The sequence below is a fragment of the Caulobacter endophyticus genome (assembly GCF_029543245.1).
In the GTDB taxonomy this organism is placed as follows: domain Bacteria; phylum Pseudomonadota; class Alphaproteobacteria; order Caulobacterales; family Caulobacteraceae; genus Caulobacter; species Caulobacter endophyticus_A.
Genome location: NZ_JARQWV010000009.1, coordinates 113,590 through 169,315 on the forward strand (window position 1 = coordinate 113,590; position 55,726 = coordinate 169,315).

The 55,726-nt window shown below is 68.4% G+C and carries 53 protein-coding genes (2 of these 53 running past the window's edge); 21 read left to right on the forward strand and 32 right to left on the reverse strand.

The annotated features are described in order from the left end of the window. From P7A99_RS10510 to P7A99_RS10520, 3 genes are all read right to left on the reverse strand, one after another. Positions 1–128, reverse strand: the start of a protein-coding gene (locus P7A99_RS10510) for a TonB-dependent receptor (protein WP_277793833.1). It extends 2,215 nt beyond the left edge of the window; only the first 128 of its 2,343 coding nucleotides appear in the window; its start codon is at positions 126–128; its stop codon lies off the left edge, out of view. Between the two features lie 151 nt (positions 129–279). Next, complete coding sequence (locus P7A99_RS10515; protein ID WP_277793834.1) at positions 280–2,292, reverse strand: tetratricopeptide repeat-containing sulfotransferase family protein; 2,013 nt, start codon at positions 2,290–2,292, stop codon at positions 280–282. A 250-nt stretch (positions 2,293–2,542) separates the two neighbouring features. Beyond that, the gene (locus P7A99_RS10520; RefSeq protein ID WP_277793835.1) at positions 2,543–2,872 is read right to left on the reverse strand and encodes a hypothetical protein; all 330 of its coding nucleotides are present in this window, start codon (positions 2,870–2,872) and stop codon (positions 2,543–2,545) included. A 78-nt stretch (positions 2,873–2,950) separates the two neighbouring features. Here P7A99_RS10520 and P7A99_RS10525 point away from each other — a divergent pair, with 78 nt between their 5' ends. Continuing rightward, positions 2,951–3,247 (forward strand): autorepressor SdpR family transcription factor, encoded by a 297-nt coding sequence (locus tag P7A99_RS10525; protein ID WP_277793836.1) that lies wholly within the window; start codon positions 2,951–2,953, stop codon positions 3,245–3,247. After that, positions 3,244–3,618 carry an ammonium transporter gene (locus P7A99_RS10530; protein ID WP_277793837.1) on the forward strand — a complete coding sequence of 125 codons (375 nt, stop codon included), beginning with the start codon at positions 3,244–3,246 and terminating at the stop codon, positions 3,616–3,618. Before P7A99_RS10525 ends, P7A99_RS10530 begins: the two co-directional genes overlap by 4 nt. Here P7A99_RS10530 and P7A99_RS10535 read toward each other — a convergent pair. The 15 genes from P7A99_RS10535 to P7A99_RS10610 all read right to left on the reverse strand — a co-directional run bounded on the left by P7A99_RS10535 (position 3,613) and on the right by P7A99_RS10610 (position 20,695). Next, entirely contained in the window at positions 3,613–4,899 is a 1,287-nt protein-coding gene (locus P7A99_RS10535; RefSeq protein ID WP_277793838.1) for an NAD(P)/FAD-dependent oxidoreductase, read from the reverse strand. The genes P7A99_RS10530 and P7A99_RS10535 overlap by 6 nt on opposite strands. A 159-nt stretch (positions 4,900–5,058) precedes the next feature. Next, the gene (locus P7A99_RS10540) at positions 5,059–6,459 is read right to left on the reverse strand and encodes a glutamine synthetase family protein (protein ID WP_277793839.1); all 1,401 of its coding nucleotides are present in this window, start codon (positions 6,457–6,459) and stop codon (positions 5,059–5,061) included. A gap of 32 nt (positions 6,460–6,491) precedes the next feature. Further along, positions 6,492–6,902, reverse strand: a complete 411-nt coding sequence (locus P7A99_RS10545; RefSeq protein WP_277793840.1) for a PIN domain-containing protein — start codon at positions 6,900–6,902, stop codon at positions 6,492–6,494. Beyond that, on the reverse strand, positions 6,903–7,139 hold the full coding sequence (locus P7A99_RS10550) for a DUF6364 family protein (protein ID WP_277793841.1): 237 nt from the start codon (positions 7,137–7,139) through the stop codon (positions 6,903–6,905). It lies immediately after the preceding gene. A 32-nt stretch (positions 7,140–7,171) separates the two neighbouring features. Next, the gene (locus P7A99_RS10555) at positions 7,172–8,575 is read right to left on the reverse strand and encodes an aspartate aminotransferase family protein (RefSeq protein ID WP_277793842.1); all 1,404 of its coding nucleotides are present in this window, start codon (positions 8,573–8,575) and stop codon (positions 7,172–7,174) included. A gap of 77 nt (positions 8,576–8,652) precedes the next feature. Next, entirely contained in the window at positions 8,653–9,459 is an 807-nt protein-coding gene (locus P7A99_RS10560; protein ID WP_277793843.1) for a gamma-glutamyl-gamma-aminobutyrate hydrolase family protein, read from the reverse strand. A gap of 157 nt (positions 9,460–9,616) precedes the next feature. Further along, positions 9,617–10,744, reverse strand: coding sequence for an ABC transporter ATP-binding protein (locus tag P7A99_RS10570; protein ID WP_277793844.1), 1,128 nt, complete (start codon positions 10,742–10,744; stop codon positions 9,617–9,619). Positions 10,745–10,940: 196 nt separating this feature from the next. Beyond that, positions 10,941–11,798 carry an ABC transporter permease gene (locus tag P7A99_RS10575; RefSeq protein ID WP_277793845.1) on the reverse strand — a complete coding sequence of 286 codons (858 nt, stop codon included), beginning with the start codon at positions 11,796–11,798 and terminating at the stop codon, positions 10,941–10,943. Beyond that, positions 11,795–12,688, reverse strand: a complete 894-nt coding sequence (locus P7A99_RS10580) for an ABC transporter permease (RefSeq protein WP_165259329.1) — start codon at positions 12,686–12,688, stop codon at positions 11,795–11,797. The genes P7A99_RS10575 and P7A99_RS10580 overlap by 4 nt, the downstream gene beginning before the upstream one ends. 160 nt (positions 12,689–12,848) lie before the next feature. Continuing rightward, positions 12,849–13,940 carry an ABC transporter substrate-binding protein gene (locus P7A99_RS10585; RefSeq protein ID WP_277793846.1) on the reverse strand — a complete coding sequence of 364 codons (1,092 nt, stop codon included), beginning with the start codon at positions 13,938–13,940 and terminating at the stop codon, positions 12,849–12,851. A 94-nt stretch (positions 13,941–14,034) separates the two neighbouring features. Then, entirely contained in the window at positions 14,035–15,414 is a 1,380-nt protein-coding gene (locus P7A99_RS10590; RefSeq protein ID WP_277793847.1) for a glutamine synthetase family protein, read from the reverse strand. Positions 15,415–15,592: 178 nt separating this feature from the next. Next, positions 15,593–16,951, reverse strand: coding sequence for an aspartate aminotransferase family protein (locus P7A99_RS10595; protein WP_277793848.1), 1,359 nt, complete (start codon positions 16,949–16,951; stop codon positions 15,593–15,595). 67 nt (positions 16,952–17,018) lie between these two features. Next, positions 17,019–18,464, reverse strand: coding sequence for an NAD-dependent succinate-semialdehyde dehydrogenase (locus tag P7A99_RS10600; RefSeq protein ID WP_277793849.1), 1,446 nt, complete (start codon positions 18,462–18,464; stop codon positions 17,019–17,021). Between the two features lie 6 nt (positions 18,465–18,470). Next, on the reverse strand, positions 18,471–19,961 hold the full coding sequence (locus P7A99_RS10605; protein ID WP_277793850.1) for an aldehyde dehydrogenase: 1,491 nt from the start codon (positions 19,959–19,961) through the stop codon (positions 18,471–18,473). Beyond that, on the reverse strand, positions 19,958–20,695 hold the full coding sequence (locus tag P7A99_RS10610; protein ID WP_277793851.1) for a GntR family transcriptional regulator: 738 nt from the start codon (positions 20,693–20,695) through the stop codon (positions 19,958–19,960). Before P7A99_RS10610 ends, P7A99_RS10605 begins: the two co-directional genes overlap by 4 nt. A gap of 204 nt (positions 20,696–20,899) precedes the next feature. Here P7A99_RS10610 and P7A99_RS10615 point away from each other — a divergent pair, with 204 nt between their 5' ends. Continuing rightward, the gene (locus P7A99_RS10615) at positions 20,900–22,219 is read left to right on the forward strand and encodes an aspartate aminotransferase family protein (RefSeq protein WP_277793852.1); all 1,320 of its coding nucleotides are present in this window, start codon (positions 20,900–20,902) and stop codon (positions 22,217–22,219) included. 171 nt (positions 22,220–22,390) lie between these two features. Here the strand turns inward: P7A99_RS10615 and P7A99_RS10620 are convergent, their stop codons facing one another. Further along, positions 22,391–23,494: a methyl-accepting chemotaxis protein gene (locus P7A99_RS10620; RefSeq protein WP_277793853.1), complete on the reverse strand. Its 1,104-nt coding sequence runs from the start codon at positions 23,492–23,494 to the stop codon at positions 22,391–22,393. Positions 23,495–23,811: 317 nt separating this feature from the next. Between P7A99_RS10620 and P7A99_RS10625 the strand changes: the two genes are divergently transcribed. Beyond that, positions 23,812–25,182, forward strand: coding sequence for a pectate lyase (locus tag P7A99_RS10625; protein ID WP_347276689.1), 1,371 nt, complete (start codon positions 23,812–23,814; stop codon positions 25,180–25,182). A 92-nt stretch (positions 25,183–25,274) separates the two neighbouring features. On the opposite strand, the gene P7A99_RS10630 is transcribed toward P7A99_RS10625, so the two are convergent. Next, a complete protein-coding gene (locus P7A99_RS10630; RefSeq protein WP_277793854.1) occupies positions 25,275–28,202 on the reverse strand; it encodes a TonB-dependent receptor in 2,928 nt (975 codons plus the stop codon). A 617-nt stretch (positions 28,203–28,819) separates the two neighbouring features. Here P7A99_RS10630 and P7A99_RS10635 point away from each other — a divergent pair. Genes P7A99_RS10635 through P7A99_RS10645 form a run of 3 tightly spaced genes read left to right on the forward strand, consistent with a single transcriptional unit; the run spans position 28,820 to position 30,474 of the window. Beyond that, positions 28,820–29,563 carry a 2OG-Fe(II) oxygenase family protein gene (locus P7A99_RS10635; protein WP_277793855.1) on the forward strand — a complete coding sequence of 248 codons (744 nt, stop codon included), beginning with the start codon at positions 28,820–28,822 and terminating at the stop codon, positions 29,561–29,563. Then, positions 29,560–30,102, forward strand: a complete 543-nt coding sequence (locus tag P7A99_RS10640; RefSeq protein ID WP_277793856.1) for a hypothetical protein — start codon at positions 29,560–29,562, stop codon at positions 30,100–30,102. Before P7A99_RS10635 ends, P7A99_RS10640 begins: the two co-directional genes overlap by 4 nt. An 18-nt stretch (positions 30,103–30,120) precedes the next feature. Then, positions 30,121–30,474, forward strand: a complete 354-nt coding sequence (locus tag P7A99_RS10645; RefSeq protein ID WP_277793857.1) for a potassium channel family protein — start codon at positions 30,121–30,123, stop codon at positions 30,472–30,474. Here the strand turns inward: P7A99_RS10645 and P7A99_RS10650 are convergent. The 6 genes from P7A99_RS10650 to P7A99_RS10675 all read right to left on the reverse strand — a co-directional run bounded on the left by P7A99_RS10650 (position 30,471) and on the right by P7A99_RS10675 (position 38,298). Then, entirely contained in the window at positions 30,471–31,055 is a 585-nt protein-coding gene (locus P7A99_RS10650) for an SRPBCC family protein (RefSeq protein WP_277793858.1), read from the reverse strand. The two genes, P7A99_RS10645 and P7A99_RS10650, sit on opposite strands and share 4 nt — an antisense overlap. A 62-nt stretch (positions 31,056–31,117) precedes the next feature. Further along, positions 31,118–31,723: a peptidylprolyl isomerase gene (locus tag P7A99_RS10655; protein ID WP_277793859.1), complete on the reverse strand. Its 606-nt coding sequence runs from the start codon at positions 31,721–31,723 to the stop codon at positions 31,118–31,120. Between the two features lie 187 nt (positions 31,724–31,910). After that, positions 31,911–35,519: a hydantoinase B/oxoprolinase family protein gene (locus tag P7A99_RS10660; protein WP_277793860.1), complete on the reverse strand. Its 3,609-nt coding sequence runs from the start codon at positions 35,517–35,519 to the stop codon at positions 31,911–31,913. Positions 35,520–35,577: 58 nt separating this feature from the next. Next, positions 35,578–36,153, reverse strand: coding sequence for a TMEM165/GDT1 family protein (locus tag P7A99_RS10665; protein ID WP_277793861.1), 576 nt, complete (start codon positions 36,151–36,153; stop codon positions 35,578–35,580). A gap of 306 nt (positions 36,154–36,459) precedes the next feature. Beyond that, positions 36,460–37,197, reverse strand: coding sequence for a DUF2793 domain-containing protein (locus P7A99_RS10670; RefSeq protein ID WP_277793862.1), 738 nt, complete (start codon positions 37,195–37,197; stop codon positions 36,460–36,462). A gap of 93 nt (positions 37,198–37,290) precedes the next feature. After that, complete coding sequence (locus P7A99_RS10675) at positions 37,291–38,298, reverse strand: NAD(P)H-dependent flavin oxidoreductase (protein WP_101712541.1); 1,008 nt, start codon at positions 38,296–38,298, stop codon at positions 37,291–37,293. Positions 38,299–38,479: 181 nt separating this feature from the next. On the opposite strand from P7A99_RS10675, the gene P7A99_RS10680 reads away from it, so the two are divergent. From P7A99_RS10680 to P7A99_RS10700, 5 genes are all read left to right on the forward strand, one after another. Beyond that, a complete protein-coding gene (locus P7A99_RS10680; RefSeq protein ID WP_277793905.1) occupies positions 38,480–39,922 on the forward strand; it encodes a methylmalonyl-CoA mutase family protein in 1,443 nt (480 codons plus the stop codon). A 3-nt stretch (positions 39,923–39,925) separates the two neighbouring features. Further along, on the forward strand, positions 39,926–42,082 hold the full coding sequence (scpA, locus tag P7A99_RS10685) for a methylmalonyl-CoA mutase (protein ID WP_277793863.1): 2,157 nt from the start codon (positions 39,926–39,928) through the stop codon (positions 42,080–42,082). Then, on the forward strand, positions 42,079–42,582 hold the full coding sequence (locus tag P7A99_RS10690; RefSeq protein WP_277793864.1) for an NADAR family protein: 504 nt from the start codon (positions 42,079–42,081) through the stop codon (positions 42,580–42,582). The genes scpA and P7A99_RS10690 overlap by 4 nt, the downstream gene beginning before the upstream one ends. 91 nt (positions 42,583–42,673) lie before the next feature. Next, positions 42,674–43,135 carry a hypothetical protein gene (locus P7A99_RS10695; protein WP_277793865.1) on the forward strand — a complete coding sequence of 154 codons (462 nt, stop codon included), beginning with the start codon at positions 42,674–42,676 and terminating at the stop codon, positions 43,133–43,135. Positions 43,136–43,180: 45 nt separating this feature from the next. Continuing rightward, positions 43,181–43,759 (forward strand): Uma2 family endonuclease, encoded by a 579-nt coding sequence (locus tag P7A99_RS10700; protein WP_277793866.1) that lies wholly within the window; start codon positions 43,181–43,183, stop codon positions 43,757–43,759. On the opposite strand, the gene P7A99_RS10705 is transcribed toward P7A99_RS10700, so the two are convergent. Together P7A99_RS10705 and P7A99_RS10710 are read right to left on the reverse strand one after the other, a co-directional pair. Continuing rightward, positions 43,756–44,211, reverse strand: a complete 456-nt coding sequence (locus tag P7A99_RS10705) for a DUF4112 domain-containing protein (RefSeq protein ID WP_277793867.1) — start codon at positions 44,209–44,211, stop codon at positions 43,756–43,758. The two genes, P7A99_RS10700 and P7A99_RS10705, sit on opposite strands and share 4 nt — an antisense overlap. Before the next feature lie 32 nt (positions 44,212–44,243). Continuing rightward, positions 44,244–44,708: a DUF4112 domain-containing protein gene (locus P7A99_RS10710; protein WP_277793868.1), complete on the reverse strand. Its 465-nt coding sequence runs from the start codon at positions 44,706–44,708 to the stop codon at positions 44,244–44,246. A 174-nt stretch (positions 44,709–44,882) separates the two neighbouring features. Between P7A99_RS10710 and P7A99_RS10715 the strand changes: the two genes are divergently transcribed. The 3 genes from P7A99_RS10715 to P7A99_RS10725 are packed head-to-tail and all read left to right on the forward strand — an operon-like array spanning position 44,883 to position 46,889. Beyond that, positions 44,883–45,200, forward strand: coding sequence for a heavy metal-binding domain-containing protein (locus P7A99_RS10715; protein ID WP_101719187.1), 318 nt, complete (start codon positions 44,883–44,885; stop codon positions 45,198–45,200). Between the two features lie 9 nt (positions 45,201–45,209). After that, the gene (meaB, locus tag P7A99_RS10720; RefSeq protein WP_277793869.1) at positions 45,210–46,193 is read left to right on the forward strand and encodes a methylmalonyl Co-A mutase-associated GTPase MeaB; all 984 of its coding nucleotides are present in this window, start codon (positions 45,210–45,212) and stop codon (positions 46,191–46,193) included. Between the two features lie 45 nt (positions 46,194–46,238). After that, the gene (locus tag P7A99_RS10725; protein ID WP_277793870.1) at positions 46,239–46,889 is read left to right on the forward strand and encodes a glutathione S-transferase family protein; all 651 of its coding nucleotides are present in this window, start codon (positions 46,239–46,241) and stop codon (positions 46,887–46,889) included. 192 nt (positions 46,890–47,081) lie between these two features. Here P7A99_RS10725 and P7A99_RS10730 read toward each other — a convergent pair whose 3' ends face one another. Then, on the reverse strand, positions 47,082–47,699 hold the full coding sequence (locus P7A99_RS10730; RefSeq protein WP_277793871.1) for a glutathione S-transferase family protein: 618 nt from the start codon (positions 47,697–47,699) through the stop codon (positions 47,082–47,084). A gap of 94 nt (positions 47,700–47,793) precedes the next feature. On the opposite strand from P7A99_RS10730, the gene P7A99_RS10735 reads away from it, so the two are divergent. Continuing rightward, positions 47,794–49,128, forward strand: a complete 1,335-nt coding sequence (locus P7A99_RS10735; RefSeq protein WP_277793872.1) for a spinster family MFS transporter — start codon at positions 47,794–47,796, stop codon at positions 49,126–49,128. 136 nt (positions 49,129–49,264) lie between these two features. On the opposite strand, the gene P7A99_RS10740 is transcribed toward P7A99_RS10735, so the two are convergent. Next, positions 49,265–49,432: a hypothetical protein gene (locus P7A99_RS10740; protein ID WP_277793873.1), complete on the reverse strand. Its 168-nt coding sequence runs from the start codon at positions 49,430–49,432 to the stop codon at positions 49,265–49,267. A 217-nt stretch (positions 49,433–49,649) separates the two neighbouring features. On the opposite strand from P7A99_RS10740, the gene P7A99_RS10745 reads away from it, so the two are divergent. The 4 genes from P7A99_RS10745 to P7A99_RS10760 all read left to right on the forward strand — a co-directional run bounded on the left by P7A99_RS10745 (position 49,650) and on the right by P7A99_RS10760 (position 53,950). Next, a complete protein-coding gene (locus tag P7A99_RS10745; RefSeq protein WP_277793874.1) occupies positions 49,650–51,143 on the forward strand; it encodes a spinster family MFS transporter in 1,494 nt (497 codons plus the stop codon). A gap of 235 nt (positions 51,144–51,378) precedes the next feature. Then, entirely contained in the window at positions 51,379–52,689 is a 1,311-nt protein-coding gene (gene purB, locus P7A99_RS10750; RefSeq protein ID WP_165256548.1) for an adenylosuccinate lyase, read from the forward strand. 5 nt (positions 52,690–52,694) lie between these two features. Continuing rightward, entirely contained in the window at positions 52,695–53,447 is a 753-nt protein-coding gene (locus tag P7A99_RS10755) for a 2OG-Fe(II) oxygenase (protein ID WP_277793875.1), read from the forward strand. Then, entirely contained in the window at positions 53,444–53,950 is a 507-nt protein-coding gene (locus P7A99_RS10760) for a DNA-deoxyinosine glycosylase (RefSeq protein ID WP_277793876.1), read from the forward strand. The genes P7A99_RS10755 and P7A99_RS10760 overlap by 4 nt, the downstream gene beginning before the upstream one ends. Positions 53,951–53,989: 39 nt before the next feature. Here P7A99_RS10760 and P7A99_RS10765 read toward each other — a convergent pair whose 3' ends face one another. Then, a complete protein-coding gene (locus P7A99_RS10765; RefSeq protein WP_277793877.1) occupies positions 53,990–54,415 on the reverse strand; it encodes a DUF1842 domain-containing protein in 426 nt (141 codons plus the stop codon). A 222-nt stretch (positions 54,416–54,637) separates the two neighbouring features. Further along, complete coding sequence (locus P7A99_RS10770; RefSeq protein ID WP_277793878.1) at positions 54,638–54,955, reverse strand: DUF1476 domain-containing protein; 318 nt, start codon at positions 54,953–54,955, stop codon at positions 54,638–54,640. A 387-nt stretch (positions 54,956–55,342) separates the two neighbouring features. On the opposite strand from P7A99_RS10770, the gene purC reads away from it, so the two are divergent. After that, positions 55,343–55,726, forward strand: partial view of a phosphoribosylaminoimidazolesuccinocarboxamide synthase gene (gene purC / locus P7A99_RS10775; protein ID WP_116488052.1) — the 5' portion only. The gene runs 372 nt beyond the window's last position; only the first 384 of its 756 coding nucleotides appear in the window; it begins with the start codon at positions 55,343–55,345; its stop codon lies off the right edge, out of view.

Here is a 55,726-nt window from a genome sequence, read left to right on the forward strand (position 1 = left end):
AGATTCTCCGAGCGCTTCTGGGCGGTGACCACCACCTCTTCCAGCGCGACCCCGCTTTCCTGCGCCAGCGCGGCCCCACAAAGCGCGCTGCTCGACATCAGGGCCGTGACCAGCAGGCCCGACCGCATTGTTTTTGAACGCCTAATCGACACGTGTTCACTCCTTGGCCCCAGAGAGAACGACGTTCTTTCAATGTCGTGAGTCCGACAATCCGGCAAAGCTCGCCGGCCGCGCAATTCACCGGACTGTTGCAAAAACGGCAGCGCCGTCTTCCGGTGGTCAAATAACAGGCGCGGCGGGATAGGCCGTCAGAACCGGGCCCAGCGCCGCCTTCAGCGGGCCAAGCCACGGCTCATAGTTGCGCCACTGGTCGACCCCGTCGCGGAAAATCGGCTGGCGCACCTGCTCGGAGCTGGCGGTGCGCACGGCGCGGTCGTTCTGGTGGAAATCCAGGCATGTCGCCTCGAACGGCAGGCCGCAATGATCCAGCAACCGGCGGATCTCGCCTTCCGGGTCCTCGACCATCGCCTCGTAGATCACCCGGTGCACGCGCCCCGGCAGCACCGCGTCGAAGTGCGCCATCAGGTCCACATAGTCGGCGTAGTAGCGGCCGATGTCCTCCAGCCCGTAGCTGAAGGTCTGGCCGCGCGCGAAGTGCTGCTTGAAGCCCGAAAAGCAGCAGCCCAGCGGATGACGACGCGCGTCGATGATCTTGGCGTTGGGCAGCATCAGATGGATCAGCCCGGCGTGGGCGAAGTTGTTGGGCATCTTGTCGACGAAGAACGGCCGGTCGGTCTTGCGCTGCACCCGCGTGCGCTCGAGGTACTCCTCGCCCAGCGCCCGCAGGGCGTCGGCGTCCAGCGTCGCCAGCGCTTCGGGATACAGCCCCTCGCCTCGCCGGCCGCCCAGCCGCTTGGCGATGGCGATGACGTCGGGCAGTTCCATCGTGCCCTCGACCTGCGAGTGGCTGGCCAGGATCTGCTCGATCAGGGTCGAGCCCGAGCGCGGCAGGCCGACGACGAAGATCGGATCAGGCGCGGCCGCGCCCCAGCCTTGCCGCTCGGCGAAGAAGCCCTTTGTAAACAGCGTCTTGCTGCGGGCCACGTGCGCCGTGGCCTCGTCGGCGTCGTAGCGGATCTGGACGCGGCGCAGCTCTGCGCCCCTGGCGTAGTGCCCGAAGCTCGCCTCGTAGCGCCCGGCGTCCTCCAGCGCCTTGCCCAGGGCGTAGTGCAGGTGGAAGCGGTCCTCGTCGCCCAGGTCGGCGCTCGCCAGTTGACCCTCCATGACCGCCAGGTCGGCGTCGGAGAACCGCAGGGTCTTGAGGTTGGCGAGACTCCACCAGGCCTCGCCCAGCATCGGCGCCTGCTCGACGGCCTTGCGGTAGGCGGCCTCGCACTCGGCCCGGCGGCCCAGGGTCTTCAGCGCATGGCCATAGCTCATCCAGCCCTTGGGCTGGTGCGGATGGCGCGCCAGCACCTCGCGATAGATCGCCGTCGCCGCCTCGTACTCGCCGATCCTCACCAGGGCCGCGGCGCGCAGGTTGGCATAGGCCGGATGGCGCGGGTCGGCGGCCTGCAGCAGGTCGAGTTCGCGCAGCGCCTCCAGGGTCTTGTTCTGGCGATAGAGCAAGGTCGCCAGATTGTGCCGCGCGGCCGTAAAGCCGGGCGCGAAGGCCAGGGTCTGGGTCAGGATGCGCTCGGCGTCTTCGTAGCGGCCCAGGCGCGCGGCCACCTCGGCCAGCATCCGCAGCGCCGCCGGCTCGTCGGGCCGGGCTTTGAGATAGGCCCGCAGGCCGTGCTCGGCCTCCGGCAGCCTGCCCTCGACCAGGGCCGAGGCCGCCGCGACCAGCGCCGGATCGCGCACCGAGGCCCGCACCTGCCGATCGCCGGCCGCCTGAGCGCCGACCAGATCGCCCAGCACTGTCAGCCCCACCGACAGCGCCCGCCAGGCCTCTCCGAGATCCGGATCCAGCGCGGTGGCGCGCCGCAGCGCCGCAACGGCCTCCTGGGTGCGCCCAGTGTCCAGCAGCACCAGGCCGTGTTCCAGCTGCACGTCCGGCGCGTTGGGCAGGGCTCGCGACAGCGGGTCGATCACCGGCAGGGCGGCGGCCGTATCGCCCGACAGCCGCAGGGCCGCGGCCAGGATCAGGGTCGCGCCGGGATGACGGGGAACGGCTTCCAGAATCGCCCGCGCCTGCTCGCGCGCCAGCTCGGGGTCACGCGACAACAGGCGCATCGCATGGCCCAGCGCATCGGCGAGACTGCCCGTCGGCTCCGAAACCTGCCCCTGCATGCAACCCCGCGACGCTCTCTACGGCGAGCATCGGAGAACGCCGGTGGGCGGGTGTCAATCGGGCTGGCGCTCGCTCTTAGCAAGGACACGTGGTGTGCCGATAAAAGCCGCCTCCCTCGCCCTTGTGGCGAGGGCCCATGCCGGACACGGCTCAGACAGCGCCGAACATGAAAGGTTTGAGCAGCGGAACGATGGATCCTGGGCACAAGGCCCAGGAAGGCAGATAGGGATTACGCCTCCCGCAGTTCCCTCAGCCCCCGGTCTCGTCCACGGCGATGATCACCGGCTTGCCCCGCGACCAGGGGTCCCACCCGGCTTCGAGCGCCGAGGCGATGGCGGTCGCCACCAGCTTCTTGGGCACTTGCTCGGTCTTCAGCTGCGGCGCGCCGTAGCGGGGCTGCTCGCCAGGCGGGAACTCGATGACGACCTCGCGCTTGCCCTCGACATGGTGCACGGCGATGGCCATGCCGTGCCGCTCGGTCGGGTCCTTGGACCAGTGGGGCGTGCGTTGCAGCCGCCAGACATAGGTCTCGCCGTCGACTTCGATCTCGAATTCCGGGTTCAGCTTGGTTCGCGCCATGACGGGGTGTTAGCGCGCCACGCCCGTCGAAGCCAGTCGCTGCTTGACTCATTTCGACGATTAGCTAATCGTCTTATCATGAGCCAGGTATTCAAGGCCCTTTCCGATCCCACCCGCCGGCGGGTTCTGCAGCTCCTGCGCAAGGGGCCGCTCAGCGCCGGCGAGCTGAGCGATCAGTTCGACGTCTCCAAGCCGACCATGTCGGCCCATTTCGCGGTGCTCCGCGAAGCCGACCTCGTCCACGCCGAGAAGGCCGGCAAGTCGGTCGTCTACCACCTGAAGCTCTCGGTGCTCGAAGAGGCGCTGCTGGGCTTCGTCCACTCGTTCGGCGTCGGCGAGCAAGCATCGGCGCCGAAGCAGGAGGTTACGGAATGAAGAAGGAAGTGATCGCAGACCTCGCCTGGGGCGTCGGCATCGTCGTCCTGGCCCTGGCCGCCAGCCTCGCGCGCAAGCTGGGCTATATCGACACCGACACCGTCAACCGCCTGGTCATGGGGGCCATCGGCCTGATGGTCGCCTGGTTCGGCAACCGCATGCCCAAGCGGTTCGTCCCCAGCGACTGGGGCCGTCGCGTCAACCGGTTCGGCGGCTGGTCGATGGCGCTGAGCGGGCTGGTCTATGCCGGCCTGTGGGCCTTCGCCCCCTTCGAGGTGGCGGTCGTGGGCGGCTGCGGCGCGATCCTGGCCGGCATCGCCCTGACCATCGGCTACTGCCTGTCGCTGCGGGCGAAGTCCAAGGCCCTATAGCCGGTCGCGCAGCGCGTACCAGGAAAGGCCCGCCACCGTCAGCGGCCAGCGCAGCAGCCGGCCGCCTGGGAACGGCGGGGTCGGCAGGCGCGACAGCAGCTCCACCCCGCCCGTCTCGCCCAGGGCCGCATCGGCCAGGAGCTTGCCGAACCACGGCGCCAGCATCACCCCCTGCCCAGAATAGCCGGCCGCCGCCCACACGCCCGGCGCCAGTTCCCGCACGAATGGCGAGCGGTGCACGGTGATCCCCAGGGTTCCGCCCCAGGCGTGGGTCACCTTCACCTCGGCCAGGTCGGGATAGATCTTCAGCATGTGGCGGCGCACGAAGCCCGGCAGGTCCGGCGGAAAGCCCGGCCGGTAGTTCTCGCCGCCACCGAACAGCAGCCGGCCGTCCGGGCTCTTGCGGAAGTAGTTCACGACGAAGCGGCTGTCGGCCACGGCGGCGTTCGAGCGGATGATGGTCTCGGCGCGCTCTCCCAAAGGCTCGGTCGCCAGCACGAAGTTGTTGATCGGCATCACCCGCGCCCGGGCCTCGCCCCCGGCCAGCTCGTCCAGATAGCCGTCGCCGGTCAGGATCAGCTGGTCGCACAGCACCCGGCCCGCCGCGGTCTCGACCACGATCCTTCCGCCCTCGCGCCGCCAGGCCCGGGCGCGGCTGCGCTCGTGGATCACCACTCCCCTGGCCAGCGCCGCCTTCGCCAGGCCCAGGGCCAGGTTCAGCGGATGCAGGTGGCCACCGCCGTTGTCACGCGTCCCGCCGTGATAGACCGCCGTGCCCAGCTCTTCAGCCAGGGCGTCCTCGTCGATCAGCTCCAGCTCGTGATAGCCGTAGCGGGCGGCCATGAACTCGATGTGGTCGAGATCCTCGCCCTCGCCGCCCGTCTTGTGGCGGGCGTGGATCATGCCCGGCGTGAAGTCGCAGGCGATGGCGTGCTCGGCGATGGTCGCGGTCAGGTGCGAGCGGGCGTCCAGCGCCATCTTCCACAGCGCCAGGGCGTCGTCGCGACCGACCGTCTTCTCCAGCCAGGCCTGGTCGTTGCGCTGGCCCATATGCACCTGGCCGCCGTTGCGCCCCGAGGCGCCGGACCCGACCTGCGCGGCCTCCAGCACGACCACCGACACCCCGCGCGAAGCCAGTTCCAGCGCCGCGCCAAGGCCGGTGTAGCCCGCGCCGACGACGCAGACGTCGGCGAAGGCGTCGCCGTCGAGGGCGGGCAGCGGCGGCAGGGCGTGAGCCGTGGCGGCGTACCAGGAGGTGGAAGGATGGCCGGTGTTGTTCATCGCCGACCTCCCCCTCTCCCATAGGGAGAGGGAGGGGCCCATGGCGAAGCCATGGGAGGGTGAGGGGTTTCACGGCCGGCGGCATAACCCCTCATCCTCCCACGCCTGACGGCGCGGGCCCCTCCTTCTCCCTCTGGGAGAAGGTGACCGACAGCCGCCCTAAACATTCAGCAGCAGGAACTCCCGCTCCCACGGGCTGATGGTGCGCATGAAGGTCTCGTACTCGGCCTGCTTCACCCGGGCGTAGGCCGTGCAGAAGGTGGCGCCGAGGATGTCGGTCAGGGCCTTGGCCTCCTCGAACAGGGTCACCGACTCCAGCAGGCTGCGCGGCAGCTCGATGCCCCGGGCCCCGGCGTCGATCTCCACCGGCGCCGTGGGAGCCAGGTTCTGGGTCATGCCCAGATAGCCGCAGGCCAGCACCGCGGCGATGGCCAGGTACGGATTGGCGTCCGACGAGGGGATGCGGTTCTCCACCCGGCGGTTGGCCGGATCGGACGGCGGCACGCGCAGGCCGCAGGTGCGGTTGTCATATCCCCACTGGGTGTTGACCGGCGCGCCGCTGTCGCGGGCGATGCGGCGGTAGCTGTTCACGTAGGGGGCCAGTATGGCCATGATCGCCGGCAGATAGCGCTGCTGCCCGGCGATGAAGGCGTAGAAGGACGGCGTCGCCTCGCCAGTCTTGGGATCCGAGAACAGGTTGTCGCCGTCCTCGGTCAGGATCGACTGGTGCACGTGCATGGCGCTGCCCGGCTCGCCCGCCATCGGCTTGGCCATGAAGGTGGCGTAGATGTCGTGCTCCATCGCCGCCTCGCGGATGGTGCGCTTCATCATGAACACCTGGTCGGCCAGCTCCAGCGGGGTGCCGTGGCGCAGGTTGATCTCCATCTGCGCCACCCCGCTCTCGTGGATCAGGGTGTCGATCTCCAGGCCCTGGCGCTCGGAGTATTCGTACATGTCCTCGAACAGGGCGTCGAACTCGTTGACCGCGCTGATCGAATAGCCCTGGCGGCCGCTCTCGGGCCGGCCCGACCGGCCGACCGGCGGCTTCAGCGGATAGTCCCAGTCGATGTTCTTCTCGACCAGATAGAACTCGATCTCCGGCGCCACGATCGGGCTCCAGCCCTTCTCGCGATACAGAGACAGCACCCGGCGCAGCACCTGGCGGGGGCTTTCCTCCACCGGCCGGCCGTCGGGGTGGAAGGCGTCGTGGATCACCTGGGCGGTCGGGTCCTGCGCCCAGGGCACCGTGGCCAGCGTGGCCAGGTCAGGGGTCAGGAAGATGTCGGTGTCCGACTGCACCGCGTTCACCGCCCCCTCGAACTCGGGGAAGTCGCCGGTGATGGTCTGATAGAACACCGCCAGCGGCAGGTTCATCGACGGGGTCCCTAGGAACTTGCGCACCGGCATGATCTTGCCGCGGGCCACGCCGGCAAGGTCGGGCACGACGCACTCGATCTCCTCGATGTTCTGGCTGCGGAACCAGGCCTGGGCCTCGTCCAGCGTCTTGACCCCCCGGGTGACCTTCGGACCGTCGTGGTTCTTCTTGTGCTTGGGCTTCATGAGGGCGCTCCTCGCGCTTGCTGAAGTTTGGGCTATTGGAAAGGATTGACGATACGGACGCCCTCTACGATCTGGCCGTGCGAGAGGTCCTCGGTGAACAGTTCGGTGCAGCCGGCTGCCCGCGCGGCGGCGATCACGGCGCTGTCCCAGTAAGAAAAGCCGTAGCGCGCCTTGATCTCCAGTGCCGACAGCAACACGGCCAGGGTGTTGTCCTGCACCTTGAAGCGGGTCCAGGTCCGGACGAACTCGGCCGCATCTTCAGGCTCCAACCTTCCGGGTCGCGACGAGCGCGTGGCCTGAACGTAGAACTCCTGCAGCACCTGCACCGACAGCACGCCGTCGGTCCGGTCCAGCAAAGTTCTCGCGGCCGCGCGCTTGACCGCCTCTTCCGGCGCCTCGCTGATCGAATAGATCAGGACGTTGGTGTCGAGGAAGACGGCCACCTACTCCCCACGCCGATAGAGTTCGTCGCGCGGCACATTGTCGGCGGCCCGAAAGCCCCTGATCTTCTCACGCAACTCGAGCTCGCGCCGCTTCAGCCGCTCGAACTCGCTTTCGCCTTGGGCGACCTCGACCAGATACTTGCGCACCATGGCTGAGACGGACGTCTCCTGCTCGGCGGCCCGGATGCGGGCGCGCCGATAGGTTTCGTCGTCGATCGAGACTGTGATATTCTTCATGATCTCACAGTATCACAGTTTCACAGCCACTTTCAGTCCTCCACCTTCGGCTTCAGCGCCCGCAGCACCGGCTCGGCCTCGTCGAGCGATTTGCGGATGATCCCCACCAGTTCGTCGATCTCGGCCTTGGTGATGATCAGCGGCGGGCAGCAGACGATGCTGTCGCGGATGGCCCGCACCATCAGGCCGTTCTTGATGCACAGGTCGCGCACGATCGGCCCGGCCTCGCCCTCCTTGTCGAGGAAGCGATGGTTGGTCCCCTTCTCGCGGACGATCTCGACCGCGCCGATCAGGCCCAGCGAGCGGGTCTCGCCCACCAGTGGATGATCGTTCAGCGACGCCAGCGCCTGGGCCAGGTAGGGGCCCGTCTCGTCGCGGGTGCGCTCGACCAGGCCCTCGCGCTCCATGATCTCGATGTTCTTGAGCGCTACGGCCGCCGCGGTCGGGTGGCCCGAATAGGTAAAGCCGTGGATGAAGTCGCCGCCCTTCTCGCGCAGCTCGGCGACGATGTGGTCGGCCACGCCCACGGCGCTGATCGGCAGGTAGCCGGACGACAGGCCCTTGGCCATGGCGATCAGGTCGGGCTTGATCCCGTAGTGCTGGTGGCCGAACCACGTCCCCAGCCGCCCGAAGCCGCAGATCACCTCGTCGCAGACCAGCAGGATCCCGTACTTGCGGCACAGGGCCTCGACCGCGGGCCAATAGCCGTCCGGCGGAATGATCACCCCGCCCGCCCCCTGCACCGGCTCGCCGATGAAGGCCGCGACGTTCTCGGGGCCGACCTCAAGGATCTTGTCCTCGATCGCCTTGACCGCCCGGTCGCGGAAGGCGGCCGGATCCTCGCCAAAGCCGTCGCCGAACAGGTAGGGCTGCATCACGTGCTCGACGCCGGCGATCGGCAGGTCGCCTTGGCGGTGCATGTGCTTCATCCCGCCCAGCGACACCCCGGCCACGGTCGAGCCGTGATAGGCGTTCCAGCGGCTGATGAAGACGGTGCGGCTCGGCTCCCCCTTCAGCTTCCAATAGTGGCGCACCAGGCGGAAGACCGTGTCGTTCGCCTCCGACCCCGACGAATTGTAGAAGACGTGGCTCAGATACCCGCCCATCTTCTGCGCGATCTTGGCCGCCAGCTGGATCGGCGGCGGCGAGGCCGTCTTGAAGAAGGTGTTGTAGTACGGCAGCTCCAGCATCTGGTCGTAGGCCGCCTGGGCAAGCTCGGTGCGGCCATAGCCGACATTGACGCACCACAGCCCGGCCATGCCGTCGAGGATCCGGTGACCCTCGCCGTCGTGGATGTAGACGCCCTCGGCCCGCGTGATGATCCGGCTGCCGCCCTGCTCGGCGATGACCTTGTGGTCGGCCTGGGCCGGCAGGTGGTGAGCCAGGTCCAGGCGCTTGAGTTCGGCGATGTCGTGGTTGCGGAGGGGGGCGGTCATGTGTGGGTTTCCCGTGCGTTTCTTTTCTCCCTTCCCCCTATGATGGGGGAAGGGTCGGGGATGGGGGTGACAGCGGTTCAGGGCCCGGCGCGCGCCGAACCGCCGTAACCACCCCCACCCCTGGCCCCTCCCCCATCGAGGGGGAGGGGAAACTCTTTGCGTAAGGCCTGGCCAAACAGCTGGAAGAACACCTGGCTCTGCGGATTGGTCTCCGGCTTCCACTCGGGGTGCCACTGCACCGCCAGCACCGGCGCGCCATTGACGCTTGCCGACACCGCCTCGACGACGCCGTCCTGTGCGCGGGCTTCGACGGCCAGGCCTGCGCCCAGCCGGTCGACGCCCTGGTAGTGCACCGAATTGACCACCGCCTGCTCAACGCCAAAGGCCGTCGCCAGCACCCCGCCGGGCGTCAGGTCGATCGGGTGGCGATGGTCGAACATGGCGTTGAAGTCGACCTCGTCGGGCGCGTGGTGGGCGATCAGCTCGGCGCTGGTCGCCATGTCGCGCCGCAGGGTGCCGCCGAAGGCGACATTGATCTCCTGAAAGCCCCGGCACACCCCGAACACCGGCCGGCCCAGGTCGAGCATGGCCTTGATCAGGTCGCGGGTCATGGCGTCGCGATCGTGGTCGAACGGCCCCGGCGCATCCTCCACCGCCTCGTCATAGAAGGCCGGATCCAGGTTCGACGGGCTGCCGGTCAGCATCAGGCCGTCCAGCCGGCTCGCGACCTCCGAGGCCTTCATCAGCCCCGGCATCGACGGCACGAGCAGGGCCGCGGCGTCGGCGTAACGCATCGCGCCAGCGACATAGCGGTTCATCACCGCCTGGGCCGGCTCGATCCCGACGGTGCGGGTGCAGCAGATGACGCCGGCGACGGGACGCATCAGCAATCTCCCCCCTTCGCACTCCCCCGCTCGTCATCCCGGCCGCAGCGAAGCGGAGAGCCGGGACCCAGGACCACCTGCAGTGCGGCGGCCCCTGGGTCCCGGATAGCGCTGCGCGCTTCCGGGATGACGAAGCTTGGAACGGAAGGAAGCGTGGTCACGACAGCAGCACCGCCGGCGAGCAGGCGTGCCAGGCGATCCACACCGCCTCGCCCAGCCGGAAGTCCTCCTGGTCCCAGCGCGTCAGGTTGGGGCGCTGCACCTTCACCCGGCGGCCCCCCTCGATTTCCACCTCATAGGTCGACACCCCGCCCAGATAGGCCTCGTGCTTGATCACGCCCGCCACCGCGTTGGTGCCCTTGGGCGCGTCGCCCATGTTCGGCGGCTCGCCGTCGTCGGGGCGCTTGTGCAGCTCGATCTTCTCGGGCCGGATCGCCGCCCATACCGTGCCGCCGCGCGGGCCGGTCACCCCGTGGTCGAGGAAGATGTCGGTCGGCAGGCCCGGCGAGCGGATCACCGCATGGCTCGGCTCGTCCACCGCCAGCACGCCCTCGAACAGGTTCACGCTGCCGATGAAGTCGGCCACGAAGCGGCTGTTGGGAAACTCGTAGAGGTCGTTGGGCGCGGCCACCTGCTGCAACAGGCCCTTGCTCATCACCGCGCAGCGCGTGGCCAGCGCCAGGGCCTCGTCCTGGTCGTGAGTGACCATGATGAAGGTGATGCCCACCTTCTCCTGCAAGGTGCACAGCTCGGTGCGCATCTGCTCGCGCAGCTTGGCGTCCAGGGCCGACAGCGGCTCGTCCAGCAGCAGCACGCGCGGCCGCTTGACCAGCGCCCGGGCCAGGGCCACGCGCTGGCGCTGACCGCCCGACAGTTGGTCGGGCTTGCGCTGGCCAAGGCCGCCTAGCTGCACCAGCTCCAGCGCCTCCTCGACCCGCCGGTCGCGCTCGGCCTTGCTCACCCGGTCGACCTTCAGGCCATAGGCGACGTTGTCGGCCACGGTCATGTGCGGGAACACCGCGTAGGACTGGAACACCATGTTCACCGGCCGCTTGTTGGGCGGCACGTTCGAGATGTCCTGGCCGTCGATCAGGATCCGCCCTTCCGTCGGCGTCTCGAACCCGGCCAGCATCCGCAGCAGGGTGGTCTTGCCGCAGCCCGACGGCCCCAGCAGAGCGAAGAACTCGCCCTCCCGGATGCTCAGCGACACGTTGTCGACCGCCGCCAGCTTGCCGAAGCGCTTGGTGACGTTCTCGAAGGTGATGATGGGTTTGGGTTCGGTCACTTCGTCATTCCCCCCGAAAACGTCAGCGGCCTGTGCTCCTCGGCCCACGAGGAACCTCCCCCCATGGGGGAGGCGATCGCGCAGCGATCGGTGGGGGGCGTGGCTGCTGGACTTCCGCCCCCGCGGAAGCTGAGAACGTCCCCCCACCGGCCTTCGGCCGCCTCCCCCACGGGGGGAGGTTCCAGTGCGGCGAGGCTCATGCCTTGTCCCCCCCATGCGCCCCGGCCGTCGCCGCAGGATCGCCCTGCAGCTTCAGCGCCACGGCGGTCAGGATCACGGTCAGCACGATCAGGATGGTCGAGGCCGCATTGACCTCGGGCGTCACCGAGAAGCGCACCATCGAATAGACCTTCACCGGGAAGGTCACGGTGTCCGGTCCCGCCGTGAAGAAGGTGATGACGAAGTCGTCCAGGCTGAGCGTGAAGGCGAGCAAAGCCCCGGCCACCAGCGACGGGGTCATGTGCGGCAGGATCACGTCCTTGATGGTGCGGAACTCTCCTGCCCCCAGGTCGCGGGCGGCCTCCTCGAGTTCGCGGTTGAAGCTGGCCATGCGGGCCCGCACCACCACCGCCACGAACGGGAACGAGAAGGTCACGTGGGCGATGATGATCGCCCCCAGGTTCAGCGGCCACACCAGCCCTTGCGGCCAGGGCAGCACCTTGGCGAAGAACACCAGCATGCCCACGCCCATGCAGATCTCTGGCACCACGATCGGCAGGGCCAGCGCCCCGTCCACCACCGTCTTGCCCGGAAACCGGAAGCGCCACAGGGCCAGCGCCACCAGGGCGCCCAGCACCACGCTCAGCAGGGTCGAGACCGCCGCGATGGTCAGGCTGTTGGCGAAGGCCTCGATCAAGCCGTCGTTGTTGAAGGCCTTCTCGTAGTATTTGAGGGTGAAGCCCTTCCAGACGATGTTGCGCCGGCTGTCGTTGAAGCTGAAGGCCATCAGGGCGATCAGCGGCGCATAGAGGAACACCCCCACCGCCAGCAGCCACAGCCGGATCGGCCAGCGGCGCAGGTATTCGAGCGGACCGGGCGGCGAACGCTTGGTCATCCCACGCCTTCCTTCTTCTTGCCCCGCGACAGCAGCGCCTGCACGGCGATGGCGATGAAGGTCAGGTACATCAGCAGGAACGACAGGGCCGCGCCGAACGGCCAGTCGTTGGCGCGCTTGAACTGGCGCTCGATGACGTTGGCGATCATCTGGCTGTCGGGCCCGCCCAGCAGGTCGGGCGTCAGATAGGCGCCCAGCGCCGGGATGAAGGTGATCAGGATCCCCGAGGCGATGCCCGGCAGGGCCAGCGGCACGACGATGCGGAACAGGGTGCGCAGGTGCCCCGCGCCGAGGTCGAGACTGGCCTCGAGCAGCGACTTGTCCAGCCGGTCCAGCGCCGAATAGAGCGGCAGCACCATGAACGGCAGGTGCACGTAGACGAGGCCCAGGATCACCGCGAAATTGTTGTGCAGCAGCTCCAGCGGCTGGTAGGCGCCCAGGGGCGCGACCTTGGCGCCCAGGTTCCAGAACCACTCGAAGGTCTGGTTGACGTAGCCCTCGGTCCGCAGCACCGCGATCAGCGCATAGGTGCGGATCAGCAGGTTGGTCCAGAACGGCAGCATGACCAGCAGCAGCAGCCAGGTCTTGGCCTTCTGGGAAGCGAAGGTGATGGCCAGCGCCACCGGGAAGCCGATCACCAGGCACAGCGCCGTCGTCAGCGCCGCCACCCAGGCCGACTTGACGAAGATCTTCAGGTACAGCGGCTCCAGCGCCCGGGCGTAGTTGGCGATCGTGCCGGTGAACGAGATCTCGGTCAGCCCGACATTGTGGCCGAAGCTGTAGGCCCAGACGATCGCCATCGGCGCGACGAAGAACACCACCAGCCAGACCAGCGGCGGTCCCAGCGCGGCGGCGAACACCGCCTTGGCCTTCTTCCAGCTCTGTTCCATTTTCACGGAGCTCCCCCCTTCCCCCTTGATGGGGGAAGGGTCGGGGTTGGGGGTGACAGCGCGTCAGGACGAACACGGACGGGGATGACGGCAACCGCCGCAACCACCCCCATCCCCAGCCCTTCCCCCATCAAGGGGGAAGGGAGACCACTGCGGCGTCTTAAGCCGCCCGCACGCGGGTGATGATCTCCTCGTAGAGGCTGGCCTTTTCCGCCCCCTCGAAGGCCCCGTACTCGCACTTGGCCATGATGGCGGCGGGCGGGAAGATCACCGGATTGTTCTTGTAGTCGTCCGGCATCAGCGCCTTGGCCGCCGCGTTGGGCGTCGGATAGAGGATGGTCTTGCTGATCTCGGCGCCGGCCTGGGCGTCCAGCAGGTAGTTGATGAACTTGTGGGCGTTGTTCGGACGCGGCGCGCCCTTCGGGATGCACAGGCAGTCCGAGTTGATCAAGGACCCTTCCTTGGGCACGACGAAGTCGATGTCGTCGTCGTCCTTCATCGCCTGGGCGATGTCGCCGTTGTACTCCAGCACCAGGTCGACCTCGCCCGACAGCAACAGGTCCTGGCCGTTGTCGTCGTGGAAGGCCTTCACGAACGGCTTCTGCTTGATCAGCATCTGCTCGATCTTCGGCAGCATGTCGGCCGGGATGTCGTTGACCGAGTGACCCAGGTACTTGGCCGACAGGCGCACCAGGTCGGCGCTTTCCGACAGCAGGGCGATCTTGCCGGCGTACTGGTTGCTGTCGAACAGGTACTTCCAGCTGTCGGGAACGCCCTTCACCTTGCTCTTGCGATAGCCGATGCCCAGCAGCAGCCAGGTGTAGGGCAGCGAGAACTTCCGTCCCGGATCGAACTCCGGGTTCAGGAAACTCGGGTCGATGTTCTTGATGTTGGGGACCTTGGCGTGGTCCAGCGCCTCCAGCATGCCGGCCTGGGCCATGCGGGTGACGAACTCGTTGGAGGGCACGATGACGTCGAAGCCGGGATTGCCCGCCTTCAGCTTGGCGAACAGTTCGTCGTTGGTCGCGAACAGGCTCATGTTCACGTCGACGCCGCTGGCCTTCTTGAAGTCGCCCAGCGTGGTCTCGCCGATATAGGTGTCCCAGTTATAGAAGTTCAGCTTGGCCTCTTCGCCGCCCTCCGACGGCGCGGGCTTCTCGCCGCAGGCGGTGAACGACAGACCGATGGCCGCCGCGCCGAACGCGGTCAGCAGCGAGCGGCGCGAGGCCCCCCGGAAGTGGTTGGTGCTCATGGCCTCGAAACTCCCTCTTTCGTTCGCATGAGGCGGACGAGGCCCCTTCCCCGCCGCCGGTTCAACCTAAAGCCTTACTCCCAGCACTCCGCCGTCAGGCGTTGCGCAGATACCAGTCATAGTCGAGCTGCCCGACCACCTCGAAGAACCGCGCCTGCTCGGTGCGCTTCACCGACACAAACATCTCCACGAACCGCTCGCCCAGATAGTCGGCCAGCACCTCGGACTTCTCGAAGAGGTCGACGGCGGAAAACCAGTTGGACGGCAGGCGCACGTTCTCCTTTGCCGCGGCGGCATAGCCGTCGCCGACCACCGCCGGGCCCGGATCGATCCTGTTGGTGATGCCGTGGTGCGCCGCCGCCAGCAGCGTCGCCATAACGAGGTACGGATTACCGTCGGCCCCGGCGACGCGGTGCTCCACGTGCCGGGTCGGCGCAGGCCCCGCCGGCACGCGCAAGCTGACCGTGCGGTTGTTGACGCCCCAGGTCGGGGCGACGGGCGCATAGGAATTGGCCTTGAAGCGGCGATAGCTATTGGCGTTGGGCGCCAGGATCGCCATGCCCTCGCCCAGCAGCGCCTTCATGCCGCCGATGGCGTGCTTGAGCAGGTCCGAGCCTTCCGGATCCTCGGCGGCGCACAGGTTGTTTCCGTCCGCGTCGTTGAAGCTGACATGCACGTGGAAGCCGTTGCCCGCCTTGTCGGCCCAGGGCTTGGCCATGAAGGTCGCCTCGCAGCCGTGCCGCAAGGCCACCCCCTTGGCGGCGCGCTTGTACAGCACCGCGTCGTCGGCCGCCCTCAGCGCATCGGGCTTGTGCTTGAGGGTCAGCTCCACCTGGGCCGGGGCGAATTCCGAGATCGCGCCTTCCAGCGGCACGCCGATGACGTCGGCGGTGTCCCAAAGCTCGCGCAGGAACGGGGCGTTGGCCTCCAGTTCCGGCAGGCCGTAGACCTGGATGCCGGTCGGCCGCTGGCCGGTCAGCACCGACTTGGCGGGCAGAAGCTCACCGTTCGACCCGCGCTCGATATCGACAAGGTAGTATTCCAGCTCGCAGGCCGCGACCGGCGTCAGGCCGTCGGCGGCGTAGCGGTCCAGCACCCGCTGCAGCACGTGGCGCGGGTCCAGGTCGTTGGGCGTTCCGTCCAGCTCGTACAGCGACAGCATCACCTGGGCGACGTCCGGGCCCAGCCACGGGGCCAGGGTCAGCGTCCCGGGCACGGGCCGCGCGCGACGGTCGGCGTCGCCGTCTTCCCAGACCAGGCCCGTCTCCTCGCAGTCGGCCCCGACGGTGTCGACCACCAGGATCGAGCCCGGCAGGAACCGGCCGTAGTCATAGATCGCCTGCAACTCATGCACCCGCAGCCGCTTGCCGCGCGGCACCCCGGTCATCGAGGTGAAGAACACCTCGACGAACTTCACCTGCGGATGGGCGGCCAGGAAGTCGCGGCATTCGTCTGGAGAGGCGACACTCACCATGACCCCTCTCCCATGGGGAGAGGGAGGGGCCCATGCGCAGCATGGGAGGGTGAGGGGGTAAGGCGCCCGACGGCGTGCCGGCACTCCGGTTGAGGGCGTAACCCCTCACCCTCCCAGCGCTTCGCGCCGGGTCCCTCCCTCTCCCTCTGGGAGAGGGTCCCGATAAGCGACCTCACCATCATTCCAGCCCTCCCATGGCCACGGCGAACGCATCGACCGCCGCGACCAGCCGATCCACCGCCGCGTCCTCGGTGACGGGCGAGACCAGCATCATGTTGTGGAAGGGCGCGATCAGCCCCCCTCGGTTGATCAGCCACAGATGCAGCGCTTCCACGGCCTCATGGTCCAGAACTTTCCGCATCGAGGCGGCGTCGCGCGGCGGCGGGTCGGCGAAGACGAGCTCCACCCGCGCGCCCACATGCACGACCGACCACTTCAGGCCGCGCTCGGCGATCACGCCCTTCAGCCCGGCCACCAACCGCTGCGCGCCGGCCAGCATCCTGGCATAGGCCGCGTCGGTCATGACCTCCGACAGCATGGCCCGCATGGCCGCCATGGCCAGCGCGTTGCCCGACAGCGTGGTGCCGATCCCCGACTGGCCCGGACCGATGCGGCCTTGCGCCTCGTCCATCCGCGCCGACAGTTCCGCCGTCACGCCCCAGACGGCGGCCGGCACGCCGCCGGCCACGGCCTTGCCCAGCACGAAGACGTCGGGCTCCAGGCCATGGGCCCGGGTGTAGCCCCCGGGACCGGTGGAAATCGTGTGGGTCTCGTCGATGATCAGCAGGGCGCCCGCCTCGCGCGTCAGCTTGCGCAGGGCGTCGTGGAAACCTGGATCGGGCAGGATCATCCCGCAGTTGGTCATCACCGGCTCGGCCAGCACGGCGGCGACGTCGCCGGGCGCCAGGGCGGCTTCCAGGGCGGCGAGATCGTTGAACGGCACGACGCGGGTGGTGGCCGTCAGGTCCTGAACCTGGCCCAGCAGGCCGGGCTTCATGGCAGGCTGGCCGTCCTTCAGCACGACGAAGGCGTCCTCGACCATGCCGTGGTAGCAGCCGTCGAACACCAGCACGACCGGCCGCTGCGTCACCGCCCGAGCCCAGCGGATGGCCGCGCGGTTGGCGTCGCTGGCCGTGGTCGCCGCCTGCCACAGCGGCAGGCCGAAGCGCTCGGCCAGCAGTTTGCCGACGATCACCGCCGAGGCGGTCGGCAGCATGAACCCCGCCCCGCGCCTGGCCTGATCGGCGACGGCGGCGGCCATCGACGCGTCGCCGTGGCCGAACATCGACGGCGTGTCGCCCAGGCAGAAGTCGTCATAGAGCCTGCCGTCGACGTCGGTGATCTGCGCCCCCACGCCCTGGGCGGCGAAGATGGGGCTGGGGCAGGCCCAGTCGCCCATCCAGTGCATCGGAACCCCGCCCCGCCAAACGCCCGAGGCCGCCCTGGCCATGGCCACGCTGCGCGGATGCTCGGCCAGGAACCGCGCGCGCTCGGCGGCGATCAGGTCGGAAAGGGTGCGGGTCAGCTCGGCGATCATGCCGACACCCTTCTTTTCCCTTCCCCCTTGATGGGGGAAGGGAGCGCGTATGTGCGGCGCGACGGCGTCATGCCACCCCGCCAAAGCACAGGTACTTCGTCTCGAAATACTCATCGAGACCCTCGGACGATCCCTCGCGGCCCAGGCCCGACTCCTTGACCCCGCCGAACGGCGCCACTTCCGTGGAGATCAGGCCTTCGTTGATGCCGACCATGCCGGCCTCGATGGCCTCGGCCACGCGCCAGCAGCGGCCGACGTCGCGGCTGTAGAAATAGGCCGCCAGGCCGAAGGGCGTAGCGTTGGCCAGGGCGACCGCCTCGTCCTCGGTCTCGAACTTCACGATCGGCGCGACGGGGCCGAAGATCTCCTCGTTGAACAGGCGCATGTCCGCCGTGGCGCCGGTCAGCACGGTGGGCTGGTAGAACAGGCCGCCCAGCTCGTGGCGATCTCCGCCGACCTCGACCCGGGCGCCGGCCGCGACGGCCTCCTTGACCAGGGCCTCGACCTTGACGATGGCCTTGTCGTTGATCAGGGGGCCGATCACCACGCCCTCGCCCGTGCCCGGCCCCACCTTCATCGCCGCCACCTTTTCGGAAAGGCGCTTGGCGAAGGCGTCGTGGATGCCCGCCTGCACGATCAGGCGGTTGGCGCAGACGCAGGTCTGGCCGGTGTTGCGGTACTTGCTGGCGATCGCGCCGTCGACGGCGGCCTCCAGATCGGCGTCGTCGAAGACGATGAACGGCGCATTGCCGCCCAGCTCGAGAGAGAGCTTCTTCATCGTGCCGGCGCACTGGCCGTAGAGCACCTTGCCCACCGGGGTCGAGCCGGTGAACGACAGCTTGCGCACCCGGCCGTCCTCGCACAGGGCCTTGCCGATGGCGCTGGCGTCGGTCCCCGTCACGACGTTGAGCACGCCCGCCGGCACGCCCGCCTCGATAGCCAGACGCGCGATAGCCAGGGCGCACAGCGGCGTCTCGGCCGCCGGCTTGACCACCACGGTGCAGCCGGCCGCCAGGGCCGGGCCGACCTTGCGGGTGATCATGGCGATCGGGAAGTTCCACGGCGCGATGGCCGCGCACACCCCGATCGGCTGCTTGATCGAGGCCAGGCGCTTCTTGGGGTCGGGCGTCGGGATGGTGTGGCCGTAGCCGCGCTTGGCCTCCTCGGCGAACCAGTCGATGAAGCTGGCCCCATAGGCGACCTCGCCCTTCGACTCCGCCAGCGGCTTGCCCTGTTCGGCCGTCATCAGCCGGGCCAGGTCGTCGGCGTGGGCGAGCATCAGGTCGCTCCACCGGCGCAGGATCGCCCCGCGCTCCTTGGCCGTCTTGCCCGCCCAGGCCGGGAACGCCCGGTGCGCCGCCTCGATGGCCACCCGCGTCTCGCCCGCCCCCAGGTTGGCGACCTTGGCGACCACCGACCCGTCGGCCGGATTGGTCACGTCGAAGGTCGCCTCGCCCTCGATCCACAGACCGTCGATAAAGGCTTCGGTTTCGACAAGGTTCAGGGCGGTCATGGGGGCTTACCTCAGCGTTACGGACACCGACTTCAGGTCGGCGTACTTGTGCAACGCATGTAGGCTGCGGTCGCGGCCAAAACCCGACTGCTTGAAGCCTCCGAACGGCATGGTGATGTCGCAGGCGTCCCAGCCGTTGACCCAGACCAGGCCCGCCTTGAGCTTCCGCGCCCCCTTCAGGCCGCGATTGATGTCGCTGGTCCACAGGCCCGCGGCCAGGCCATAGACGGTGTCGTTGGCCAGGGCGAAGGCCTCGTCCTCGCCGGTGAAGGTCATCACGCCCAGGACGGGACCGAACACCTCTTCCCTGGCCAGTTTGTGGCTCGGCTTCACGCCGTCGAAGATGGTCGGCTCCACATAGAAGCCGCCAGTCTCGACGCGCACCTGAGCGCCGCCCAGAACGGGCGCGCCGCCCTCCTCGCGCGCCTTGTCGATGTAGGACAGCGCGGTCTGCATCTGCCGCTCGCTGACCATGGCCCCGAAGCCGGTATCGGGGTCCAGCGGATCGCCGACCTGGATGGTCCTGGCGACCGCGACCACCTTCTCCAGGAACGCGTCCTTGATCGAGGCCTCGACCAGCAGGCGCGAGGCCGCCGTGCAGACCTCGCCCTGGTTATAGAACACGCCCCAGGCGGCGGCCTGGGCGGCCGCATCCAGGTCGGGACAGTCGGCGAAGACGATCTGGGGCGACTTGCCGCCCAGCTCCAGCGACACGCGCTTTAGATTGCTCTGCGCCGCATATTCCATCAGCCGGCGGCCGGTGGGGCCCGAGCCGGTGAAGGCGATCATGTCGACGTCCATCGACCGCGCCAGGGCCTGGCCGGCGACCGCGCCAAAGCCGGGCACCACATTCAGCACGCCCGGCGGCACCCCGGCTTCGAGGGCCAGCTCGCCCAGCTTCAGCGCCGTCAGCGGCGACTGCTCGGCGGGCTTGAGGACGACGGAATTGCCCATGGCCAGGGCCGGCGCGACCTTCCACATCGCCATGTGCAGCGGGAAGTTCCACGGCACGATGGCGCCGATCACGCCCAGCGGCTCGTGGGTGGCGAAGCTCAGCCGATCGGCCGGCGAGGCGCCGACCTCGCCGTAGACCTTGTCCAGGGCCTCGGCGTACCAGCGGGTGGTGTTGATCGCGAGGGGCACGTCGACAGCCCGGGCGTCGCGGATCGGCTTGCCGACGTCCAGGCTCTCCAGCAGGGCCAGGTCCTCGGCGTCGCGCTCCATCAGCTCGGCCAGCCGGAACAGCACCTTCTTCTTCTGGCGCGGATGCAGGTCGCGCCAGCGGCCGTCCTCGAAGGCGGCGCGGGCGGCGGCCACGGCGCGCTCGACATCGGCGACGTCGCAGGCGGCCACCGCATTGAGCACCGCCCCGTCGCGCGGCCCGACATTGTCGAAGGTTCCGCCCGAGGCGGCGTCGACCAGCGCGCCGTCGATCACCGCCCGGCCGGGAAGGGCCAGGCGGCTAAGGTGCTCGGAGATGGCTGCGGGAACGCTCACACCTTGCCTCCTGAAACTGTGATCACAGTTTGCCCCGTCGGAGCGGCTGTCAAGCCGGCGCCGGCCTCGACGGCCGCGCGCATCTTGTCCATGCCTTCGGACAGGTCAGCGGCGATGGCCCGGCGGACGCCTTCGGCGTCGCGGGCCTTCAGGGCGTCCATGGCCTCGGCGTGGCGGTCGGCCGGCAGGCTGCCGGTGCCCACCCGTCCGAACACCACCCGCATGAACGGCCCGATCTGCAGCCACAGCCCGCCGGCCATGGCCAGCAGCACCTCGGCCCCGGCCCGCTCGTAGATGGCGAAATGGAAGGCGTGGTTGGCCACCATGTAGCGGTCGACATCGCCGACCCGCAGGGCCTCTTCCAGGTCCAGGTCGATCGCTTTCAGCCTGCGCACCAAGGCTTCGTCGGCCCGGGGCGCGGCGCGGGCGGCCAGCTCCGGCTCGATCCACTGACGCGCCAGCTCCAGTTGCTCCAGCCGCTCGGCGCTCAGCGAGGGCACGCTCAAGCGTTTGTTGGCCGGGTTGATGGCCAGGGCCCGCTCGGCCACGAGGCGGCGCACGGCGTCGCGCACCGGCATGGGGCTGACCCCCAGCTCGGCGGCCAGGCTGCGCAAGGATACGCCGACGCCCGGCGCGATCTTGCCGGTGATCAGGGCCTGACGGATGGCGTCATAGACCCGGTCATGCACCGCCGTGGAATCGGCCAGGGGACGGCGTGCGCGAACTTCCTTCACCGCTCCCCCTCCTTTCCGTTCGATCCCCGCGAAGGCGGGGATCCAAGCCGACGCTCGATCCATGCGCGGCGCCACCCAGGTCCTGCACCCAAGGCCGCTTGGGTCCCCGCCTTCGCGGGGATCGTACGGTTTAGGGTTGCGCGACCGCGCAAAATTGCGATCACAATGCACGAACCATCGCGCAACGCCAGACCCGAGCCCGCCATGCCCGACTTCGGCGCCAACGACCTCGACGCCTACTGGATGCCGTTCACGCCCAACCGGCGGTTCAAGGCCAATCCGCGTCTGCTCGCCAGCGCCAAGGGCATGCACTACGCCACGCCCGACGGGCGCCAGATCCTCGACGCCACCTCGGGCCTTTGGTGCGTCAACGCCGGCCACGGGCGCGAGACGATCACCGAGGCCATCCGCAGCCAGGCCGGCGAGATGGACTATGCGCCCAGCTTCAACCTTAGCCACCCGCTGGCCTTTTCCTTCGCCTCGCGCCTGGCCCAGGTGACGCCGAAGGGCCTGGACCGGATCTTCTTCACCAACTCGGGCTCGGAGTCGGTCGACACCGCCCTGAAGATCGCCCTGGCCTATCACCGCGCCCGCGGCAAGGGGACCAAGACCCGGCTGATCGGCCGCGAGCGCGGCTATCACGGCGTCGGCTTCGGCGGCATCTCGGTGGGCGGCATACCCAAGAACCGCATGTACTTCGGGTCCCTGCTGACAGGCGTCGACCACCTGCCCCACACCTACGGCATTCCAGAGAACCTGTTCAGCCAGGGCCTGCCCAGGCACGGCGTGCACCTGGCCGACGACCTGGAACGCATCGTCGCCCTGCATGACGCCTCCAACATCGCCGCCGTCATCGTCGAGCCCGTCGCCGGCTCCACGGGCGTGCTGGTCCCGCCCGAAGGCTACCTGCAGAAGCTGCGGGCGATCTGCGACAGGCACGACATCCTCTTGATCTTCGACGAGGTGATCACCGGTTTCGGCCGCGTCGGCGCCCCCTTCGCCGCCGACCGCTTCGGCGTCACGCCCGACCTTCTGTGCATGGCCAAGGGCCTGACCAACGCCGCCGTACCGGCCGGCGCGGTGGCCGCCAGCACCGCCATCTACGAGACCATGCTCGACGGCGCCGACGCGCCCATCGAGCTTTTCCACGGCTACACCTATTCAGGCCACCCGCTGGCCTGCGCGGCCGGCCTGGCGACGCTGGAGATATACAGGAGCGAGGGCCTGTTCGAGCGGGCCCTGGCCAACGAGCCCTACTGGCGCGCGGCGGTACATTCCCTGCGCGACGCCCGCCACGTCATCGACATCCGCGACTTCGGCCTGATCGCCGGGATCGAGCTTTCCCCCCGCCCCGGCGCCCCCACCGCCCGCGCCATGGAAGCCTTCGAAGCCGCCATCGACCAGGGCCTGCTGATCCGCGTTACCGGCGACATCATCGCCCTGTCGCCGCCGCTGATCATCGAGCAAGGCCAGATCGACCAGATCGTCGAGACGATCAGGAAGGTGCTGGCCGCGGTGGAATAGGATCCCTCTCCCCTTGCGGGAGAGGGTGGCCTGCGAAGCAGGTCGGGTGAGGGGTCTCTCAAAACTCGAAGCTGCGCGCAGCGGGCAGGCCGAGCGAGGCGCTCGGATGTCTGAGAAACCCCTCATCCGTCGGCTTCGCCGCCACCTTCTCCCGCAAGGGGAGAAGGAAACCTAGGCCTTCAGCCGCAGCACATTGTCCACCACCCGCTCGGCCACCGGCAGCGGCGCATCCACCGCCTGGCGCTGCACCAGGCAGCCGTACCAGCCCAGGCCCTTGTAGGTCTCGTAGCCGGGGGTCAGGGCGTAGCCGATCGTGCGATCGCCCTGGGCGTAGCTGCCCATGGTCCCATGCGAGGTGTCGAGCTTGAAGCTGTCGGTCAGCACGCCCTGCCCGTCCGAGGCCGCCAGGATCCGATGGTTCTGGTCCAGCAGCAGCACGCGCGAGCGGGCCTTTTCCTCGTCGGTCATGCGCACGCCGTCGACGATGGCCTGGGCCTGCGGGCGCCAGTCGAAATGAACGCCCAGCACGCCGATGACCTTGCCCTTGGCCTGGCCGCCCTCGCGGATGGCCGTGGCGTAGGTGGCCACCGGCGCCTCGTCGAGCAGGCGCTGGCGGGCGATGTCGGCCACCGCGAAATCATCGCCGCTCTTGGTGCGCAGGGCTTCCTGGAACCACGTCGCATTGGCCACCGAGGCGCCCTGCACGCCGCGATACTTGTCGGGGCGGCCGCTGGCGATCACCCGCCCGGCCGCATCGCAGATCCACAGGTCCAGATAGACGGTGTAGGCGTCGAGGATCACCTTCAAACGCTGGCTGGCGTAGTCAGCCGCCTCGCGCGAGGGGGCCATGGCGCAGTCGACAACAGCGCTGTCGGTCGCCCACCAGCGCACGTCGCAGGTGCGCTCATAGAGGTTGCGGTCGATGATCTCGATGGCGTTCAAAGCCAGGTCGGCCAGGCGCTGGCCGCGCAGGTGCGACAGGATCGCCCCGCCGATCGCGGTCAACTCGTCGAGGTCGGCGCGCACCTGGCTTTCCAGGGCCCCGGCCACCTCGTCGATCTGGGTCGAGATCTTCTTGAACTCCTCGGCCACGATGGCGAAGCCCTTGCCGGCCTCGCCCGCGCGGGCGGCGACGATCAGGGCGTTGATCGCCAGCATCTTGGCCGCGCGGTTCACGGTCGAGATCTCGCCGATCTTCTGCCCCGCCACCACGCTGAGGCGTTCGGACAGATCGAGAATGCGCTCCGGACGGAGACTGGCTTCTTCGGCGGACATGGCGTGCTTCCCCCCCGGGACGCGAATCGACGGCAATCCGGTAAGGTTGACACCAGCGTCAGGTTCGGCCGCCCACTTTCGGAAGAAAACTTCGCCTGGCGACGTACGATCGGAACAGGCAGCCCGCACTCGCCCGGATATCGAGCACGAATTGCTCAAGCGCAGGGCAAAGCCACCGCAACCGTAAGGTTATCGTCACACCGGGCGACGCGCAGACGCGAAATGACACCGGTGGACATTCCCCGGCGGCGCGGGCAGGGTCGCGCCATCCGGACGATGCGCGCACGACGCTCGCCGGTCTCGGGGAGAACCGCGCCATGATCCGCTTTCATCGCCTGCTGTCCGGCGCCGCCGCCGTCGCCTTGCTGGGCCTCGCCGGACAGGCCGCCGCCCAAACACCCGCCCAGACCCTGGCCTTTCCCGGCGCCGAGGGCGCGGGCCGGTTCTCGCAAGGCGGCCGCGGCGGCGCGGTGATCAAGGTCACCAACCTGGACGACGCGGGCCCAGGCTCCCTGCGCGCCGCCGTCGAGGCCAAGGGGCCTCGCACCGTCGTCTTCGAGGTCGCCGGCACGATCCAGCTGAAGTCGGACCTGAAGATCAGCGAGCCGCGCATCACCATCGCCGGCCAGACTGCGCCCGGCGGCGGGATCACCCTGCGCGACCATACCCTCGTCGTCTCGGCCGACGACGTGGTCATCCGCTTCATCCGCTCGCGCCTGGGCGACGAGAGCAAGACCGAAAGCGACGCGATCTGGATCAACAACGGCCGGAGGATCATTCTCGACCACGTCTCGGCCAGTTGGTCGGTGGACGAGACCCTGTCGGCCTCGGCCCGCTACGGCGAGGAGGGCCAGGGCTTCTTCGACCTCACGGTGCAGTGGTCGATCATCGCCGAGTCCATGGCCCACTCGCTGCACGCCAAGGGCGATCACGGCTACGGCAGCCTGATCCGCGGCGGCAAGGGCTCGAGGATCAGCTTCCACCACAACCTGTGGGCCAACCACATGGCCCGCATGCCCCGCCCCGGCAACTATGACGGCGCCGACAAGGACCCGGTCGGGGCCTTCTTCGACTTCCGCTCCAACGTCTTCTACAACTGGGGCAAGGGCCACGCGGGCTACGACGCCGACAAGGCGGCGATGGTGGCGTACAACTTCGTCGACAACGCCTACATCATGGGTCCGCAGAGCACCAAGCCGGTGGCCTTCCAGGAGAGCAACAGCCTGGCCAGGGCCTATTTCGGCGGTAACAGCATGCTGACCAACGTGCCCGCCGATCCCTGGAGCCTGGTGATCTTCACGATCCCCGAACCCGCCGGCTATCGCCTGGCGACGCCCGTCGAGGTCGGCCCGGTCAAGCCCGAGCCGGCCGCCCTGGCCTACGAGCGCGTGCTGGCGCAGGCCGGAGCCTCGGTGTTCCGCGACAGCGTCGACGCCCGCATCGTCGCCGGCGTGCGCGACCGCACCGGCAAGGTGATCAACAGCCAGAACGACGTCGGCGGCTGGCCCGTCCTGCCGGCGGGCAAAGTCGCGAAGGACAGCGACGGCGACGGCATTCCCGACGCCTGGGAAAAGGCCCACGGCCTTGATCCGAAGTCCCCCGCCGATGGCGCGGCCCTGGCCGAGGACGGCTCGGGCTACACCAATCTGGAGCTCTATCTGGCCTCGGCCGCCGCCCGACGCGGCTGAGCCCGAAACGAAGAAAGCCGGCGACCGCAAGGCCGCCGGCTTTCGTAAGGACCAAGGTCCGGCGCGCCCCTTTCGGAGCGCGCCGTCCAGGATCAGTAGCGCAGGCGCGCGTTCAGGAAGAACACGCGGCCCAGCACGTCGTAGACGGCCGGATAGCCGCTGTTCGACGGCGAGGCGTTGCCGCCCAGGATCGGATAGGCTTCCTGGGTCAGGTTCTTGACGCCGCCGGTGAAGGCCAGGTTGTCGTTGACGTCCCAGTCGGCCGACAGGTCGAAGTAGTTCTTCGCGCCGATCTTCTCGACGGTGAACACCGCCGAAGAGTCGTCCTGCACGTCGTCCAGGTAGTTCCAGACCAGGTTCACGCCGAACTGCTTGAAGCGCCAGTTGGCCGAGCTGCTGATCTTGTGGCGCGGCAGCGGGTTAACGTTGGGGTTACAACGCGTACCGAACTTGTCGGCGCACTTGATCGGCTGCGAGATGTCGTCCGGGATGATCGTGTATTCCCAGGTGTTGGTATACAGCGAACGAACCGACAGCGAGCCCCAATCCGGCAGGCCGATGTCTTCCAATTGCGTGCGGTAGGTCACGCCGAAATCGAAGCCTTCGACGTTACGCTCAGCGACGTTCTGGTTGATCGACGAGACGTAGTCGATGCTGCCGTTGCCGAGGCGGTTGATGGCCTGGCAGTAGGGCGAGTTCGGGTTGCCGTTGACGATCGGGCCGTAGCAGACCCCCATCAGGTTGGCCGTGCCGCCGCCGAAGGTGTCGATGGCGTCCTTCAGCTCGATGTTGAAGTAGTCCAGCGTCAGCGACAGGCCCGAGACGAACGACGGCGTGTAGACGACGCCGACCGTGGTGGTCTTGGCCTTTTCCGGCTTCAGGTTCGGGTTGCCGCCCGACAGGGTCTGGGTCTGCTGGTTGGCGTTGAGGTTGCCGACCAGAGCCGCCGGAATGCCCGAGTTGATGCAGGCCTGACGGATCGCGGCGGTGACCACGGCGCGGTTCGAGCAGGGGTCGGTCGAGGCCGGGAAGCCGTTCGACTGCGGCGCGTAGAGTTCACCGATCGACGGGGCGCGGATGGCGCTGTTGTACGACACGCGAACCATCAGGTCGTCGATGGGCTTCCAGGTGCCGGCGACCTTGTAGGTCTTAACCGGGTCGGGCTGGGTGGTGTAGTCCGAGATACGGCCGGCCAGTTCCAGATCCAGCGACTTGACCAGCGGCAGGTCCTTCAGGATCGGCACCGCGACTTCGGCGTAGGCTTCGTAGACGTCGAAGCGACCCGTGACGGGCGGGCTGGCGTTGAAGCCGGTCAGGTTGCCGGTGGCAAGGTCCTGGCTCGGGTTGAAGGCGAAGTCTTCAGCGCGGTATTCGGCGCCGATGGCGAAGCCGATCGGACCAGCGGGCAGCGAGAAGGCGTTGCTGGTGTCACCGTTGAACACCAGGCCGGCATACAGTTGCTCGTAGTCTTGCGCCGAGTTGATGCGCGTCTTGATGAAATTCGCGGCGGCCTGCGAGATGTTGCCTTGGCCGTACAGGTTGATCGGCACGCAGCCGCCCGACGGGTCAAGACAGCCGGTGCCGCTGGCGTTCAGCAGCAGGGCCTGCTGGATGCGGGCCAGGCTGGTGTCGCCCAGCAGCGAGTTGCTGCCGTGGGTGTTGCCGTACTGGAAGTAGCTGTCGAAGCCGCCGTTGATGGCCTCGATTTCGCCCTTCAGACCCAGCTGCAGCTGGAAGCCGGTGAAGTCGTAGCGCGAGATACGCGGACCGACTTCCGACAGGCGGCGGTTGAAAACGCCGGTGACGGTGTCGTAGAGGCCGTCGCCGTCGCTGTCCACGTCGGTGAAGGTGCCGGCGGTCCACGAAGCGCTCGACGGGATCGTGTAGGCGGTGCGCGAACCCAGGCTGTTCAGCGCCGTCTTGGCGGCGGCCGTCAGGAACGGGTTGTTGTCCAGCGTGAAGCGGAAGGTGCGGTTGCCGATCGGGGTCGGCGCCAGCTGGGTGACGACCTTGCTGCTGACGAAGTTGCCCTTGGCGTAGGCGATCAGGCCCGGCTTGACTTCATAGCTGGCCAGCGAGGTGACCGAATAGCGCTCTTGCGGGGTCTGGACGTAGTTGACCGGCGCGAAGTTGTAGGTGTCGGTCGTGGGGTTGTAGATGCGCACGTTGCCGTCCGGCAGGAACAGCGCGGTGTTGGCCGGGTTGTTGTTACCCAGCGCCACGAAACGACCGGAAACGAAAGCGCCAACCTGGCCCTGCTCGTTCGAGCCCGAACCGCTGGGCACCAGGCCGTTGCGGGCGGGGTTGTCGCCCCAGGCGGTGCTGAGCATGCCGCCGCGCTCGCCTTGCGTCAGGGCTTCACGCTTGTTGTAGCCCAGGCTGAGGACGACGTTGCCCTTCTTGTCGCCGCCGAAGTTGGCGCCGAAGGTCATCGAGCCCGAGTAGATGGGGGCTTCGCCCTTGTCGGTGGCCTGATAGCCGGCCGACACTTCCAGGCCCTCGAAGTCGTCCTTCAGGATGAAGTTGACGACGCCGGCGATGGCGTCCGAGCCGTACACGGCCGAACCGCCGCCCGACAGCACTTCGATGCGCTTGATCAGGGCCGGCGGGATCAGGTTGATGTCGACGGCGCCGGCTTGGGTGGTCGGGGTCTGACGCTTGCCGTCGACCAGCACCAGGGTGCGGTTGGCGCCGAGGCCGCGAAGGCTGACCGTGGCCGTGCCGTTGCTGCCGTTGTTGACCGTCGAGGTGATGCCCGGGACGGCCTGCGGCAGGGTGTTGATCAGGTTTTCGGTGTTCACCACGCCCGACTGCTGCAGTTCCTTCTCGCCGACGGCGGCGACGGGGCTGCTGGAGGTCAGGTCAGGACGCGCGATGCGCGAACCGGTGACGACGATTTCCTCGACCGCGGCAGGTTCTTCCTGCGCGAAAGCCGGCGAGGCCACCACGACCGGCGCGATCACGCCACACAGCAGGGTGGACGCAAGCAAACGCTTACGCGTGGACAAGGCGTGCAACATCAGACCTCCAAAACATATAGCAGCGCCGCTCGTGTTCCCCCGTGCGGCGCATTTTGCCCCCCCGCGTCGGGCTCGAAGCGGGTCTGCGCGCATGAACGGCGTTTGGCGAACCGGGGTCAATCTTGCCCTGAAGCGTCAGATTACATTTGCTTCACACTGTAACAAAAGGGACGCACTCCGCCCCAAACGCGCCACATATTGCTCAGCAATCGCCCATTCTGGATGAAATTGAGTTCAGATCGCGAAAATGAGTGCAGTCGACCTTATCGATAATCGAAAAAGCCCCCTCGACAGATCAATTGAGCAATCGAGGCAATTTGTTCCAGCTAAGCCACGCAATCTATGGCCCGACGTTGCGTTGTCGACGGTATACGAAAACTGGCGATTGCTGATTTTGAACTCAATACAAGCGAACAGATAACATTGCAATTTGGTAATGATGGATATCCTGGCGCGATCTTCGCGGCAGACCGCCACAAGCCGGCGCCCGTTTTTTCGGCGCCGGACAGATGGAACCCGCAAGGGGCGATTGAACCAGCGAACGCCGATCTGTTAGCTAGAACCCATCGTCGCCCGGGTCGCGACGGGGGGAGATTCGCCGTGAACCAAGCCGCCCTATGACGGCCTTCAAACCCGTCCTGCGCATCCGCGCCGACCTTGATCCTTCTCCGTTCGCCGAAACCTTCGCCCGCGAGGGCGTGGTGCAGATTCCGGTGTTTCTCGAACCGGCCGACGCCGATTCGGCCGCCGCCCTGCTGGACGGTATTTCGGCCTGGGCGATCGTTGCTCCGGACGAAAAGAACGAAACCCTGGTCATCACCAACGAGGCGATCCGCAAGTTCGGCGATCAGGCCGTGCGCCAGTTCCTGCAAGGGGCCCTGAAAAGGGCGTCTCGGGGTTTCTCGTTCATCCACCTGTCCTACCCGCTGCAGGACGAGTACGCCCGCGATCCCTCCGGCCCCGTCCATGCCCTGACCGACCTCGTGCAGGGCCGGGCTTTTCTGGACTTCGGTGCGCAGGTCATCGGCGCCCCGCGCGTGGCCGGCGTTCGCGCCCAGGCCTCGAACTATCGTCCGGGCGACTTCCTGACGCTGCACGACGACAAGCATGGCCGCGACACCCGTCTGGCCGCCTTTACGCTCGGCTTCACCCGCGCCTGGCGCCCCGACTGGGGCGGCCAGTTGCTGTTCCACGACGCCGAAGGCCAGATCGAGCGGGGCTTCATGCCCGGCTTCAATGTCCTGACCCTGTTCAAGGTGCCCAAGGACCACTCCGTGGCGCCGGTCGCCGCCTATGCCGCCGCCAAGCGCCTGTCGGTCACCGGCTGGCTGATCGACGAGCCTCAAGGAGCGCCGCGATGACTCTCTTCCGTCTCCCCTCGCCCCGCGCGGTCGCCGCAACCGGCGTGGCAGCCGCCCTCGCGGTCGGCGCGGCTCAGGCCGCGGCTCCCGTGGCCCCCGCCCTGAAAGCCCTGCTCGACTGCCGGGCGATCGCAGAGAACGACAAGCGGCTGGCCTGCTACGACGCTGCGGTCGACTCCATCACCACCGCCGAGAAGAAGGGCGAGGTCATCATCGTCGATCGCCAGCAGGCCCAGGCCGCGCGTCGCCAGGCCTTCGGCCTTGATCTTTCGGCCCTGTCGATCTTCGACCGCGGCGAGAAGAGCGACGAGCTCGACCGTATCACGGGCCAGGTGACCAAGGCCGTTCGCGGCGCCGACGGTCGCTGGCTCCTGACCCTGGCCGACGGCGCGACCTGGCGACAGTCCGACGATCGCGACCTGCCCTCGCCGCCCAAGCCCGGCTCCAAGGTCGAGATCCGCAAGGCCGCCGCAGGCAGCTACCTGATGAATATCGACGGCCAGATCGCCATCCGCGCCCGCCGGGTGATCGCGCCGTAGAAGCCAGCGAGACCCACGATGCTCAAGTATCTCGACACCGTCCGCGAACTGCTGACGCTCTATCTCGTAGTGCTGCTGGCGGCGGCGGGCTCCTACGCCTTCTTCGAGGGCAAGCCCTATCTGGACGGCGTCTGGTGGGCGTGCGTCACGGCCACCACCGTCGGCTACGGCGACATGTATCCGGCCACTGTCGGCGGACGGGTGACCGCGGTGATCCTGATGCACGTCACCCTGCTGCTGATCCTGCCGCTGCTGATCGGCAACATATGCTCGCGCTGCATCAAGGACGCCAACGAGTTCAGCCACGCCGAGCAGGAAGAGTTGAAGGCCACGCTGGCGCGGCTGGAGGCAAGGCTCACCGAGAAAGACTAGGCGGCCTCGAGACAGGCTTCGCGCAGTCTGGTCAGGGCCTTGGGCGTATCCTTGCGCAATCCCGCGCGCAGCAGAGCCTTGGGGATCGCCCAGTCGACGGCCAGGCGGTTCTCATAAAACACCCGCGTGCCCGCGCCACCGTTCAGGGGCTGCAGGCGCCACTCGCCCTCCTCGGCCTTCAGGTCACCCTCGACCAGACGGAAGCGGATGCGTCGGCGGTCCTCGTAGTCCGACCGGAAAACGATGCGCATGCGCGGGAAAAGCAGGCTTTTGCGCGTGACATGTTCGCGCACGTCCCAGCCCCGCTTCTGATCGCCCGACAGCACCACGCAGCGTTCCAGGTTGGTGATCATCCGCGCCGCGCTCGCGCAATCGGTCAGCACCGCCCATACCTTGTCCGGTGACGCGGGGATGTCGACGACGCCTCGGACCTGACCGCCGGTCGCACCGGCCGGATCAGGCGCGACCTCGGCATGGGCCTCACCACGGGACAGCGTCGCGCGGGCCTGCGGCGACAGCTCGAAGGCGGCGGCCGGCGAAACGCCGAAGCACACCAGAGTCAGGAGCGATAGTGTCCGCAAGGTCGCCTCCAGGAACGGCCCCCAAAGGCAGCTACGTGTCCGACAGGCGATCAGATGCGGGACTAGCCGACCCTCTTCATGCCGATGATCTGGACGGGCGCCTTCAGCATCTCGTCCTTCATCGCCTCGGTATAGGCCGGCCCGCCGGTGGGCATGGCCAGGATCTTCTTCACGATCGGCAGGCCCTCGACCACGGTTCCGAAGGCCGCGAAGCCCAGGTTGTCGCCTTTCGCGCCCGGATGGGCGTCGAGATACGGCATGGCGCTGGCGCAGATGAAGAAGTCGCACGTCGCCGTGCCCGGCGCGTTGCGGGCCATCGAGATCACGCCCGGCTTGTGGCGGATGCCGGTCTTGGTCGTGCTTTCGTGAGCGATCGGCGCAAAGCGGCGCGCGCGCGGCGGCGGCGCGCCCTGGATCGAGCCCGCGCCCTTCACGCCCTTGGTCCGCGAGGCTCGGTAGAAGGTCCCGCCGTCGTACTTCTTGGCGTCCACATAGCGCAGGAAGTTGGCCGAGGTGATCGGGGCCTTCTTGTCCTCCAGCTCCACCACGATCAGGCCGGCGCTGGTCTGGATCGCCACGCGCGGCTTGCCGGCGGCCAGGGCCAGGCCCGGCGTGGCGACGACGAGACCGGCGGCGCCGATCAAGGTGCGGCGGGCGATGTCGGTCATGTGGGCGTCCTAGTCTGTGGTGCGTGATCCTCGTCCTTCGACAAACTCAGGATGAGGATCAAGGCAAGGGCTTGAGTATCGTTGGTCTAGGATAGATGCAGTAGAAACCTCATCCTGAGCTTGTCGAAGCATGCCCTCGGGCGGGCCGCGCCAGCGGCGCGACCCGATGGGGACGAGGTTTCGCGGCTCAGGCCTCCCCCCAGCCCCCGCCGCCCGGCGTCTCGATGATCACCCGGTCGCCGGCCGCGACCTGCGCCTCGTCGGTGGCGGCCAGGACTTGCACCGAGCCGTCCGCCCGCTCGATCCGCGCCAGCCCCAACGCGCCGCTGGCCCCGCCATGCAGGCCGAACGGCGCCACGCGGCGACGGTTGGACAGCAAGGTCACGGTCATCGGCTCGCGGAAGCCGATGGTGCGCACCACCCCGTCGCCGCCTCGATGCTCGCCCGCCCCGCCGGAGCCGCGCCGGATCGAGAACGCCTCGACCCGCACCGGATAGCGCGTCTCCAGCACCTCCGGATCGGTCAGGCGGCTGTTGGTCATGTGGGTCTGCACGGCGTCGGCGCCGTCGAAATCCGGCCCCGCCCCGGCCCCGCCGCAGATGGTCTCGTAGTACTGCCGCCGCTCGTCGCCGAAGGTGAAGTTGTTCATCGTCCCCTGCGCGGCGGCCATCACGCCCAGCGCGCCATAGAGGGCGTCGACCACCACCTGGCTGGTCTCGACATTGCCCGCCACCACCGCCGCCGGATAGCGCGGCTTGAGCATCGAGCCCTCGGGAATGACCAGCTCGACCGGCCGCAGGCAGCCGTCGTTCATCGGGATCTCGTCGTCCACCAGCGTGCGGAAGACGTACAGAGCCGCCGCCCGGCAGATCGAGGCCGGAGCGTTGAAATTGGTCGGAACCTGGTCGCTGGTGCCGGTGAAGTCGACCCGCGCGGTGCGGGCGGCCTGGTCGACGGTGATCGCCACCTTCACCACGCTGCCGTCGTCGAGTTCGTAGGCGAAGGCGCCGTCCGACAGCCTGGCCAGCACGCGGCGCACGGCCTCCTCGGCGTTGTCCTGCACGTGGGCCATATAGGCCTCGACCACGTCCTGGCCGAACTCGGCGACCAGGCCGGTCAGGCTTTCGGCGCCGCGCGCGCAGGCGGCGACCTGGGCTTTCAGATCGCCGATGTTCTGGTCGGGATTGCGGGCCGGCCACTTGCCCGAGGCCAGCAGCGCCCGCGTCTGCGCCTCCAGGAACCGCCCGCCCTCGACCAGCAGGAAGTTCTCGATGAGGACGCCCTCCTCCTCAACCGTCCTGCTGCCCGGCGGCATCGAGCCCGGCGTGATCCCGCCGATGTCGCCCTGGTGGCCGCGCGCGGCGACGTAGAACAGCAAGGCGCCGGCTGCGTCGAACACCGGCATGACCACCGTCACGTCCGGCAGGTGGGTGCCGCCGGCATAGGGGGCGTTGAGCATATAGACGTCGCCGGGCTTCATGCCTCGACCGTCATTGGCCCTGCCATCGCGGATCGCCCGCACGCTGTCGCCCATCGAGCCCAGGTGCACAGGCATGTGCGGGGCGTTGGCGATCAGGTTGCCGTCGCGGTCGAACAGAGCGCAGGAGAAGTCGAGGCGTTCCTTGATGTTCACCGAATAGGCGGTGTTCTGCAGCGCGAACCCCATCTCCTCGGCTACGGCCATGAAGAGGTTGTTGAACACTTCCAGCATCACCGGATCGGCCTGCGTGCCGGCCGCGCGGCGGGGGGCCAGGGCCTCGACGCGGTCGAGGATCAAATTCAGGTGCGCATCGACCTTGGCCCGCCAGCCAGGTTCGACCACGGTGGTGCCGGTGGCCTCGCGGATGATGGCGGGGCCCGACACTTCGGCGTCGACGGCCATCTCATCGCGATCGAAGACGGGTGCCGCATACGTCGATCCAGCCAGCCTGACCTGGACTTCGGCGAGCGGTTCTGGCGCCCCCGTAGACGCACTGGATTTAGGTTCCAGCGCCGCTCCGGCGTCGGCATGGCCGATCGCCTCGACGCTGAGGGTCTCGACCACCAGCGGCGTCGCCGGCGAGACGAAGCCGAAGCGGCGCTGGTGCAGCGCTTCGAACGCGGCCTTCACGCCTTCCGCATCCGTCAGCGGCACGCGCAGAGGGGTGTCGGTGCCGGCGTACTTCAGCAGCAGCGCAGCCTCGGTCTCAACCTTCACCAGCGGCGCGTCCTGAGCGCGCAGGGCGCTTTCCGCCTCGGCCGCCAGGACGGCGGCGCGGGCCGGCAGGGTCGCGGCGGCCTCGTCCAGGCGCTGCTCGATGGTGGTCTCGCGCAGCAGGCGCAGGTCGGCCAGGCCCATGCCGTAGGCGCTGAGCACGCCCGCGAACGGGTGGATCATCACCGTCTTCATGCCCAGGGCGTCGGCCACCAGGCAGGCATGCTGCCCGCCCGCCCCGCCGAAACAGGCCAGCACGTAGCGGGTGACGTCGTAGCCGCGCTGGATCGAGATCTGGCGCACGGCTTTCGCCATGTTCTCGACGGCGATGGTCAGAAAGCCCTCGGCGATCTCGGCCGGGCTCATGACGCGACCGGTGGCCGCCGCGATCTCGGCCGCCAGGGCCTCGAAGCGCTCGACCACCACATCGCGGTCCAGCGGCTGGTCGGCGTCGGGGCCGAAGACGTGCGGGAAGAACTCCGGCTGTAGCTTGCCCAGCATGACGTTGCAGTCCGTCACCGTCAGCGGCCCGCCGCGCCGATAGCAGGCCGGACCCGGATTGGCCCCGGCAGAGGCCGGTCCCACCCGCAGGCGCGCACCGTCGAACGAACAGATCGAGCCGCCGCCGGCCGCCACGGTGTGGATGTTCATCATCGGCGCGCGCATCCGCACGCCGGCCACCACAGTCTCGTAGGCCCGCTCGTACTCGCCGGCATAGTGGCAGACGTCGGTCGAGGTGCCGCCCATGTCGAAGCCGATGACGCGGCTGAACCCCGCCTCGGCCGCCGTCTTGGCCATGCCCACCACGCCGCCGGCCGGACCCGACAGGATGGCGTCCTTGCCGCGGAAGGCCCGCGCGTCGGTCAGACCGCCGTTCGACTGCATGAAGAAGAGCCGCGTCTCCTCGCCCAGGCGCGAGGCGACCTGGTCGACATAGCGGCGCAGGATCGGCGACAGATAGGCGTCGACCACCGCCGTGTCGCCGCGCCCGACCAGCTTCATCAGCGGGCTGACCTCGTGGCTGGCCGACACCTGGGTGAAGCCGACCTCGCGGGCGATCGTCGCCACCCGCGCCTCGTGGTCGGTGAAGCGGAAGCCGTGCAGCAACACGATGGCCACGGCGCGGAAGCCGGCGTCGTACGCGGCCTTGAGGCCTTCGCGGGCGGCGGCTTCGTCCAGCGGACGCACCACCTCGCCGTCGACGCCGACGCGCTCGTCGATCTCGACGACGCGGGTGTAGAGGGCCTCGGGCTTGACGATGTTGCGGTCGAACAGCTTGGGCCGAGCCTGCTGGCCGATGCGCAGGGCGTCGGCGTGGCCCTTGGTGATCGCCAGGACCGTCGGCTCGCCCTTGCGTTCCAGGAGGGCGTTGGTGGCCACCGTGGTGCCCATCTTCACCGCCTCGACCATCCCACCGCCGCCCTGTTCGAGCAGGGCGCGGACGCCCGCGACGGCGGCGTCCTCGTACTGCTCGGGGTTCTCCGACAGCAGCTTGTGGGTGACCAGGCGGCCGTCGGGCCGGCGGGCGACGATGTCGGTGAAGGTGCCGCCGCGATCGATCCAGAATTCCCAGCCGGTCGCGCGCGGATCGTCGAGGGTCATGAGGCGGGGGCTCCGGATCAGTTCGCCCCGTGAATAGCCCCCGCCCCCGCTTCCGTCATTACTTGAAGAGGCCCAGCAGGCTGGCGATGCCCCAGAGGCCCAGGCCCAGGAAGATCAGCGCCGCGCCGATGCGCACGTACTTCAGCGGCACGATCTTGGTCGCCGCCTCGCCCAGGTACACGGCCGGCACATTGGCCAGCATCATGCCCAGCGTCGTGCCGGCGGCCACCAGGGTCACGTTGTGGAACTGCGCGCCCAGGGCCACGGTGGCGATCTGGGTCTTGTCCCCCATCTCGACGAGGAAGAAGGCGACGGCCGTAGTGGCGAACACGCCGTAGCGACCGACCTTGCCGCCGTCCTCGTCGTCGGCCTTGTCGGGGATCAGCGCCCACGCGGCCATGGCGATGAACGACAGGGCGATCAGCCACTGGAACCAGGCGCCCTGCAGGTACTGGGCGACCAGCGAACCGGCCAGCGCCGCCAGGGCGTGGTTCAGCAGGGTGGCGACCAGGATGCCCAGGATGATCGGGACCGGCTTCTTGAACCGCGTGGCCAGGATGATGGCCAGAAGCTGGGTCTTGTCGCCGATCTCGGCGATGGCCACGACCAGGGTCGAGACGAGCAGGGATTCCATGAAACACCGTTGCGGGGCCGAGCGCAGACAAGACAACAGCGACCGTTTCCCCGCCCAGCCCGGACGGAAAACGACGCCATTGGTCTCGCCAGGAAAGCTGTCGGTGCTTTCCTCGCCCGCGCCATGGATCCGAAGAGCCAAGTATGTTGACGGCGGGCCCCGCTGATAGGCGCGGGCGGCTACTCCCCAAGGGATGCCGGCCGTGTACCCGCCGCCGCCCTCAGGATCAAGCAGAGAGCCATTCGCAAGTTGCAGGGTGGTCGGCTGGCGGACGCTCCACGCCCCTCTCTCTTTGAGAGAGGGATCCTAAACCGCCGCAGGCGCTTCGAACCGCAGCATCTGGATCGACACCCGTACCTTGCCGGAAACGAAGTTGCCGCCGGCCGCAGTGAGCACCACCGGCGTGTCGACGTAGAAAGCCGTCGGCCCCACCACGCCGATGTTCGACGCGTTCAGCGCCACGCCCAGCGAGGCGCCGAACTTGCCGGTCTCGCCGGCGATCCCGCAACTGTAGGAGACCGCGCCGGTGACGGCCGCGCTGGTGCGGGTGGAGACGCCCAGCACGATGGAACGGGCCGGGATCACGGCGGCCGTGGTCACCGAGGCGCCCGTGAGCGTCGCCTCGACCTCGACGATCTCGACGCGGATGTCGGCGCCGAACGGCGAGCGGGCGGCGGTCAGGCTCCGGAAAGTCGAGGACAGCGCCACCCAGGCCGAGCCGGTGAACACGGCCATCTGGCCTTCGTCGGCGATCCAGGCGGTGAAGCCGGCGGCGGGCGCGATGGCCTCCCAGGCCCCGGCCTCGAAGCGCATCAGGCTGTGGGCGGGCGCGGCCGCCCAGTCGGCGCCGGTCGCGACGGCGGGACGGATCCACATGGCGCCGTCGGCGGGCGCGGACGGCTGGCCCGAGGTCGTGCGGCTGATCACGCAGGGCTGAACGAGGCCGTCCAGCCGCGCGAGGCCCTCGTTGACGGTGACATGCTTCTGGGCTTGCCCCGCGGCCACATAGGGCAGCGAAAGACGGGGCGTGGCGGCGTCGGACATGAGGCGCTCCTGGCGGGTTTCGAACCCGCCAAGGATCGCCGCGCCGGAGTCGCCGGGGACGAAGCCACCTTTGTCCCCGGCTCCATCCCCGTCCTACTCGGCGGCGAAAGCCAGGCGGTTGCCGGCCGTCAGCGCGGTCTTGGCCGCCAGCTCGGCCTTTGCGTCCTCATATTCTTCCGCCAGCCTGGCGATGCGTTCGGCGACCGGCAGCACTTCCTTGATCGCACCGATGCCCTGGCCCGAGCCCCAGATGTCGCGCCAGGCCTTGGCGTCCTGGTTGCCGCCCGAGCCGAAGCTCATCTTCGAGGGATCGCTTTCCGGCAGGTTGTCGGGGTCGAGACCCGCGGCGACGATCGACTGGCGCAGATAGTTGCCGTGCACGCCGGTGAAGAGGTTCGAATAGACGATGTCGCTGGCGTTGGCCTCGGTGATCGTCCGCTTGTAGGCCTCGGGCGCATTGGCCTCTTCCGTCGCGATGAAGGCCGAGCCGATATAGGCCAGGTCCGCGCCCATGGCCTGGGCCGACAGGATCGAGCGGCCGCTGGCGATGGCGCCCGACAGGGCCACCGGGCCGTCGAACCAGGTGCGGATTTCCTGCACAAGGGCGAAGGGCGAGATCGCGCCCGCGTGGCCGCCGGCGCCGGCCGCCACGGGAATCAGGCCGTCGGCCCCCTTCTCGATGGCCTTGCGGGCGAAGCGGTCGTTGATGACGTCGTGCAGGGTGATGCCGCCGTACGAGTGGATCGCCTGGTTCAGGTCCTCGCGCGCGCCCAGCGAGGTGATCACCACCGGCACCTTGTATTTCACGCACAGCTCGATGTCCTGCTCGAGCCGGTTGTTGGTCTTGTGGACGATCTGGTTCACGGCGAACGGGGCCGAGGGCATGTCCGGATGGGCCTTGTCCCAGGCGGCCAGTTCCTCGGTGATGCGGGCCAGCCACTCGTCCAGCTGCGACAGCGGGCGGGCGTTCAGCGACGGGAACGAGCCGACGATGCCGGCCTTGCACTCGGCGATGACGAGGTCCGGATTGCTGATGATGAACAGCGGCGAGGCGATCACCGGCAGGCGCAGACGGTCACGCAGGATGGGCGGCAGGGCCATGGGACGGGGATCTCCTCGTTCCGCGACGTCACGCGCCGCGCATGTTAACAGCGTTAGCTTAAACGCCTGTTCATGGGACTTGCAAGCGCTTGACCTCCGTGGCGGCAGGCGCGCAACTGCGTCAAAATAGAAGAATGCCGCACTGCAGGAGAACCCCGTCGTGAGCGAGGCGCCCGCCCAACTGGCCGACGACTTCGGCCCGCCCGACGAAGCCCTGGCCCAGGCCAAGTGGTTGAAACTGGTCGAAAAGACCCTGAAAGGGGCCGACTTCGACGAGACCCTGACGCGCGCCACGCCGGACGGCGTCGCCATCCGCCCGCTCTACACCGCCGACGACGCCGTGACCGTGGCCCGCGACCTGCGCGCCCGCGACATCGACCGTCCCTGGGACCTGCGCACCCGCGTCGCCCATCCCGATCCCAAGCACGCCAATGGCGAGATCCTGAAGGACCTGGAGAACGGCGCGGCCTCGGTGCTGCTGGCGCTCGATCCGACAGGTGAGGCCGGCGTCGCCGTCGGTTCGCGCGAGGACCTGGCCCGCGTGCTTGACGGCGTGCTGCTCGACCTGGCGCCCGTGGCGCTGGACGCCGGCTTCCTGGGCCCCAAGGCCGCCGACTGGCTGGCCAGCCTGGCCAAGGCCGCGCCGAACGCTCCCCTCGCCTTCCACATGGATCCGCTGACCGCCTGGATGCAGGCCGGCGTCAGTCCCGGCCCGATCGAGAGCCACTTGTTCAGCGCCGCCACGGTTGGCGCGCGCCTGGCCGAAACCTACGCCACCGCCAGCCTGTTCCTGGCCACGGGCCGCGCGGTGCACGAGGCCGGCGGCTCCAACGCCGAGGAGCTGGCGGTGATGGCCGCCGGCGCCGTCGCCTACGCCAAGGCCCTGGTCCGTTCAGGCCTGTCGATGGAAGACGCCTGGTCGCGGATCGTGCTGGGCGTCAGCCTGGACGGCGAATACTTCACGGGCGTGGCCAAGGTGCGCGCCGTTCGGTCGCTGTGGGCGCAGTTGACCAAGGCCTGCGGCGTCGACGTCCCCGCCCGCATCGAGGCCCGCTCCTCACAGCGGATGCTGGCCCGGGCCGACGCCTGGACCAACCTGCTGCGCCTGACCGCCGCCGGCTTCGCCGGCGCGGTGGGCGGCGCTGATACGGTGATCCTCGGAAACTTCACCGACGCCATCGGCCTGCCGACCGCCTTCGCCCGCCGCCAGGCCCGCAACACCCAGCTCGTCCTGATGGAGGAGAGCCACCTGGGGCGTGTCGCCGACCCGGCCGGCGGGGCCTGGTATCTCGACACCCTGACCGACCAGCTGGCCCGCGCCGCCTGGGGCGGCTTCCAGGCCATCGAGGCCGACGGCGGGATCATCAAGGCGCTGGAAAGCGGCCTGATCGCCGACATCGTCGCCGAGACGCGCGAAGGCCAGGAAGCCTCCTTCGCCGACAAGAGCCGCAAGATCCTGGGCGTCACCGCCTTCCCCAACGCCGACGACAAGACGCCCGATGTGGAGACGCCCGATCCGGCCGCCTTCGCCGTCGATGGTCCCGACCCGCGCCTGCCCGGCCCCGACAGCCGCTGCCCGCCCCTGACGCCCATCCGCTTCGCCGCCGCCTTCGAGGGAGCCTGAGCCATGAGCAAGTTCCCCGACTTCGCCGACATCGCCTTCGAGACGCCTGAACCGACGCCCGCGCCCGCCGCCGGCAAGGCCTGGAGCACGCCCGAGGGCGTTGACGTCGCCCCCGCCTTCACCGCTCAGGATGCGGCGGGCCTCGATTTCACCGACGGCCGCCCCGGCGTCGCGCCCTTCGTGCGCGGCCCCTACCCGACCATGTACGTCACCAACCCGTGGACGATCCGCCAGTACGCGGGCTTCTCCACGGCCGAGGATTCGAACGCCTTCTACCGCCGCAACCTGGCGGCCGGTCAGATGGGCCTATCGGTGGCCTTCGACCTGGCCACCCACCGCGGCTATGACTCAGACCACGAGCGGGTGAAGGGCGACGTCGGCATGGCCGGCGTGGCGATCGACTCGATCCTGGACATGCGCACGCTGTTTTCCGGCATCCCGCTCGACAAGATGAGCGTGTCGATGACCATGAACGGCGCGGTGCTGCCGATCCTGGCGCTCTACATCGTCGCCGCCGAGGAGCAGGGCGTCACGCCTGACAAACTGTCGGGCACGATCCAGAACGACATCCTCAAAGAGTTCATGGTGCGGAACACCTACATCTATCCGCCCGCGCCCTCGATGCGGATCATCTCGGACATCTTCGCCTTCACCTCGGCGAACATGCCCAAGTTCAACTCGATCTCGATCAGCGGCTACCACATGCAGGAGGCCGGGGCCTCGGCCGACTTGGAGCTGGCCTACACCCTCGCCGACGGCATCGAATACGCCCGGGCCGGCGTCGCGGCCGGCATGAGCATCGACGCGTTTGCCCCCAGATTGTCGTTCTTCTGGGCCATCGGCATGAATTACTTCATGGAAGTAGCCAAGATGCGGGCCGCGCGCCTGCTGTGGGCCCGGCTGATGAAGCGCGAGTTCGAGCCCAAGGACGACCGCTCGCTCAGCCTTCGCACCCACAGCCAGACCTCGGGCTGGTCGCTGGCGGCGCAGGACGTGTTCAACAACGTCTCGCGCACCTGCGTCGAGGCCATGGCCGCCGTCAACGGCCAGACCCAGAGCCTGCACACCAACGCCCTGGACGAGGCGCTGGCCCTGCCCACCGACTTCTCGGCCCGCATCGCCCGCAACACCCAGCTGTTCCTGCAGATGGAAAGCGGCACGACCCGCGTCGCCGACCCGTGGGGCGGTTCGTACTACGTCGAGCGCCTGACCCACGACCTGGCGGTCAAGGCCCTGGCCCACATCGAGGAGGTCGAGGCCGCCGGCGGCATGGCCAAGGCCATCGAGCAGGGCATTCCCAAGCTGCGCATCGAGGAAGCCGCCGCCAAGACCCAGGCCCGCATCGACTCCAATCGCCAGAGCGTGGTCGGCGTCAATCGCTACAAGCCCGAGGTGGCCGACGTCATCCCGATGCTGAAGGTCGACAACAGCTCGGTGCGCAACCAGCAACTCGAGAAACTGGCCCGCCTGAAGGCCGAACGCGATCCGGCCGCGACGAAGGCCGCGCTGCAGGCGCTGGAAGACGGGGCGCGCGGCTCGGGCAACCTCCTGGCCCTGGCCGTCGACGCGGCCCGCGCCAAGGCCACCGTCGGCGAGATCAGCGACGCGCTCGAGCGGGTGTTCGGCCGCCACCGGGCCGAGATCAAGTCGATCCAGGGCGTCTACATGAAGGAAGCCGGTTCCGATCCCACCACCGCCCGCGCCAAGGCCATGGTCGAGGCCTTCGCCCAGGCCGACGGCCGCCGCCCGCGCATCCTGGTCGCCAAGATGGGCCAGGACGGCCACGACCGCGGCCAGAAGGTGATCGCCACCGCCTTCGCCGACCTCGGCTTCGACGTCGACATCGGCCCGCTGTTCCAGACCCCGGCCGAAGCCGCCCGCCAGGCCGTGGAGAACGACGTCCACATCGTCGGCGCCAGCTCGCTCGCGGCGGGCCACCTGACGCTCGCCCCCGAACTGAAGGCGGAACTGGGCAAGCAAGGCCGCGCCGACATCATGATGGTGGTCGGCGGCGTGATCCCCCCGCAGGACTTCCAGGCCCTGCGCGACGCCGGCGCCGCGGCGATCTTCCCGCCCGGCACGGTGATCGCCGAGGCGGTGATCGAGCTGCTCGACAAGCTGAACAAGCAGCTCGGCTACACCCAGGGCGAGGCGGCGTGAGGGTCACGACTGCCGACCTTCCTCATCCGTCCGCGTACGAGAGCTTCCATCCCTTCCTGAAGGACGTGTTCAGCCAGTGGCACGCCACGCCCTTCACGCTGGAGGGCCTCGACTTCGCCACCGCCGAGCAGTGGATGATGTACGGCAAGGCGCGCCTGTTCGGCGACGAGGCGGTCGCGACTGCGATCCTGGCCACGCCCGATCCCTCGGTGCAGAAGCGCCTGGGACAGACGGTCGCCGGCTTCGAGCAGGAGGCCTGGGACACCTGGAAGGTCGACATCGTCCATCGCGGCAGCCTGGCGAAGTTCGGCCAGAACGACGGCGCGCGCCGCCAACTCCTGGCCACCGGCGAGGCCATGCTGGTCGAGGCCAATCCTCGCGACTGGATCTGGGGCGTCGGCCTGTCGGTGGACGATCCGGCCGTTCACCAGGCGCAGGACTGGAAGGGCGAGAACCTGCTGGGCCGGATCCTGACGGACGTGCGCAGCAAGCTCGGCTGACGCCCACTCTGCACCGTTTCTCCACCGCCTTCGCCGCGCCGTCTGCACCGCCTTCCCGCCGAATGCGGCTCGCGCTAACGGGAAGGTGAACATGCAGCGGACAGGGCGAAGAACCACGCCGAACCGGGTCTTCCTGGCGACGATCTTTTCGTTCGCTGCGCCGTCAGTGATCCTGAGCCAGGCCGTCTACTGGAGCATTTACGCCGGCCAGCCGTCCTCGTCGCTCAACGACGGCCTGACCCTGATTCCGGTCATGGTGGTCTTCGGCGCCTTCATCGGCTGGCCGTTCGTCCTGGTCGCCATGACCGCCTGGGCGATCCTCGACCGCTTCAACATCCACTACGCCTGGGCGGCGGCCCTGGTCGGGACGGCGACCGGCCTCACGGTCGCCTGGTATACGCTGCGCCAGAAGATGCTGCCGCCCGATCTCGCCTGGCCGCTGTGCATCGGCGCGGGCCTCTTCACTGCCCTCGGCGTCTGGTGGATCGCTTACGGCCGCCAGGGCGCGCTGAAGCGCCCTGCCCCGCCTCGGCGCGCGCCGCTCACGCTCTGACGGCACGGCGTTACGCGCCGTGACACCCGTGCTATCGTCGCGCCCATGAACGCTCCGGGCCGCCTTGCCGAAACCGTCGCGCCGTACCGCTTCACGTATGACGACGTGCTGCGCATGGTCGAGGCCGGCATTCTGGCGGACGACGCCCGCGTCGAGCTGATCGAGGGGGAACTGATCGCGGTGTCGCCGGAAAGCGTTCCTCATGTTCGCTGTCGGCGCTGGCTGACCCAATTCTTCACCCGTCGGCTGTTCGAAGGTCAGTGGGAGATCAATTCGGACGCGCCGATCCGCCTCGACGACCAGACCGCGCCCGAACCCGATCTGGCTATCTTTCCGAGCACGGTGCACGACCGCGATCTCAGGGGCAGCGACATCGTGCTGGCGGTCGAGGTGTCGGTTTCAAGCCAGGCCTTGGATCTGGGCAGGAAGGCCGATCTCTACGCCTCAGCGGGCGTTCGTGAGTATTGGGTCGTGGACGTTTCGAGCCAGCGCCTGATCGTCCATCGCGAACCGACGGCCGGCGGCTATCGCTCGATCTGGGAGGAAGGCGTCCGCGGCGGCGTGGCGCCCCAGGCCTTCCCGCACCTGGAAATCCGTGTCGCAGACCTGCCGCTGACCGACTAGCGCTTCCCGGCCTTCGTCTTCTTCTTCCGGCGCTTGAGGTCGATCTCCTCGGGCGCGCCGTGGCGGGCCTCGATGTCCTTCTGCAGCGCCTTGGCGGCCATCAGGTGGCCGGGGAACAGGGTGTCGACCGCCCAGCCGACGACGGGCACGGCGCTGGTCGAGCTGTCGAACAGCATGTAGGCGGCCATCCGCGCCACGGTCGGCAGCGACGCGCGGGCCTGCCAGGCGTGATACCCAAGCACCGCCGCCGCGCCCAGGCTGTAGGCGGTGTTGGCGCCCGGCACCCAGGCCAGCACGCCGTCGAGGCCGATGCCGATGGGGCCGACCCCGATCAGCCGGTCGGACAGGCGCTTGATGGTCTCGGCGTTGCGCCAGGCCTTGTGCGCCCGCTGTCGATGGCCGGCGGGGCCCTCATCGATCACTTCGCCTTGCAGGACGGCTTCGTCGGTCATGCTGTCTCAACGCCTCGCCGCAAGCTTGGTTGTCAGCCCAGGAACACCACCCGGCGCTTTTCCTTGCCCGAGCGGATGCGTTCGAGCAGGTCGCGATATTCGGCCGTGCCTTGAGCGTCCTTGCGCGATCCCTCGAAATAGATCGTGTCGTCCATGTGCTTGAGCAACATCCCGCCGGCCCACTTCTGGCCGGTGAACAGGGTGTCGGCCACCGCGCCCAGGCCCGGCGGCCCCAGCGGCAGCAGGGCGTCGATCAACAGCACGGCGGTCATCTGGATCAGGATCATCGGTGCGGCCCGGGCGCGCACGCCGTCGAACAGCAGCACCCCGCCCGCGCCCAGCGAGTAGAGCGAGCCCGCCCCGCCGAACCAGGCCAGTATGCCGTCCAGGCCGATGCCCACCGGCCCGACGCCGATGATGTTGTCGGACAGCTTGACCGTGCGCTCGACGCTGCCCCGGATGTTGTGCAGGTCGAGATGCGATTTGGCGAAGAACAACGGCCAGCCCCCCAGCTTCAGCGCGGGCAATCTGCCTCAAGGCCAGGCTTGCCGGAAGCCGGTTTCCCGCCTGAGGGGAAACTTCGCCGTATCGCGTCGCGTGCAACGCCGGAGCCCCTCGCGGCGGGCCCCGTTTATGCTTAACTATGCGCCATGAGCGAAGGACCCGCAGGCATGCTGATCTCGACCACCCCGTTCATCGAGGGCCGTCCGGTCAAGGAGTACAAGGGTGCGGTCTATTCCCAGGCGATCCTCGGCGCCAATGTCGTTCTCGACCTGCTGGCCTCGATCCGCGACTTCATCGGCGGCCGATCCAGTTCCTACGAGCGGGTGCTGGAACGCGCCCGCGAGGACGCCCTGAAGGGCCTGATGAAGGAAGCCCAGAAGGTCGGCGCCAACGCCATCCTGGCGGTCGATCTCGACTACAACACCGTCGGCCCCAACGGCCAGATGATGATGGTTTCGGTTTCCGGCACGGCGGTCGTCCTCTAAGTCGGGGGCGTGTCTCCGCCCGTCCTCGACATCGCCGACCTGGAGCGCCGCCTGCTGGCCGGCGAGCGCGCGGCCCTGGCCCGCGCCATCACCCTGGTCGAGAGCCGCCGCGCCGATCACCAGGCCGCGGCCCGCGAGCTTCTCCAGCGCCTGATGCCCCATACCGGCCGCGCCCAGCGCGTCGGCATCACCGGCGTGCCGGGCGCGGGCAAGTCGACCACCATCGAGAGCCTGGGCTGCACCCTGACGGCGGCCGGCCACAGGGTGGCGGTGCTGGCCGTGGACCCCTCGTCGGGACGCCACGGCGGCTCGATCCTCGGCGACAAGACGCGGATGGAGCGGCTCAGCGTCGATCCCGCCGCCTTCATCCGCCCCTCCCCGTCCGGCGGCGCGTTGGGCGGCGTGGCCCGCAAGACCCGCGAGGCCATGCTGCTGTGCGAGGCGGCCGGCTTCGACGTGGTGATCGTCGAGACCGTGGGCGTGGGCCAGTCCGAGACCGTCGTCGCCGATATGGTCGACATCTTCGTCGCCCTGCTGATCCCCGGCGGCGGCGACGAGCTCCAGGGCATCAAGAAGGGCCTGATCGAGCTGGCCGACCTCCTGGTGATCAACAAGGCCGACGCCGATCCGACCAAGGCCGAACGCTCGGCCCGCGACTATCGCAACGCCCTGCATATCCTGACCCCCGCCCATCGCGACTGGACGCCGCCGGTGCTGACCGCATCGGGCCTGACCGGCGCGGGGCTCGATGTGCTGTGGGGCCAGGTCCAGCGCCACCGCGAGGTGATGACCGCCAATGGCGCGAGAGCCGCCCGCCGCGCCGACCAGGACGCCCGCTGGATGTGGGCCATGGTCAACGACCGCCTGGCCGAGGCCTTCCGCGCCGCGCCGGCCGTGGCTGCGCTGGTGGACGAAACCGAGGGCGCAGTGCGGGCCGGCGATCTGCCGGCCTCGTCCGCCGCTGACCGGCTGCTGAAGGCGTTCGGGCTGTAGACGACGCCCTCCGTTTCCGCGCCAATGCGGCAACGGAGGAAACCGATGGCGCTGATCCTGCACGCCCACCCGCTCTCGTCGTTCTGCCACAAGGCGCTGGTGGCGCTGTACGAACTGGACCTGCCGTTCGAACTGAGGATGGTCGACTTCGGTGATCCGGCCTCGTCGGACGCCTTCCGCGCGCTCTGGCCGATGGCCCGAATGCCGGTGCTGGAGGACACGGGTCGCGGCGCCGTCGTGCCGGAAAGCTCGATCCTGATCGAATACCTTCAGATCCATCATCAGGGCGCCGCCCGCCTGATCCCGCAGGATCCGGATCTGGCGCTGGAGGTGCGGGCCAGAGACCGTTTCTTCGATCTCTCGGTCCAGGTTCCGATGCAGAAGATCGTCAACGACCGCATCCGGCCGGCAGACGCCAAGGACCCTCATGGCCTGGCCGAGGCGAGAGCCCACCTGGCCACCGCTCTCGACATCGTCGAGCGTGACATGGAGGGGCGCACCTGGGCGGCCGGCGAGACGTTCTCGATGGCCGACTGCGCCGCGGCTCCTGCGATGTTCTATGCCGACAAGGTCATGCCGCTGGCGCCCGAGCGCCCGAACGCCGCGGCCTATCTCGAACGGCTGACGGCCCGGCCCTCCTATGCGCGCACGCTGAAGGAGGCCGAGCCCTACATGCGCTTTTTCCCGACGGCCTAAAGTCCGGTCAGGGAAGAAAAGCCTTCAAGATCAATACCTCACCACTCGTCATCCCGGAAAGCGCGAAGCGCTTATCCGGGACCCAGGGGCCGGCGCACTGCCAGTGGCCCCTGGGTCCCGGCTCTGCGGCCCGCTACGCGGACCTCCGGCCGGGATGACGACTTTTATCGCCAAGGCAATTGGGTCCGGCCCCTAAGCCGCCGCTTCCCAGGCGAGGAACTCCGGCGTCTCCAGCAGGCGCTCGCAATAGGCGCCGGCCGCGCCGGTGTCGCCGTAGTCCGACAGGTGCACGCCGTAGGTGCGGAAGCGCGTGGCTACCGGCGTGTAGAAGGCGTCGGCGATCGACCATTCGCCCAGCAGGAACGGCCCGCCCGAACGCTTCAGCAGCTGGTTCCAGCGCTCGGTGATCTTGCGCACGTCCTTCTGGGTGGCTTCCGACAGGTCGGCGTGCTTGATCAGGCCAAGGTCCATGGGGCACTCGCCGCGCAGCGACGAGAAGCCCGAATGCATCTCGGCCGCCGCCGAGCGGGCCAGGGCGCGCAGTTCCGGATCCTCGGGCCACAGCTTGGCCTCGGGGAACTTCTCGGCCAGGTATTCGCAGATCGCCAGCGAGTCCCAGACCACCAGGTCGCCGTCCTTTAGGGCAGGCGCGAGCTTGCTGGGCGAGTGCTTGGCGATGTCGGCTTCGGTGGCGTCGCCGCGCCGCAGCTCGATCTCGATCTCCTTGAACGGCGCGCCGGTCCGCTTGAGGGCCAGCCAGGGCCGCAGTGACCAGGTCGACCACTTCTTGGTGCCGATGACGAGTTCCATGACGGTCTCCTGTTCGATGCAGACTGGCCTTCCGGCTTAACGCGCGTCTACAGTCGCCTCAACGATTAGAACAACTGTTCGAGGAGGAACGCCCATGGCGGAGACGGCAACCCCGTCGCCGGTGATCGCGCCCGTGTCGAGCGGCTATCGCCGCTATGCCCTCTGGGTGCTGCTGATCATCTACACGCTGAACTTCCTCGACCGGCAGGTGGTCAACATCCTGGCCGAGCCGATCAAGCGCGACCTGGGGCTGGCCGACTGGCAGTTGGGCATGATGACGGGCCTGGCGTTTGCGATCTTCTACACGGTGCTGGGCATCCCGATCGCCCGCCTGGCCGAGCGCAAGAACCGGCCGCGGATCATCGCCGCCTCGATCCTGGCCTGGAGCGCCTTCACCGTGCTGTGCGGCTTCGCCCAGAACGTCTGGCAGCTTATCGCCGCCCGTATCGGGGTGGGCGTCGGCGAGGCCGGCTGCACGCCACCGGCCCACTCGCTGATCACCGACTATGTGCCCAAGGAAAAGCGGGCCAGCGCCATCGCCTTCTATTCGATCGGCACGCCGCTGGGCACGCTGGCCGGCATGGCCATGGGCGGGTTGATCGCCGACGCCTACGGCTGGCGCGCGGCCTTCATGGTCGCCGGCGCGCCGGGCGTGCTGTTCGCCATCATCGCCGCCTTCACCCTGGTCGAGCCGCGCAAGCAGCTGGCCGCCGATCTCGCCGGCCGCGCCGCCAGCCAGGTCAGCTTCGGCGCGGCCCTGGCGGTGCTGATGACCAAGAAGACCTTCTGGCTGGTGGCCTTCGCCGCCTCGATCAAGGCCTTCGTCGGCTATGGCCAGGCGCCGTTCATCGCCTCGTACTTCTTCCGCAATCACGGCGCCGACGTCGCCGCCCTGGCCGCCCAGTTCGGGTTGAAGTCGGCCGGGTTCCTGGGCCTGGCCCTGGGCCTGATCGGCGGCACGGCCGGCGTCATCGGCGCCTGGCTGGGCGGACAGTTGGCCGACAAACTCGGGGCCAAGGACCTGCGGGCCTATGTCACCGTGCCGGCGATCGCCTCGCTGGTCACCCTGCCGTTCTACATCGCCGCCGTCAGCCTCGACTCGGTGACCGCCGCCATCGGCATCCTCACCATCCCCATCCTTCTGGGCACGCTGTGGTACGGGCCGGTCTACGCCACGGCCCAGAGCATCGTCGACCCGTCGATGCGGGCCACGGCCTCGGCCGTGCTGCTGTTCGTGATCAACCTGATCGGGCTGGGTCTTGGCCCCGTCGCCGTCGGCGCGCTCAGCGACATGTTCGCCGGGCCGCTAGGCCTGGGCGAGGCCCAGGGCGTACGCTGGGCCCTGATCGTCTCGACGATGTTCGGCCTGGTGGCGTTCGCGCTGTTCTGGGCGGCCCGCAAGACCATTCGCGAGGACATGGTGGGGTGAGACGAAAACCTCCCCCTATGGGGGAGGCGATCGCGCCAGCGATCGGTGGGGGGAGGTAACTTCCAAGCTCGGCGGAAGCTGAAAACGGCCCCCCTCCGGCGCTTCGCGCCACCTCCCCCAGAGGGGGAGGATTTCCTTATCGGCGTGGAAAGCAGTAGGCGAAGGGATACGGATCGGCGGGGACGCCGGTGTCCCAGCGGTCCAGCGCCTTCATCGAGCGGGCGTGGTTGAACTGCGCCAGCGAGACGATCTTCGCCTCACGGACGGGCACTTCCTGCTCAGTCTTGCGGGGGGCGGCTTGCATGAGAGACCTCCGACGCGACGGCCGTTCGACCGGCCTTGTATGAGGCCAGTAGGCGCTCCCTTTCCTGAACATCCCCGCCCCTTTCCGTTATCTCCGGTTCATCCCCGCGCCGCAAAGCCGCCACCATTCCGAAGCTTCGAAAAGGGGGTGGCGCTCTGCCTGACCTTGGATCACAGTCGGCGCAAATAGAACAAACGTTTGAAGGGAGAGAGTCAGGATGGGCCAGGCGCGTGCGCCGGGCGGCGAGCGGCCGCTCTATTCCAAGGGGTACAAGGCCTCGGTGCTGGCGCTCTTGCTGGCGACCTACACCTTCAACTTCATCGACCGCACGATCATCGCCACCATCGGCCAGGCCATCAAGGTCGACCTGCATCTGACCGACACCCAGCTTGGCCTGCTGGGCGGCCTCTACTTCGCCCTGCTCTACACCATCCTCGGCATTCCGATCGCCCGTCTGGCCGAGCGCTGGAACCGGGTGTCGATCATCTCGCTGTCGCTGGTCATCTGGTCGGGCTTCACGGCCCTCTGCGGCACCGCGGCCAGCTTCGCGCAGCTGGCGCTCTATCGCTTCGGGGTGGGCGTCGGCGAGGCCGGCTGCTCGCCGCCCAGCCACTCGCTGATCAGCGACTATTACGCGCCCAAGCAGCGGGCCTCGGCCCTGTCGATCTACAGCTTCGGCATTCCGCTGGGCACGATGTTCGGCGCCGTCGCGGGCGGCTGGCTGGCCCAGGAACTGTCCTGGCGGGCGGCCTTCGTCATCGTCGGCCTGCCGGGCATCCTGCTGGCCATCCTGGTCAAGCTGGTCGTCAAGGAACCGCCGCGCGGCCATTCCGACGTCGTCGAGACGCCGCTGGAGCCGAAGGCCGTCCCCCCCGCCGAACCGGCCAAGCCGGCCTTCTCGCTGCAGAAGGAGTTTTCCGAACTCTGGGCCGTGACCAAGATCCTGTTCGGCAAGTGGCCCGTACTGCACATGGTGCTGGGCGTGACCATCGCCTCGTTCGGCTCCTACGGCTCGGGCGCGTTCGTGCCGCCCTACTTCGTGCGCGCCTTCGGCCTGGGCCTGGCGCAGGTCGGCCTGATCGTCGGCCTGATCGGGGGCTTCTCGGCGGGTCTCGGCACCCTGGTCGGCGGCTTCCTCAGCGACTGGGCCGGCAAGCGCAGCGCCAAGTGGTACGCCCTGACGCCCGCCATCGGCCTCATCCTCTGCACGCCGATCTACATCATCGCCTACCTGCAGACCGAGTGGCAGATGACGGCGCTGATCCTGCTGATCCCAGGCGTCTTCCACTACGTCTATCTCGCCCCGACCTTCGGCGTGGTGCAGAACTCGGTGGAGCCGCGCCGCCGCGCCACCGCCACGGCCCTGCTGTTCTTCTTTCTCAACCTGATCGCCCTGGGCGGCGGGCCGGTGTTCACCGGCTGGCTGATCGACCACCTGGCCGGCTTCCACTTCAACCACCCGGACGCGAGCGGCATCTTCACCGCCCTCGGCGGGATGTTCTCGCCCGGCCCGATCGACTTCGCGAGCGCCTGCCCCGGCGGCATCGCGCCCAAGGGCGCGCCGGTCGAAGCCGCCAAGGCCTGCGGCGGCGCCATGGCCCGCGCCACCCAGCAGGGGATCATCGTCTCGCTCTGCTTCTACGCCTGGGCCGGCGTGCACTACGCCCTGGCGGCCATCGGCATGGTCAAGCACATGAAGTCGCGCGCCTAGATAGGATCCTTCTCCCCTTGCGGGAGAAGGTGTCGGCGAAGCCGACGGATGAGGGGTTTCTCGGATCGCGCCGCCGCACCCGGTCGTGCAGCTTTCTCGCCGGATCTATTTGAGAGACCCCTCACCCGACCTGCTTCGCAGGCCACCCTCTCCCGCAAGGGGAGAGGGACGCCGGTCCTAAGTAATAACCCGCTTCCCTTGACTCTCCGGCCTCACGCGACGAAACCCCCGGCCCATGATCAGCCGCTACGCCCGCCCCGAAGCCGCCGCCATCTGGTCCAGCCAGACCAAGTACAAGATCTGGTTCGAGATCGAGGCCCATGCCGCAGACGCCATGGCCGAGCTGGGGGTCATCCCCAAGCTCGCCGCGGAGACCATCTGGGAGAAGGGCCGCGACGCGGTCTGGGACAGCGACCGCATCGACGAGATCGAACGCGTCACCAAGCACGACGTCATCGCCTTCCTGACCCACGTGTCGGAAATCGTCGGCCCCGAGGCCCGCTTCCTGCACCAGGGCATGACCAGCTCGGACGTGCTTGACACCTGCTTCGCCGTGCAGCTGTCGCGCGCCACCGACCTGCTGCTGGACGGCGTGGACCTGGTTCTCGCCGCCCTCAAGCGCCGCGCGCTGGAGCACAAGTTCACCGTCTGCGTCGGCCGCAGCCATGGCATCCACGCCGAGCCGATCACCTTCGGCCTGAAGCTGGCCGGCTACTACGCCGAGTTCCAGCGCGCCAAGGAGCGCCTGGCGATGGCCAAGTTCGAGATCGCCACCTGCGCGATCTCGGGCGCCGTCGGCACCTTCGCCAATGTCGATCCGCGCGTCGAACAGCACGTGGCCGACAAGATGGGCCTGGCCGTCGAGCCGGTCTCGACCCAGGTCATCCCGCGCGACCGTCACGCCGCCTACTTCGCCGCCCTGGGCGTCGTGGCCTCGTCGATCGAGCGCCTGGCCACCGAGATCCGCCACCTGCAGCGCACGGAAGTCCTCGAAGCCGAAGAGCCGTTCGATCCGGGCCAGAAGGGCTCGTCGGCCATGCCGCACAAGCGCAACCCGATCCTGACCGAGAACCTGACGGGCCTGGCCCGTCTGGTCCGTTCGGCCGTGGTGCCGGCGATGGAGAACGTCGCCCTCTGGCACGAGCGCGACATCAGCCACTCGTCGGTCGAGCGCGGCATCGGCCCGGACGCCACGATCCACCTCGACTTCGCCCTGCGCCGCCTGGCCGGCGTCATCGAGCGCTTCAACATCTATCCCGACAACATGGCCAAGAACCTCGACAAGCTCGGGGGCCTGGTGTTCTCGCAGCGCGTCATGCTGGCCCTGACGCACAAGGACGTGTCGCGCGAAGACGCCTACGCCGCCGTCCAGGGCAACGCCATGAAGGTGTGGCGCGGCGAAGGCCGCTTCCTCGACTTCCTCAAGGCCGACCCGGTGGTCTCCAAGGCCCTGACCGACGCCGAGCTCGAGGAACTGTTCGACCTCGGCTACCACACCAAGAACGTCGACGTGATCTTCAAGCGCGTCTTCGGCGAGCAGGCCTGAACCCGTTGAGCGAGCCGCCGATCCTTCGTCTCAATCCGGCGCTGGATCCGGCGGCCCTCGCGGCCGCCTACGCCCGGGACGGCATGGTCCGCATCCCGGGCGTTTTCGAGCCGGCGGTGGCCGACATCCTGGCCAGGATGCTCGAAAAGGCTATCGACTGGGACGTCATCTGCTCGACCGAGACCGGCAAGGCCGAGGTGCTCGACCGGGCGACGATCCAGAGGCTGGGCGGGGCGGCCGTGGCTGAGAAGCTGAAGGCCGCCACCCTGCGGGCCCGCACCGGCTTCGCCTACGTCTATCTCGGCTATCCGATGATCAACGCCTACCTCGCCGGGCGTAATCCGGGCCATCCGATCCACGACCTGACCGAGTTCCTCAACGGACCGGAGATGACCCAGTTCGGGGCCCAGGTGATCGGCGTGCCCGGGATCACCAAGCTGGACGCCCAGGCCACGCTCTACCGGCCAGGCGACTTTCTCACCCGCCACGACGACACCGGCGACGGCGACCGGCGGGCGGCCTACACCATCAGCCTGACCCGCGAATGGCGCAGCGACTGGGGCGGCCAGTTGCTGTTCCACGACGAGCTGGGCGACATCGAGCGCGGCTTCGCGCCGGCCTTCAACACCATGACCATCTTCAAGGTGCCCCGGCAGCACTCGGTGGCCCCCGTCGCGCCCTATGCCGGCGCACCGCGGCTGATGATCACCGGCTGGCTGAAGGACAGCCCGCCGGACGGCACGCCCAGGGCCGAGTGAGCGAGCAGGAACGCAAGCGCGGTTTCCCGCCGGTCATTGATCAGGACGTGCGCGTGCTGGTGCTGGGCAGCCTGCCCGGCGACGCCTCGCTGGCGGCGGCGCAGTACTACGGACATCCCCGCAACGGCTTCTGGCGGCTGATCGGCGCGGTCGTCGGCCGCGACCTGGCGCCCCTGCCCTATGATGCCCGGCTGGCCGCACTGCTGGCGGCGGGCGTGGGGCTGTGGGACGTCCATGCCGAGGCGGTCCGCCCCGGCAGCCTGGACGCGGCGATCAAGGACGCCGCCGACAACGATCTTCTGGGATTGGTCGACGGCCTGCCGCGCCTACGGGCCGTTGCCTTCAACGGCGCGGCCGCCGCCAAGGCCGGGACCCGGCTGCTGGCCTCGCGCGCCGATCGGCTGGCGCTGGTCGCCCTCCCCTCGTCGAGCCCCGCCCACGCGGCCATGGGCTTCGAGGCCAAGCGCGAGGCATGGCTGGCGCTCCAGGAGTGGCTGGCGTGAACGCTCCTCCCCCGCGAACGGGGGAGGAGAGAAACGCGATCAGGCGCTGACGTTCTTCACCGGCACGTTCTCGACGTGCACGTTGAGATAGTCGAAGCCGCCCTTGCCGTTCCAGCTCTTGTCGACCGCCAGGGCCGCCTTGAACTTCGCCAGGAACGAGCCGATGGCTGGCGGCGGCACGCTGTAGACGAACTCGCCGGTCAGCGAGACCAGCAGGTCGGCCTGGCCGAAACCGGTCTGGTAGACGTGGCCCGAGACCGGGAAGCGGTGCTGGCCGCCGATGACCGCCTGGCTGATCTCGGCGATGCCGCTGACATTGCCCGAGGGCGCGTCGACGGTGAGCGCGAAATTGACGATCGGAGCGCCGGGCGTGCCGACGTTTCCGACCTGAAGCTTGACCAGATAGAGGCCGATCGGGCCGATCTCGGCCGATTGGGAATGCAGGTTGCCGACGTCGTCAGCCATGTTTGCGTCCTCCGGTTAGCGGAGCGGTCGCTTGATCGCCGCCCCGTTGTCGACGATGCGCTTCATGGGCGAATTCGCCGCCCGATAAAGCCTGGGGACGATTTCAGTTTTTCGACAACCTTAAGGTGCGCAAATTCACAGATGCGCGATAGCGGCCAAAGAAAAAGGCCCGGCCGGTGCAAAACCGGCCGGGCCTTTTCCAGTCGCCTTTCGGCGGATCGCTTATTCGCCGGCGCGAACCTGTTCGCGGGCGAAGGCCAGCAGCTCGGCCATCTTCATGCGGACTTCGCCTTCCGAGACCGCGACGCCCGAACCCTTCAGGTCCTCGAAGACCTTGCGGAACACGTCCTCGTCGCCGGGCTGCTCGAAGTCCGACTTCACGACGGCGCGGGCGTATTCCTCGACCGTGGCCAGGCCCATCAGGCCGGCGGCCCATTCGCCCAGCAGGCGGTTGCGGCGCGCGGTGGCCTTGAACTCCAGCTCCTGGTCGTTCGCGAACTTGCGTTCGAAAGCCTGTTCGCGGTCGTCGAAGGTCGTCATGAAAGCCCCAAGTTTTCCGAAGCGCTTCCCGCCGAGAGGGTGCAACCCTGGGCGGTAGTACGGCGCTCCAGTGTAAGAGAGTAGTTCGGTTTCGTCCCCTGCGAACATGGTGTGTCCGCGAGACGAAGTGTTCTTGTGGCGGCTCCATATCCCGGCCAGCGGCGGGGGGCAATCGCTCGCGACGCCGCAGGGCGAAGGTTTACCACGATGGCAGCCCGCGTTTGCGGAAAAGGCCGTGTTCAGGTAGGTTCCCGCCGACATTTTTCAGTGAGCGGCCTTGAGTCGAACGCCGCGCGCAGCTATCCGCCGCGCGCGCTTTTCGTTTTCTCGGGAGTCTTCCGGGCAAGGACGGCGCGCTTATTCGCAGGAAGGGCCTCGACGAGAGCCATGACCCGTCGCAAGAAGATCTACGAAGGCAAGGCCAAGATCCTGTACGAGGGCCCCGAGCCCGGCACCCTGATCCAGTATTTCAAGGACGACGCCACCGCGTTCAACGCGCAGAAGAAGGCCGTTCTCGAAGGCAAGGGCGTGATCAACAACCGCATCAGCGAGTACATCATGACTCGCCTGAACGCGATCGGCGTCCAGAACCACTTCATCCGCCGCCTGAACCTGCGCGAGCAGCTGATCAAGGAAGTCGAGATCGTTCCGCTGGAAGTCGTCGTGCGCAACATCGCCGCCGGCTCGATCGCCACGCGCCTGGGCCTGACCGAAGGCCAGCCGCTGCCGCGCTCGATCATCGAGTTCTACTACAAGGATGACAAGCTCGGC

Coding starts and splice junctions, on each gene's coding strand:
- P7A99_RS10515 (WP_277793834.1), bottom strand. CDS start 2,292: ATGCAGGGGCAGGTTTCGGAGCCGACGGGCAGTCTCGCCGATGCGCTG.
- P7A99_RS10520 (WP_277793835.1), bottom strand. CDS start 2,872: ATGGCGCGAACCAAGCTGAACCCGGAATTCGAGATCGAAGTCGACGGC.
- P7A99_RS10525 (WP_277793836.1), top strand. CDS start 2,951: ATGAGCCAGGTATTCAAGGCCCTTTCCGATCCCACCCGCCGGCGGGTT.
- P7A99_RS10530 (WP_277793837.1), top strand. CDS start 3,244: ATGAAGAAGGAAGTGATCGCAGACCTCGCCTGGGGCGTCGGCATCGTC.
- P7A99_RS10535 (WP_277793838.1), bottom strand. CDS start 4,899: ATGAACAACACCGGCCATCCTTCCACCTCCTGGTACGCCGCCACGGCT.
- P7A99_RS10540 (WP_277793839.1), bottom strand. CDS start 6,459: ATGAAGCCCAAGCACAAGAAGAACCACGACGGTCCGAAGGTCACCCGG.
- P7A99_RS10550 (WP_277793841.1), bottom strand. CDS start 7,139: ATGAAGAATATCACAGTCTCGATCGACGACGAAACCTATCGGCGCGCC.
- P7A99_RS10555 (WP_277793842.1), bottom strand. CDS start 8,575: ATGACCGCCCCCCTCCGCAACCACGACATCGCCGAACTCAAGCGCCTG.
- P7A99_RS10560 (WP_277793843.1), bottom strand. CDS start 9,459: ATGCGTCCCGTCGCCGGCGTCATCTGCTGCACCCGCACCGTCGGGATC.
- P7A99_RS10575 (WP_277793845.1), bottom strand. CDS start 11,798: ATGACCAAGCGTTCGCCGCCCGGTCCGCTCGAATACCTGCGCCGCTGG.
- P7A99_RS10580 (WP_165259329.1), bottom strand. CDS start 12,688: ATGGAACAGAGCTGGAAGAAGGCCAAGGCGGTGTTCGCCGCCGCGCTG.
- P7A99_RS10585 (WP_277793846.1), bottom strand. CDS start 13,940: ATGAGCACCAACCACTTCCGGGGGGCCTCGCGCCGCTCGCTGCTGACC.
- P7A99_RS10590 (WP_277793847.1), bottom strand. CDS start 15,414: ATGGTGAGTGTCGCCTCTCCAGACGAATGCCGCGACTTCCTGGCCGCC.
- P7A99_RS10595 (WP_277793848.1), bottom strand. CDS start 16,951: ATGATCGCCGAGCTGACCCGCACCCTTTCCGACCTGATCGCCGCCGAG.
- P7A99_RS10600 (WP_277793849.1), bottom strand. CDS start 18,464: ATGACCGCCCTGAACCTTGTCGAAACCGAAGCCTTTATCGACGGTCTG.
- P7A99_RS10615 (WP_277793852.1), top strand. CDS start 20,900: ATGCCCGACTTCGGCGCCAACGACCTCGACGCCTACTGGATGCCGTTC.
- P7A99_RS10620 (WP_277793853.1), bottom strand. CDS start 23,494: ATGTCCGCCGAAGAAGCCAGTCTCCGTCCGGAGCGCATTCTCGATCTG.
- P7A99_RS10625 (WP_347276689.1), top strand. CDS start 23,812: ATGATCCGCTTTCATCGCCTGCTGTCCGGCGCCGCCGCCGTCGCCTTG.
- P7A99_RS10630 (WP_277793854.1), bottom strand. CDS start 28,202: ATGTTGCACGCCTTGTCCACGCGTAAGCGTTTGCTTGCGTCCACCCTG.
- P7A99_RS10635 (WP_277793855.1), top strand. CDS start 28,820: ATGACGGCCTTCAAACCCGTCCTGCGCATCCGCGCCGACCTTGATCCT.
- P7A99_RS10640 (WP_277793856.1), top strand. CDS start 29,560: ATGACTCTCTTCCGTCTCCCCTCGCCCCGCGCGGTCGCCGCAACCGGC.
- P7A99_RS10645 (WP_277793857.1), top strand. CDS start 30,121: ATGCTCAAGTATCTCGACACCGTCCGCGAACTGCTGACGCTCTATCTC.
- P7A99_RS10655 (WP_277793859.1), bottom strand. CDS start 31,723: ATGACCGACATCGCCCGCCGCACCTTGATCGGCGCCGCCGGTCTCGTC.
- P7A99_RS10660 (WP_277793860.1), bottom strand. CDS start 35,519: ATGACCCTCGACGATCCGCGCGCGACCGGCTGGGAATTCTGGATCGAT.
- P7A99_RS10665 (WP_277793861.1), bottom strand. CDS start 36,153: ATGGAATCCCTGCTCGTCTCGACCCTGGTCGTGGCCATCGCCGAGATC.
- P7A99_RS10670 (WP_277793862.1), bottom strand. CDS start 37,197: ATGTCCGACGCCGCCACGCCCCGTCTTTCGCTGCCCTATGTGGCCGCG.
- P7A99_RS10675 (WP_101712541.1), bottom strand. CDS start 38,298: ATGGCCCTGCCGCCCATCCTGCGTGACCGTCTGCGCCTGCCGGTGATC.
- scpA (WP_277793863.1), top strand. CDS start 39,926: ATGAGCAAGTTCCCCGACTTCGCCGACATCGCCTTCGAGACGCCTGAA.
- P7A99_RS10695 (WP_277793865.1), top strand. CDS start 42,674: ATGCAGCGGACAGGGCGAAGAACCACGCCGAACCGGGTCTTCCTGGCG.
- P7A99_RS10700 (WP_277793866.1), top strand. CDS start 43,181: ATGAACGCTCCGGGCCGCCTTGCCGAAACCGTCGCGCCGTACCGCTTC.
- P7A99_RS10705 (WP_277793867.1), bottom strand. CDS start 44,211: ATGACCGACGAAGCCGTCCTGCAAGGCGAAGTGATCGATGAGGGCCCC.
- P7A99_RS10715 (WP_101719187.1), top strand. CDS start 44,883: ATGCTGATCTCGACCACCCCGTTCATCGAGGGCCGTCCGGTCAAGGAG.
- P7A99_RS10725 (WP_277793870.1), top strand. CDS start 46,239: ATGGCGCTGATCCTGCACGCCCACCCGCTCTCGTCGTTCTGCCACAAG.
- P7A99_RS10730 (WP_277793871.1), bottom strand. CDS start 47,699: ATGGAACTCGTCATCGGCACCAAGAAGTGGTCGACCTGGTCACTGCGG.
- P7A99_RS10735 (WP_277793872.1), top strand. CDS start 47,794: ATGGCGGAGACGGCAACCCCGTCGCCGGTGATCGCGCCCGTGTCGAGC.
- P7A99_RS10740 (WP_277793873.1), bottom strand. CDS start 49,432: ATGCAAGCCGCCCCCCGCAAGACTGAGCAGGAAGTGCCCGTCCGTGAG.
- P7A99_RS10745 (WP_277793874.1), top strand. CDS start 49,650: ATGGGCCAGGCGCGTGCGCCGGGCGGCGAGCGGCCGCTCTATTCCAAG.
- purB (WP_165256548.1), top strand. CDS start 51,379: ATGATCAGCCGCTACGCCCGCCCCGAAGCCGCCGCCATCTGGTCCAGC.
- P7A99_RS10765 (WP_277793877.1), bottom strand. CDS start 54,415: ATGGCTGACGACGTCGGCAACCTGCATTCCCAATCGGCCGAGATCGGC.
- P7A99_RS10770 (WP_277793878.1), bottom strand. CDS start 54,955: ATGACGACCTTCGACGACCGCGAACAGGCTTTCGAACGCAAGTTCGCG.